The 57671-nt window shown below is 51.4% G+C and carries 53 protein-coding genes, 1 tRNA gene and 1 riboswitch (1 of these 55 only partly in view); of the genes, 29 read left to right on the forward strand and 25 right to left on the reverse strand.

The annotated features are described in order from the left end of the window. Positions 1 to 11: 11 nt before the first annotated feature. Positions 12 to 326: a putative quinol monooxygenase gene (locus ACJHX7_RS05880; protein WP_000633737.1), complete on the forward strand. Its 315-nt coding sequence runs from the start codon at positions 12 to 14 to the stop codon at positions 324 to 326. 44 nt (positions 327 to 370) lie between these two features. On the opposite strand, the gene ACJHX7_RS05885 is transcribed toward ACJHX7_RS05880, so the two are convergent. The 5 genes from ACJHX7_RS05885 to ACJHX7_RS05905 are packed head-to-tail and all read right to left on the reverse strand — an operon-like array spanning position 371 to position 5048. Then, positions 371 to 1258, reverse strand: coding sequence for a MurR/RpiR family transcriptional regulator (locus tag ACJHX7_RS05885; protein WP_000614945.1), 888 nt, complete (start codon positions 1256 to 1258; stop codon positions 371 to 373). Continuing rightward, positions 1255 to 2202: an iron-siderophore ABC transporter substrate-binding protein gene (locus ACJHX7_RS05890; protein WP_001305106.1), complete on the reverse strand. Its 948-nt coding sequence runs from the start codon at positions 2200 to 2202 to the stop codon at positions 1255 to 1257. Before ACJHX7_RS05890 ends, ACJHX7_RS05885 begins: the two co-directional genes overlap by 4 nt. A 10-nt stretch (positions 2203 to 2212) precedes the next feature. After that, positions 2213 to 3250 (reverse strand): FecCD family ABC transporter permease, encoded by a 1038-nt coding sequence (locus tag ACJHX7_RS05895; protein WP_001298372.1) that lies wholly within the window; start codon positions 3248 to 3250, stop codon positions 2213 to 2215. 8 nt (positions 3251 to 3258) lie between these two features. Next, positions 3259 to 4242 (reverse strand): FecCD family ABC transporter permease, encoded by a 984-nt coding sequence (locus ACJHX7_RS05900; protein ID WP_000986428.1) that lies wholly within the window; start codon positions 4240 to 4242, stop codon positions 3259 to 3261. Next, positions 4239 to 5048 (reverse strand): ABC transporter ATP-binding protein, encoded by an 810-nt coding sequence (locus tag ACJHX7_RS05905; RefSeq protein ID WP_000940868.1) that lies wholly within the window; start codon positions 5046 to 5048, stop codon positions 4239 to 4241. Before ACJHX7_RS05905 ends, ACJHX7_RS05900 begins: the two co-directional genes overlap by 4 nt. 373 nt (positions 5049 to 5421) lie before the next feature. Here ACJHX7_RS05905 and ACJHX7_RS05910 point away from each other — a divergent pair, with 373 nt between their 5' ends. Further along, the gene (locus ACJHX7_RS05910; protein WP_001051703.1) at positions 5422 to 7563 is read left to right on the forward strand and encodes a TonB-dependent siderophore receptor; all 2142 of its coding nucleotides are present in this window, start codon (positions 5422 to 5424) and stop codon (positions 7561 to 7563) included. Between the two features lie 63 nt (positions 7564 to 7626). On the opposite strand, the gene parE is transcribed toward ACJHX7_RS05910, so the two are convergent. Genes parE through nudF form a run of 5 tightly spaced genes read right to left on the reverse strand, consistent with a single transcriptional unit; the run spans position 7627 to position 12033 of the window. Beyond that, positions 7627 to 9519 carry a DNA topoisomerase IV subunit B gene (gene parE, locus ACJHX7_RS05915; RefSeq protein WP_032330174.1) on the reverse strand — a complete coding sequence of 631 codons (1893 nt, stop codon included), beginning with the start codon at positions 9517 to 9519 and terminating at the stop codon, positions 7627 to 7629. Between the two features lie 28 nt (positions 9520 to 9547). Next, the gene (gene yqiA, locus ACJHX7_RS05920) at positions 9548 to 10129 is read right to left on the reverse strand and encodes an esterase YqiA (RefSeq protein ID WP_000105733.1); all 582 of its coding nucleotides are present in this window, start codon (positions 10127 to 10129) and stop codon (positions 9548 to 9550) included. Next, a complete protein-coding gene (cpdA, locus tag ACJHX7_RS05925; RefSeq protein ID WP_410231544.1) occupies positions 10129 to 10956 on the reverse strand; it encodes a 3',5'-cyclic-AMP phosphodiesterase in 828 nt (275 codons plus the stop codon). The genes yqiA and cpdA overlap by 1 nt, the downstream gene beginning before the upstream one ends. 24 nt (positions 10957 to 10980) lie before the next feature. After that, positions 10981 to 11403 (reverse strand): DUF1249 family protein, encoded by a 423-nt coding sequence (locus ACJHX7_RS05930; protein WP_000833393.1) that lies wholly within the window; start codon positions 11401 to 11403, stop codon positions 10981 to 10983. Continuing rightward, positions 11404 to 12033 (reverse strand): ADP-ribose diphosphatase, encoded by a 630-nt coding sequence (nudF, locus tag ACJHX7_RS05935; RefSeq protein ID WP_000917117.1) that lies wholly within the window; start codon positions 12031 to 12033, stop codon positions 11404 to 11406. A 204-nt stretch (positions 12034 to 12237) separates the two neighbouring features. Here nudF and tolC point away from each other — a divergent pair, with 204 nt between their 5' ends. From tolC to dsbI, 6 genes are all read left to right on the forward strand, one after another. Further along, the gene (gene tolC, locus ACJHX7_RS05940) at positions 12238 to 13719 is read left to right on the forward strand and encodes an outer membrane channel protein TolC (protein ID WP_000735289.1); all 1482 of its coding nucleotides are present in this window, start codon (positions 12238 to 12240) and stop codon (positions 13717 to 13719) included. Between the two features lie 147 nt (positions 13720 to 13866). Beyond that, a complete protein-coding gene (locus ACJHX7_RS05945) occupies positions 13867 to 14538 on the forward strand; it encodes a DUF1190 family protein (RefSeq protein WP_000831543.1) in 672 nt (223 codons plus the stop codon). 5 nt (positions 14539 to 14543) lie between these two features. Then, positions 14544 to 15704, forward strand: coding sequence for a glutathionylspermidine synthase family protein (locus tag ACJHX7_RS05950; protein WP_000442863.1), 1161 nt, complete (start codon positions 14544 to 14546; stop codon positions 15702 to 15704). A gap of 484 nt (positions 15705 to 16188) precedes the next feature. After that, positions 16189 to 17985 carry an aryl-sulfate sulfotransferase gene (locus ACJHX7_RS05955; RefSeq protein WP_000459865.1) on the forward strand — a complete coding sequence of 599 codons (1797 nt, stop codon included), beginning with the start codon at positions 16189 to 16191 and terminating at the stop codon, positions 17983 to 17985. A 17-nt stretch (positions 17986 to 18002) separates the two neighbouring features. After that, the gene (locus ACJHX7_RS05960) at positions 18003 to 18671 is read left to right on the forward strand and encodes a thiol:disulfide interchange protein DsbA/DsbL (RefSeq protein ID WP_000040021.1); all 669 of its coding nucleotides are present in this window, start codon (positions 18003 to 18005) and stop codon (positions 18669 to 18671) included. Between the two features lie 14 nt (positions 18672 to 18685). Then, on the forward strand, positions 18686 to 19357 hold the full coding sequence (gene dsbI / locus ACJHX7_RS05965; RefSeq protein WP_000511506.1) for a protein-disulfide oxidoreductase DsbI: 672 nt from the start codon (positions 18686 to 18688) through the stop codon (positions 19355 to 19357). A 45-nt stretch (positions 19358 to 19402) separates the two neighbouring features. On the opposite strand, the gene ygiD is transcribed toward dsbI, so the two are convergent. After that, positions 19403 to 20191, reverse strand: coding sequence for a 4,5-DOPA dioxygenase extradiol (gene ygiD, locus ACJHX7_RS05970; RefSeq protein ID WP_001374603.1), 789 nt, complete (start codon positions 20189 to 20191; stop codon positions 19403 to 19405). A gap of 142 nt (positions 20192 to 20333) precedes the next feature. On the opposite strand from ygiD, the gene zupT reads away from it, so the two are divergent. Further along, positions 20334 to 21107 carry a zinc transporter ZupT gene (gene zupT / locus ACJHX7_RS05975; protein WP_001295627.1) on the forward strand — a complete coding sequence of 258 codons (774 nt, stop codon included), beginning with the start codon at positions 20334 to 20336 and terminating at the stop codon, positions 21105 to 21107. A 57-nt stretch (positions 21108 to 21164) separates the two neighbouring features. On the opposite strand, the gene yqiD is transcribed toward zupT, so the two are convergent. Together yqiD and ribB are read right to left on the reverse strand one after the other, a co-directional pair. Next, entirely contained in the window at positions 21165 to 21335 is a 171-nt protein-coding gene (gene yqiD, locus ACJHX7_RS05980; protein ID WP_000469266.1) for a protein YqiD, read from the reverse strand. Positions 21336 to 21596: 261 nt separating this feature from the next. Continuing rightward, on the reverse strand, positions 21597 to 22250 hold the full coding sequence (ribB, locus tag ACJHX7_RS05985; RefSeq protein WP_001076993.1) for a 3,4-dihydroxy-2-butanone-4-phosphate synthase: 654 nt from the start codon (positions 22248 to 22250) through the stop codon (positions 21597 to 21599). 103 nt (positions 22251 to 22353) lie between these two features. After that, positions 22354 to 22502: riboswitch (FMN riboswitch) on the reverse strand. A gap of 121 nt (positions 22503 to 22623) precedes the next feature. On the opposite strand from ribB, the gene ubiK reads away from it, so the two are divergent. Further along, entirely contained in the window at positions 22624 to 22923 is a 300-nt protein-coding gene (gene ubiK / locus ACJHX7_RS05990) for a ubiquinone biosynthesis accessory factor UbiK (protein WP_001298379.1), read from the forward strand. Between the two features lie 34 nt (positions 22924 to 22957). On the opposite strand, the gene glgS is transcribed toward ubiK, so the two are convergent. Further along, positions 22958 to 23158, reverse strand: a complete 201-nt coding sequence (gene glgS / locus ACJHX7_RS05995) for a cell surface composition regulator GlgS (RefSeq protein WP_001296424.1) — start codon at positions 23156 to 23158, stop codon at positions 22958 to 22960. A gap of 268 nt (positions 23159 to 23426) precedes the next feature. On the opposite strand from glgS, the gene ACJHX7_RS06000 reads away from it, so the two are divergent. The 3 genes from ACJHX7_RS06000 (at position 23427) to ibsE (ending at position 26042) form a co-directional block, all read left to right on the forward strand. Then, entirely contained in the window at positions 23427 to 24056 is a 630-nt protein-coding gene (locus ACJHX7_RS06000) for an OB-fold-containig protein (protein WP_000599936.1), read from the forward strand. A 26-nt stretch (positions 24057 to 24082) separates the two neighbouring features. After that, positions 24083 to 25744, forward strand: coding sequence for a flotillin family protein (locus tag ACJHX7_RS06005; RefSeq protein ID WP_094029924.1), 1662 nt, complete (start codon positions 24083 to 24085; stop codon positions 25742 to 25744). Positions 25745 to 25982: 238 nt separating this feature from the next. Beyond that, positions 25983 to 26042, forward strand: a complete 60-nt coding sequence (ibsE, locus tag ACJHX7_RS06010) for a type I toxin-antitoxin system Ibs family toxin (protein ID WP_001387082.1) — start codon at positions 25983 to 25985, stop codon at positions 26040 to 26042. Between the two features lie 119 nt (positions 26043 to 26161). Here ibsE and hldE read toward each other — a convergent pair whose 3' ends face one another. The 3 genes from hldE to ygiF are packed head-to-tail and all read right to left on the reverse strand — an operon-like array spanning position 26162 to position 31807. After that, positions 26162 to 27595 carry a bifunctional D-glycero-beta-D-manno-heptose-7-phosphate kinase/D-glycero-beta-D-manno-heptose 1-phosphate adenylyltransferase HldE gene (hldE, locus tag ACJHX7_RS06015; RefSeq protein ID WP_094029923.1) on the reverse strand — a complete coding sequence of 478 codons (1434 nt, stop codon included), beginning with the start codon at positions 27593 to 27595 and terminating at the stop codon, positions 26162 to 26164. A gap of 47 nt (positions 27596 to 27642) precedes the next feature. Further along, on the reverse strand, positions 27643 to 30483 hold the full coding sequence (glnE, locus tag ACJHX7_RS06020; protein WP_094029922.1) for a bifunctional [glutamate--ammonia ligase]-adenylyl-L-tyrosine phosphorylase/[glutamate--ammonia-ligase] adenylyltransferase: 2841 nt from the start codon (positions 30481 to 30483) through the stop codon (positions 27643 to 27645). Between the two features lie 22 nt (positions 30484 to 30505). Further along, entirely contained in the window at positions 30506 to 31807 is a 1302-nt protein-coding gene (gene ygiF / locus ACJHX7_RS06025) for an inorganic triphosphatase (RefSeq protein ID WP_032329921.1), read from the reverse strand. Between the two features lie 241 nt (positions 31808 to 32048). On the opposite strand from ygiF, the gene ACJHX7_RS06030 reads away from it, so the two are divergent. Both ACJHX7_RS06030 and cca read left to right on the forward strand, forming a co-directional pair. After that, positions 32049 to 32669: a TIGR04211 family SH3 domain-containing protein gene (locus ACJHX7_RS06030; RefSeq protein WP_001125332.1), complete on the forward strand. Its 621-nt coding sequence runs from the start codon at positions 32049 to 32051 to the stop codon at positions 32667 to 32669. A 63-nt stretch (positions 32670 to 32732) separates the two neighbouring features. Further along, a complete protein-coding gene (gene cca, locus ACJHX7_RS06035) occupies positions 32733 to 33971 on the forward strand; it encodes a fused tRNA nucleotidyltransferase/2',3'-cyclic phosphodiesterase/2' nucleotidase/phosphatase Cca (RefSeq protein WP_094029921.1) in 1239 nt (412 codons plus the stop codon). Positions 33972 to 34050: 79 nt separating this feature from the next. Here cca and bacA read toward each other — a convergent pair whose 3' ends face one another. Together bacA and folB are read right to left on the reverse strand one after the other, a co-directional pair. Further along, the gene (gene bacA / locus ACJHX7_RS06040) at positions 34051 to 34872 is read right to left on the reverse strand and encodes an undecaprenyl-diphosphate phosphatase (RefSeq protein WP_001305111.1); all 822 of its coding nucleotides are present in this window, start codon (positions 34870 to 34872) and stop codon (positions 34051 to 34053) included. Between the two features lie 90 nt (positions 34873 to 34962). Then, positions 34963 to 35331, reverse strand: coding sequence for a bifunctional dihydroneopterin aldolase/7,8-dihydroneopterin epimerase (gene folB / locus ACJHX7_RS06045; protein WP_001295541.1), 369 nt, complete (start codon positions 35329 to 35331; stop codon positions 34963 to 34965). 104 nt (positions 35332 to 35435) lie between these two features. Here folB and plsY point away from each other — a divergent pair, with 104 nt between their 5' ends. Then, complete coding sequence (gene plsY / locus ACJHX7_RS06050) at positions 35436 to 36053, forward strand: glycerol-3-phosphate 1-O-acyltransferase PlsY (protein WP_001272796.1); 618 nt, start codon at positions 35436 to 35438, stop codon at positions 36051 to 36053. A gap of 12 nt (positions 36054 to 36065) precedes the next feature. Here plsY and ttdR read toward each other — a convergent pair whose 3' ends face one another. Beyond that, on the reverse strand, positions 36066 to 36998 hold the full coding sequence (gene ttdR / locus ACJHX7_RS06055; RefSeq protein ID WP_001521355.1) for an L-tartrate utilization transcriptional activator TtdR: 933 nt from the start codon (positions 36996 to 36998) through the stop codon (positions 36066 to 36068). Positions 36999 to 37204: 206 nt separating this feature from the next. Here ttdR and ttdA point away from each other — a divergent pair, with 206 nt between their 5' ends. From ttdA to ttdT, 3 genes are read left to right on the forward strand one after another with little or no spacing between them, the layout of a single operon-like run. Further along, positions 37205 to 38116 carry a L(+)-tartrate dehydratase subunit alpha gene (gene ttdA, locus ACJHX7_RS06060; RefSeq protein WP_000986797.1) on the forward strand — a complete coding sequence of 304 codons (912 nt, stop codon included), beginning with the start codon at positions 37205 to 37207 and terminating at the stop codon, positions 38114 to 38116. Continuing rightward, positions 38113 to 38718 (forward strand): L(+)-tartrate dehydratase subunit beta, encoded by a 606-nt coding sequence (ttdB, locus tag ACJHX7_RS06065; RefSeq protein ID WP_000722957.1) that lies wholly within the window; start codon positions 38113 to 38115, stop codon positions 38716 to 38718. The genes ttdA and ttdB overlap by 4 nt, the downstream gene beginning before the upstream one ends. A 48-nt stretch (positions 38719 to 38766) precedes the next feature. Further along, positions 38767 to 40230, forward strand: a complete 1464-nt coding sequence (ttdT, locus tag ACJHX7_RS06070) for an L-tartrate/succinate antiporter (protein ID WP_032329923.1) — start codon at positions 38767 to 38769, stop codon at positions 40228 to 40230. A 42-nt stretch (positions 40231 to 40272) separates the two neighbouring features. On the opposite strand, the gene tsaD is transcribed toward ttdT, so the two are convergent. Continuing rightward, a complete protein-coding gene (tsaD, locus tag ACJHX7_RS06075; protein ID WP_094029920.1) occupies positions 40273 to 41286 on the reverse strand; it encodes a tRNA (adenosine(37)-N6)-threonylcarbamoyltransferase complex transferase subunit TsaD in 1014 nt (337 codons plus the stop codon). Between the two features lie 237 nt (positions 41287 to 41523). Here tsaD and rpsU point away from each other — a divergent pair, with 237 nt between their 5' ends. The 3 genes from rpsU (at position 41524) to rpoD (ending at position 45631) form a co-directional block, all read left to right on the forward strand. Beyond that, positions 41524 to 41739, forward strand: a complete 216-nt coding sequence (gene rpsU, locus ACJHX7_RS06080; RefSeq protein ID WP_001144069.1) for a 30S ribosomal protein S21 — start codon at positions 41524 to 41526, stop codon at positions 41737 to 41739. A 110-nt stretch (positions 41740 to 41849) separates the two neighbouring features. Then, a complete protein-coding gene (dnaG, locus tag ACJHX7_RS06085) occupies positions 41850 to 43595 on the forward strand; it encodes a DNA primase (protein WP_000918827.1) in 1746 nt (581 codons plus the stop codon). A gap of 194 nt (positions 43596 to 43789) precedes the next feature. After that, on the forward strand, positions 43790 to 45631 hold the full coding sequence (gene rpoD, locus ACJHX7_RS06090; protein WP_000437371.1) for an RNA polymerase sigma factor RpoD: 1842 nt from the start codon (positions 43790 to 43792) through the stop codon (positions 45629 to 45631). A 78-nt stretch (positions 45632 to 45709) separates the two neighbouring features. Here the strand turns inward: rpoD and mug are convergent, their stop codons facing one another. Further along, a complete protein-coding gene (gene mug / locus ACJHX7_RS06095; protein WP_000228937.1) occupies positions 45710 to 46216 on the reverse strand; it encodes a G/U mismatch-specific DNA glycosylase in 507 nt (168 codons plus the stop codon). Positions 46217 to 46340: 124 nt separating this feature from the next. Here mug and ACJHX7_RS06100 point away from each other — a divergent pair. Beyond that, positions 46341 to 46416, forward strand: a tRNA-Ile gene (locus ACJHX7_RS06100). A 53-nt stretch (positions 46417 to 46469) separates the two neighbouring features. Here the strand turns inward: ACJHX7_RS06100 and nfeF are convergent. Next, positions 46470 to 47234, reverse strand: coding sequence for an NADPH-dependent ferric chelate reductase NfeF (gene nfeF, locus ACJHX7_RS06105; RefSeq protein ID WP_001066503.1), 765 nt, complete (start codon positions 47232 to 47234; stop codon positions 46470 to 46472). Between the two features lie 287 nt (positions 47235 to 47521). On the opposite strand from nfeF, the gene nfeR reads away from it, so the two are divergent. After that, positions 47522 to 48145: a DNA-binding transcriptional regulator NfeR gene (gene nfeR, locus ACJHX7_RS06110; protein ID WP_094029919.1), complete on the forward strand. Its 624-nt coding sequence runs from the start codon at positions 47522 to 47524 to the stop codon at positions 48143 to 48145. A gap of 153 nt (positions 48146 to 48298) precedes the next feature. On the opposite strand, the gene aer is transcribed toward nfeR, so the two are convergent. Beyond that, a complete protein-coding gene (aer, locus tag ACJHX7_RS06115; protein ID WP_094029918.1) occupies positions 48299 to 49819 on the reverse strand; it encodes an aerotaxis sensor receptor Aer in 1521 nt (506 codons plus the stop codon). 417 nt (positions 49820 to 50236) lie between these two features. On the opposite strand from aer, the gene ygjG reads away from it, so the two are divergent. Further along, positions 50237 to 51616, forward strand: a complete 1380-nt coding sequence (gene ygjG, locus ACJHX7_RS06120) for a putrescine aminotransferase (RefSeq protein ID WP_001297164.1) — start codon at positions 50237 to 50239, stop codon at positions 51614 to 51616. A gap of 41 nt (positions 51617 to 51657) precedes the next feature. Here ygjG and ACJHX7_RS06125 read toward each other — a convergent pair whose 3' ends face one another. After that, positions 51658 to 51990 (reverse strand): tRNA-binding protein, encoded by a 333-nt coding sequence (locus ACJHX7_RS06125; protein ID WP_000450588.1) that lies wholly within the window; start codon positions 51988 to 51990, stop codon positions 51658 to 51660. A gap of 218 nt (positions 51991 to 52208) precedes the next feature. Between ACJHX7_RS06125 and ebgR the strand changes: the two genes are divergently transcribed. From ebgR to ACJHX7_RS06145, 4 genes are all read left to right on the forward strand, one after another. After that, on the forward strand, positions 52209 to 53192 hold the full coding sequence (ebgR, locus tag ACJHX7_RS06130) for a transcriptional regulator EbgR (RefSeq protein ID WP_077516415.1): 984 nt from the start codon (positions 52209 to 52211) through the stop codon (positions 53190 to 53192). Positions 53193 to 53375: 183 nt separating this feature from the next. Further along, on the forward strand, positions 53376 to 56468 hold the full coding sequence (ebgA, locus tag ACJHX7_RS06135; protein WP_094029917.1) for a beta-galactosidase subunit alpha: 3093 nt from the start codon (positions 53376 to 53378) through the stop codon (positions 56466 to 56468). Further along, a complete protein-coding gene (locus tag ACJHX7_RS06140; protein ID WP_001219954.1) occupies positions 56465 to 56914 on the forward strand; it encodes a beta-galactosidase subunit beta in 450 nt (149 codons plus the stop codon). Before ebgA ends, ACJHX7_RS06140 begins: the two co-directional genes overlap by 4 nt. 62 nt (positions 56915 to 56976) lie before the next feature. Continuing rightward, positions 56977 to 57671 carry the start of an amino acid permease gene (locus tag ACJHX7_RS06145; protein WP_001285446.1) on the forward strand. The gene runs 739 nt beyond the window's last position, so the window shows 695 of its 1434 coding nt (coding positions 1-695); it begins with the start codon at positions 56977 to 56979; its stop codon lies beyond the right edge, outside the window.

The following is a 57671-nucleotide window of genomic DNA, read 5'->3' on the forward strand; positions in this document are numbered from 1 at the left end:
AGGAGTTAACCATGATTACAGTAATCGCAGAAATCCGTACTCGTCCTGGTCAACATCACCGTCAGGCAGTGTTGGATCAGTTTGCTAAAATCGTTCCAACCGTACTGAAAGAAGAAGGTTGCCACGGCTATGCGCCAATGGTGGATTGCGCTGCTGGCGTGAGTTTCCAGTCTATGGCACCGGATTCTATCGTGATGATTGAGCAGTGGGAAAGCATCGCGCATCTTGAAGCGCACTTGCAGACCCCGCACATGAAAGCGTACAGCGAGGCCGTAAAAGGCGATGTGCTGGAGATGAATATCCGCATCCTGCAACCGGGGATTTAACATTCCTGAAAAGAGGCCGGTGTTGCTACCGGTCTCAGCCCAGATTAGCCATTCTTTCTTCCCGTTTTCAGTCCTCGATGGAAATCGTTAATTCGCTTAATGGTTTTAACCGCACGCTGCGGCACTGCGGAAGCTACCGACCAGACAATCATTTCCAGACACAACAATACCGTACCATGTAGCGGCGTTTTCCCTTTTTCATCCCCGCGCGGAACATGAATCACGATACTGGCGTCTTTGCTAAAACGCGAATCCAGCGCGTTTGTCAGCAAAATAACAGGGATCCCCAGCCGCCTCGCCTCACGAAGCGTTGTCAGCCCTTCCCGGTGCGCAGATTTTTGCGCCATCATGATCAGAACATCGCCACGTTGAAGCGCGATCAGTTGCTCGGCAAGGCCAATACCCGTACGGTTTAGTGCCGTGGCAGGCAAACCTATGCGGTTGAATAGTCGTGCGGTATAGTCCGCCAGGATACCCGAAGCGCCAATGCCAAAAATAGCGACTTGCCGTGCCTGCACCAACAACGCTACAGCTTGCGCAAGCGCGTGGCGGTTTTCAGGCTCTGACAGGACATTACAGGTATACAAATGCCCTTCAAGAACAAAGTCGATTGCGGTGTTAACATCGCTCGTCAAGTTACTCACCGTCGTAGACATCTTTTCGCTGGAACTAAGGGCTGGACCAAGCCACTGTTCCAGAGTGCGTTTCAGATCACGCAGCCCGGCAAACCCCAGGGCCTGTATAGCCCTGATAACTGTGGCATCGGAAGTGTTCAACGTGGCCGCAATTTCCATCGCCGTTTGCTCGAGTACCACTTCACGATGCTCATTAATGTAGCTGGCGACAACTCTTAACCCAGGCGTTAACTGACTCGCGCGAGTGCGAAAACGCTCACCAAAAATATCAACCCGCGCTTTATCTTTCTGGATCATTTATCCTCCGGTAGAGGTCGCCCTGCAATTTGTGATTGTATCTGCGCAGCCATCAGCCCCAGAGATGCAAAGGAGTTAGAAATCGCCTCTTCACGAGAAATCAGCACATAACGCCCGGAACGACAGGCAGTCAGAAACTGACACCATCCCGGCATGACTTTTTCCATTGCTGCCAGCTCATCCTGAGGTTTACCACCGGTGTCACCGCGCCAGGTTGCAAAAACAAAATCGGCATCCAGTTCAGGTAAACGCTCCGCGCTCACATCCATTCGCCCACCTTCAGGAATGCTCTCAATCAGCGGCGGAAAACGAAAACCAGCATCGCGTAATACCCGCCCCAGCGAATGATAGCTATGCATCACATTAATTTTTCCCTGGTTTGCCTGAATCACCGATACCGTTATTTTTTGGCTGTCCAGCGTCGCCTTCAGCGCATTGATTTGTGCCTGATAGCGGCGTTCAAGTATCGCCAGCTGCGACTGCGTTCCTGTAAGTTCTGCCAGCTTGCGATAGATTTCTGGCGCGCCCCCTTTGAGATGATCAATGCTCACCGTGGGCGCAATTTTTTCAAGTTGTTCAATGGGCGTATTACGGGTCGGTTCTGTGATGATCAGGTCAGGCTTTGCCGCCACAATCGCTTCAATATCAATATCAGCGGTACCAATAAAGGCGATCGATGAATTATCAAAGTCGACACCTGTCAATAACGCGCCAGATCGAATGAAATGGCTACCGTCAGGCCGAGTTCGCCCGTGGCTGGCGACAGGAGGTACACCGAGCTCAATCAGAGGAATAGTGATATCAAGATCGTGTAAAGAGACAATTCTCTTTGGATGAGCAGGAACAGTGACTTTGCGCCCTAAATCATCAGTAAATACCTGAACAGGTTCTGTTGCACGGGAAAAAAATGACAACAGTATCAGCAGAGAAAAAAATAAACGCATATAACTCCCGTTAAAAACTGTTCCTGCGCTGCCAGAGCAGTAGCAAAAAAAATGGTCCACCAATCAGTGAGATAATGATTCCGGCAGGCAGTTGCAAAGGCAAAAAAGCCAAACGACCAATGCTATCCGCCAGAATAACTAACAACGCCCCCGATACGGCGCTCCCCAGCAGTAATGTCGTCTGCCCGCCACGTAGAATAAAACGTGATATATGGGGTGCTATCAATCCGACAAAACCGATGTTACCAACACACGAAACGCAGACGGCTGTCAGGATTATGGGTGCGGCGACACGTAACAACGCCAGGCGAGAACTATTCACCCCTAACCCGGTTGCAACCTGATGACCAAGCAGAGCGATATCCGCCGTCCTGGCGGTGAACAGCAATAAAAGAGCGGCTGGCAACATCCAACAGGCTGAAATACCGACTAACATCCAGTTAGCTGCATGCAGGCTTCCCGATAACCACATCAATGCAGTTTGTACATCTCGAACATCTGCAGTGGTCATAAATACACCGATACCGGCGGCGAAAAACCAGGAAACACCAATACCAATCAGAACAAATCGCGGGCGGGAAATATCGCGCGCACAAAAAATCACGATTAAAGCCACCAACAGGCCGCCAGCAAGACCAGCCACTGGACGCCAGAACATTCCCAGCATTGGAAACTGGAAAATCAGCCACAGCACAGCCACGCTACATCCTTCTTTGACGCCGATTAAACCAGGATCGGCAAGGCCGTTACGTGCAATGGATTGCATTGCGGCCCCTGCCATACCTAACATGGCCCCGCATAGCAATGCCATGATGACTCTCGGCAAGCGAATATCCTGCACAATATAACGTGCGTCTGTGCTTACGTTTTCTGGAGCAAACAACGCTCGTCCTACTTCCGATGCCGGAACAGAGAAAGAACCCTGCATCAGACCGAATATCAGTATTCCAACCGCAAGCAGGAACAGCCCACCAAGCAACAGCAGATTTTTAGGGCGTACCAGTGTCGAAAACTTACCAACACGTAGTGGGCGTAGCCCGACGTTCATTATCCGACTCATTTGAACATCCTCGTCGCCATAATGACAAAAACAGGCGCACCAACTAACGCCGTCATGACACCGGTCGCTAATTCATGGGGCGTGAAAAGCGTACGGGCAATAATATCTGCCAGTAATAACAAAAGTGCGCCGACACAAGCTGAAAGAGGGAGCAGAACGCGCAGATCCGCTGATACCAGACGCCGGACAATCTGCGGTACTAGCAGGCCGACAAAACCAATGGGGCCAGCAATCGATACGGCTGCGCCACAGAGCAACGCGATCGCAAGCAGGGTGAATGTTCGCGTGCGGAGTACAGAGACGCCCAGCCCCTGCGCCATGCGATCGCCCAGTGCCAACATGTTAAGGGAGGGTGCAAGGTAAAGGGCTAACACAAATCCCCCCAGAGAAAACCAGGCGGACGTACCCAGCGTCGCCCAATCCTGCCCCGCTAAATCACCTGCTAGCCATGTCCGCATCGCCAGCAGTGTTTGTTCGTCAAGAATCAGGATTGCAGCCGTTATTGAGGACACGAACGCCGATAGCGCCACGCCGCATAAAGTAACTTTCATTGGCGTTAACCCTGAACGCCCTGCGGAGGAAAGCAGCAATATCAACAGGAACAATAACGCGCCCCCCGTAGATGCCAGCAGTGGGCGTCCAACCGGAAAGGCCAGTCCAAGCGCACTGGCAGCAACGACAGCAAGAGCGGCTCCGGCATTTAAGCCTAAAATATGTGGCTCCCCCAATGGGTTACGAATGACAGCCTGCAACAAAGCACCAGCAACTCCAAGAGAAGCACCGGTAAGCAATGCTGCCGCTAAACGCGGCAAACGGAGTCTTACAATTACGTTGTGATCGAAGTTTTGCGGATCAAAATGAAGAAATGCCTGCAACACCGTTTGTGGTGCAATAAATCGGGCACCAATCCCTGGATATACCACGCATCCCACCAGCAGTAAGGCGAGGAAAATTACAGTAACCAGCCCTGTGCGCATCATACTTTTTCTACACCACGAAACGGCATGAAGAACGGCTTTCCCGTCAGAGGATTTATTGATGCGTGAACATCAACGTCAAAGACCGCTTTTACCAGCTCAGGCGTGCAATGCTCCCCCTCATTCAACACACGCACCACTTTCCCCTGGCGTAAAAATATCAACGTATCGCCATAATTGACGGCAAAATTCAGATCATGCAACACCACGACGACTGTACGCCCGTGATGACGTGTTAAATCATGTAATAACTCAAGAATTTCAACCTGATAACGTAAATCAAGCCAGGTTGTGGGTTCATCCAGCAGGATATAAGGCGTCTTTTGCGCCAACACCATCGCAATCCAGCAACGCTGACGCTGCCCACCAGAGAGTTTTTCAACAGGTAAATGTGCAAACTCCTGCGTACCGGTTAATTTCAGGGCCTCTTCTACCGCCAGCTCATCGGCGTCGCTCCATTGACGTATGAAATTTTGCCAGGGAAAACGCCCACGCGATACCAGTTCATAAACGGTTAAGCCCTCCGGCAATAATGGCGACTGCGGCAAGATCCCAAGTCTACGGGATAACGCTTTCGTTGGTTGCTCGTGAATCGCTTTACCATCCAGCAATATCGAACCGCCCATGGGTTGCAAGATACGTGCAATGGTGCTGAGCAACGTCGACTTTCCACAGCCGTTTGCCCCAACCAGAACGGTCATTTTTTCTGTGGGAACGGAGAAAGAAACACCATCAACAATGATTTTCTTGTGATACCCGGCAGAAACATTGTCGAGGATCAGCCCCTGCCCTTTTGCGTTATGTGCCACGTGTACGCCAACTTAATCAAAGACAAACAAAAATAAAACTCATTCTCCTTTGAGAGTTTGACGCCACAAAATGTAGTAGTCAAGAAGTTAAAATCCATACAAAAACAAGGTAAATAACAGGTGAAATGTTTTTAAAGATAAAAATAAAACCATTAAATATTAATAAATTACCATCAATTGAATTGCATTAACCTCTCATAAAAACACATGTAGCAATTTTTTGTTATTTCTCATTTACTACTACATCACCGCATGGTTGAATGATTCTCAATTACATATCCGATGGTGAAATAACAAACGGATAGTGCTTAGTGAGCAACAAGAAACAATTTTCACTCACGACAATCCGTGAGTTTTTGGGATAACAGACTAAATGGCTAAGTTCACACCTTCATTCTCAGGAATCAAAGGTCGGGCGCTCTTTTCACTGCTCTTTGCAGCACCAATGATTCATGCAACCGACACTGCAACGACCAAAGATGGCGAAACAATCACTGTTACAGCGGATGCAAATACCGCAACTGAGGCGACCGATGGTTATCAACCTCTGAGCACTTCCACGGCGACATTAACCGATATGCCGATGCTGGATATCCCGCAGGTGGTCAATACGGTTAGCGATCAGGTTCTGGAAAATCAGAATGCGACGACGCTGGATGAAGCGCTTTATAACGTCAGTAACGTGGTACAGACCAATACATTAGGCGGAACTCAGGACGCCTTTGTACGTCGTGGGTTTGGCGCAAACCGGGATGGCTCCATCATGACCAACGGCCTGCGAACTGTACTTCCTCGCAGTTTCAACGCCGCCACAGAACGTGTGGAAGTGCTAAAAGGTCCGGCCTCCACGCTGTATGGCATTCTCGATCCTGGCGGATTGATTAACGTCGTGACCAAGCGCCCGGAAAAAACATTCCATGGTTCTGTCTCAGCCACGTCCTCCAGTTTTGGCGGAGGCACTGGGCAACTTGATATCACAGGTCCCATTGAAGGCACTCAGCTGGCGTATCGCCTTACCGGGGAAGTGCAGGATGAAGATTACTGGCGAAACTTCGGTAAAGAGCGCAGTACATTTATTGCCCCGTCACTCACCTGGTTTGGTGATAATGCAACAGTAACCATGCTCTATTCCCATCGGGACTATAAAACTCCGTTCGATCGTGGAACGATTTTCGACCTTACGACGAAACAGCCCGTAAACGTTGATCGAAAAATACGTTTTGACGAACCGTTTAATATTACAGATGGTCAGTCCGATCTGGCGCAACTCAACGCAGAATATCATCTCAATAGCCAGTGGACAGCGCGCTTTGATTACAGCTACAGCCAGGATAAATACAGCGATAATCAGGCGCGTGTTACCGCGTATGATGCAACGACAGGAACACTGACACGGCGTGTTGATGCAACTCAGGGATCTACCCAGCGTATGCATGCTACTCGTGCGGATCTGCAAGGGAATGTTGATATTGCCGGATTCTATAATGAGATTCTGGGTGGGGTGTCATATGAATATTATGATCTTCTGCGTACAGATATGATTCGCTGTAAAAAAGCTAAAGATTTCAATATCTACAACCCTGTTTATGGTAATACCAGCAAATGTACAACGGTTTCGGCGTCGGACAGTGATCAGACGATCAAACAGGAGAGCTACTCAGCGTATGCACAGGACGCACTCTATCTGACCGATAACTGGATTGCCGTCGCCGGGATCCGCTATCAGTATTACACGCAGTATGCGGGTAAAGGCCGTCCTTTTAATGTCAATACTGACAGCCGCGATGAACAATGGACTCCCAAACTGGGGTTGGTCTACAAACTGACGCCATCGGTATCCTTATTTGCCAATTATTCGCAAACATTTATGCCGCAGTCGTCAATTGCCAGCTACATTGGCGATCTTCCACCGGAATCATCTAATGCTTACGAAGTCGGGGCAAAATTCGAGCTATTCGATGGTATCACCGCAGATATTGCGCTGTTTGATATCCATAAACGTAATGTGTTGTATACCGAAAGTGTTGGTGATGAAACCATTGCCAAAACGGCAGGCCGTGTTCGTTCAAGAGGGGTAGAAGTCGACCTTGCGGGAGCATTAACTGAAAACATTAATATCATTGCCAGCTACGGCTATACCGATGCTAAGGTTCTGGAGGATCCTGATTATGCAGGGAAACCATTGCCGAATGTTCCTCGTCATACCGGTTCGCTATTCCTGACTTATGACATTCATAACATGCCTGGCAATAACACACTGACGTTTGGCGGTGGTGGACATGGCGTAAGCCGTCGTTCGGCAACCAATGGGGCTGACTATTATCTGCCAGGCTATTTCGTTGCCGATGCCTTCGCCGCATACAAAATGAAATTGCAGTATCCGGTCACACTGCAATTAAACGTCAAAAACCTGTTTGATAAAACGTATTACACCTCTTCCATCGCCACAAATAATCTGGGGAATCAGATTGGCGATCCGCGTGAAGTGCAATTCACGGTGAAAATGGAATTTTGATCAAAAAAGCCCGGTATACACTTGTATACCGGGCTATGTTTTATTCTTCTGGCGGGAGGATTATCAGACCTCAATCTCTGCCATGTCGCCTTTCTCTTGCAACCAGTTGCGGCGATCTTCCGAGCGTTTCTTCGCCAGCAGCATATCCATCATCGCGTCAGTACGCTGATCGTCTTCATCATCGATAGTCAACTGCACCAGACGGCGAGTGTTCGGATCAAGCGTGGTTTCGCGCAATTGCATCGGGTTCATTTCCCCGAGACCTTTAAAACGCTGGACGTTTGGCTTGCCTTTCTTGCGTTTTAATTGCTCAAGTACGCCCTCTTTCTCTTCTTCCGTCAGCGCGTAATAAACCTCTTTCCCGAGGTCAATACGGTAGAGCGGTGGCAGTGCAACGTAAACGTGACCGTGTTTCACCAATGCGCGGAAGTGTTTTACAAACAAAGCGCAGAGCAGCGTGGCAATGTGCAGACCATCGGAGTCAGCATCCGCCAGGATACAGATCTTGCCGTAACGAAGCTGGCTCAAATCGTCGCTGTCAGGATCGATACCGATAGCTACCGAAATATCGTGCACTTCCTGCGAAGCCAGCACTTCGTCGGAAGAGACTTCCCAGGTGTTAAGGATCTTACCTTTCAGTGGCATGATCGCCTGATATTCGCGATCGCGCGCCTGCTTGGCAGATCCGCCTGCGGAGTCACCTTCCACAAGGAATAGTTCGGTACGGTTAAGATCCTGCGCGGTACAGTCAGCCAATTTACCAGGCAGCGCCGGGCCGCTGGTTAGCTTTTTACGCACCACTTTTTTAGCCGCACGCATACGACGCTGGGCGCTGGAAATCGCCATCTCTGCCAACAGCTCCGCCGCCTGAACGTTCTGGTTCAGCCACAGGATGAAAGCATCTTTCACCACGCCCGAAACGAATGCCGCACACTGACGCGAAGAGAGACGTTCTTTGGTCTGCCCGGCAAACTGCGGATCCTGCATTTTTACTGACAGCACATAGGCGCAGCGATCCCAGATATCTTCCGCCGACAGCTTTACACCGCGCGGCAGAATGTTGCGGTATTCACAGAACTCACGCATCGCGTCCAGCAGGCCCTGACGCAGGCCATTAACATGGGTACCGCCCTGCATCGTTGGGATCAGGTTGACGTAGCTTTCGGTCAGCAATTCACCGCCTTCCGGTAGCCACAGTAGCGCCCAGTCCACCGCTTCAGTATCGCCAGCGAAATTACCGATAAACGGTTTTTCTGGCAGCGTCGGTAAACCGTTTACCGCTTCCGCCAGGTAATCATTCAGACCGTCCTGATAGCACCAGCGCTGTTCGGTGTTGTTGATCTCATCTTTAAAAGTGATCTCAACGCCCGGGCACAGTACCGCTTTGGCTTTCAGCACATGCGTCAGGCGTGAAACAGAAAAACGCGGGCTGTCAAAGAAGGTTTCATCCGGCCAGAAGTGCACGCTGGTACCGGTATTGCGTTTACCGCAAGTGCCGATAACCTGTAAATCTTGCACCTTTTCGCCATTTTCAAAGGCGATGTTATAGATCTGACCATCGCGGCGTACGTTAACTTCTACGCGCTTCGACAGGGCGTTAACCACCGAAATCCCCACGCCATGCAGGCCGCCAGAGAACTGGTAATTTTTGTTAGAGAATTTACCGCCCGCGTGCAGACGGCAAAGAATCAGTTCAACCGCCGGTACCCCCTCTTCCGGGTGAATATCTACCGGCATCCCGCGCCCATCGTCAATCACTTCTAACGACTGGTCGGCATGTAAGATTACATCCACGCGTTTTGCGTGGCCCGCCAGTGCTTCATCGACACTGTTATCAATAACTTCTTGCCCCAAATGGTTAGGGCGAGTGGTATCGGTATACATCCCCGGACGGCGGCGAACCGGCTCAAGCCCGGTGAGTACCTCAATGGCATCAGCGTTATAAGTTTGCGTCATGGTTTAAGTTAGCAATTCGAGTTGATCGTCAGAGATGGTGCAGACCAAGAAAATCGACGATCGGGTTGAAATAATCTTCGAAGCCCGTGAATGCGTGGTTGCCGCCTTCTATGACAGTCTGGCGGCAGGAAGCGTAGTACGCCACCGCCTGGCGGTAATCCAGCACTTCATCTCCCGTCTGTTGCAGCAGCCAGATCAAATCCGGCGCTTCCAGCGGGTCAATCTGCATGACTTTGAGATCGTAAATATGGCGTGACTCTAGCACATATTGCTGCCCGGTGTAGGGGTTCTCGTTCTGACCGAGATAGTCCGTCAGCAGTTCAAACGGGCGCACCGCCGGGTTTACCACCACTGCGGGCAGCATAAAACATTGCGACAACCAGGTGGCGTAATATCCCCCCAGTGACGAACCGACAATACCCAGCGAATCGCCGCCATGTTCCAGGACAATGGATTCCAGCAGTTCTGCCGCATCGGAAGGATACGGCGGCAACTGCGGAATGATCATCTCTACGTCAGGGTGATGTTCCGCCAACCAGTTTTTTAACAAGCTCGCTTTTGCAGAGCGCGGCGAGCTGTTGAAACCGTGTAAATAAAGAAGCGTAGACATCAGTAGCCTTCTGAAGCGGTATCAGGTTGGAAGCGTGCGTCCGCCAGGCGATGCACCTCGGTGGTCAGCGTGCCATCAGCATGTAACTCGAGAGTACGCCAGCCGGGCGCGATGGTGTCCAGCGTAAAGTTAGAACAGTGCGGCTTAAACTGCACACAGGTCGACGGCGTTGCCAGCAAGCGGCGACCGTTCCAGTCGAGATCCAGCTCCTGATGAATATGACCGCACAGCAAGTATTTGACGTGCGGAAACTTCGCCAGCACGGTATCCAGTTCGCCCGCGTTACGCAGGCTGTGTTGATCAAGCCAACAACAACCCGCAGGTAGCGGATGATGATGCAGCAGCAGCAACGTATGGCGTTCTGGCGCATCGGCCAGTTTACGTTCCAGCCACTCAAGCTGAAACTCGCTCAGCTCACCGTGCGGCACGCCAAACACCTGGCTATCCAGCAACAGGATTTGCCATTGCTCACCAATAAACACCCGCTTCGCCGGGGAGATACCCGCATCCTGTAACGCGCTGTACATCGCGGGCTGGAAATCGTGGTTGCCCGGCAGCCAGACGCAGGGCGCACGAAAACTTGCGATGCCTTCAGCGAAATGCTGATAGGCCGCAGAGGATTGATCCTGCGCTAAATCACCTGTCGCGACAATCAGGTCGAATTCGTGCTGGTGTGGCCGAATCGCCTCCAGCACCGCCTGGTAGCTTTCCCAGGTGTTTACCCCTAACAGGGCTTCGTGCTTTTGCGCAAACAGGTGAGTGTCGGTAATTTGTAAAATCCTGACTCTGGCCTCACCAGCCAGAGGAAGGGTTAACAGGCTTTCCAAATGGTGTCCTTAGGTTTCACGACGCTAATAAACCGGAATCGCCATCGCTCCATGTGCTAAACAGTATCGCAACCAGTCCGCTAAAAACTGATTAATTTGATGCTTTTCGTCGCGTTGATGCAACTTTTTATTAGGATAATCATACCGCGCTTTGAAGCGAAAAATCTGCTGGCTTGAACACACTTCAGCCACCATCGCGTCATGATACAGACGCACCGTCATTGACGGAAGGCTCCAGTAACTGATCGCGGGCGCAGTCTGTTCTATTGTCACCAGGGTAGTGTATCGGGTCGATTCCACAATCGTCAGCCGATATTGTGCGTTTGCCACCTGATAGCTTACAGTTTCGCCGGGTGCGTCATTGCGCGGTAACAAACGGCGCAATTGTGAAAAGTTCATCTCGCACAGGCGCATCATTTCAGGAAAGTCAGGTGTGTAACGCTTCATTTATGCCCACTCATTTTTTAACGCTTGATGATGCAGCTGCAGCCATTGCAAAGCGATGACCGACGCTGCGTTGTCGATTTTCCCCTCTTCTACCCACTGGTATGCCTGTTCCCGGCTTACCACATGAACGCGAATATCTTCGTTTTCATCAGCCAGACCGTGAATACCGCTTGCGGTCGTGGCGTCCACTTCGCCCACCATAATTGACGAACGCTCACTGGTGCCCCCCGGGCTTGCCAGGAAACTTAACACCGGTTTGGTCCGTTTGACTATCAGCCCCGCCTCTTCAATCGCTTCGCGACGGGCAACATCTTCCACACTTTCCCCCTCTTCAATCATCCCGGCAACCATCTCCAGTAGCCAGGGGGTTTCGCTAGTGTCGTACGCGGCAATTCGAATCTGCTCAATCAGCACAACTTCATCACGCACTGGGTCAAAGGGTAGCAAGACTGCGGCGTGACCGCGCTCAAAAATTTCCCGCCGTACCTCATGACTCATTTGCCCGTTGAATAGACGATGACGAAATCTATAAAGATCTAATGAAAAAAAGCCGCGATAAAGTGTTTCTCGTGCAATAATTTCTACATCGTTTTTGCCAAATGTAACGGGCAGGTTGTCTGGCTTAAGCATTGTTAATGTCCTGGCACTAATAGTGAATTAAATGTGAATTTCAGCGACGTTTGACTGCCGTTTGAGCAGTCATGTGTTAAATTGAGGCACATTAACGCCCTATGGCACGTAACGCCAACCTTTTGCGGTAGCGGCTTCTGCTAGAATCCGCAATAATTTTACAGTTTGATCGCGCTAAATACTGCTTCACCACAAGGAATGCAAATGAAGAAATTGCTCCCCATTCTTATCGGCCTGAGCCTTTCTGGTTTCAGTTCGTTGAGCCAGGCCGAGAACCTGATGCAAGTTTATCAGCAAGCACGCCTTAGTAACCCGGAATTGCGTAAGTCTGCTGCCGATCGTGATGCTGCCTTTGAAAAAATTAATGAAGCGCGCAGTCCATTACTGCCACAGCTAGGTTTAGGTGCAGATTACACCTATAGCAACGGCTACCGCGACGCGAACGGCATCAACTCTAACGCGACCAGTGCGTCCCTGCAGTTAACTCAATCCATTTTTGATATGTCGAAATGGCGTGCGTTAACGCTGCAGGAAAAAGCAGCTGGGATTCAGGACGTCACGTATCAGACCGATCAACAAACCTTGATCCTCAACACCGCGACCGCTTATTTCAACGTGTTGAATGCTATTGACGTTCTTTCCTATACACAGGCGCAAAAAGAAGCGATCTACCGTCAATTAGATCAAACCACCCAACGTTTTAACGTGGGCCTGGTAGCGATCACTGACGTGCAGAACGCCCGCGCACAGTACGATACCGTGCTGGCGAACGAAGTGACCGCACGTAATAACCTTGATAACGCGGTAGAGCAACTGCGCCAGATCACCGGTAACTACTATCCGGAACTGGCGGCGCTGAATGTCGAAAACTTTAAAACCGACAAACCACAGCCGGTTAACACGCTGCTGAAAGAAGCCGAAAAACGCAACCTGTCGTTGTTACAGGCGCGCTTGAGCCAGGACCTGGCGCGCGAGCAAATTCGCCAGGCGCAGGATGGTCACTTACCGACTCTGGATTTAACGGCTTCTACCGGGATTTCTGACACCTCTTATAGCGGTTCGAAAACCCGTGGTGCCGCTGGTACCCAGTATGACGACAGCAATATGGGCCAGAACAAAGTGGGCCTGAGCTTCTCGCTGCCGATTTATCAGGGCGGAATGGTTAACTCGCAGGTGAAACAGGCCCAGTACAACTTTGTTGGTGCCAGCGAGCAACTGGAAAGCGCGCATCGTAGCGTCGTACAAACCGTACGTTCCTCCTTCAACAACATTAATGCTTCTATCAGTAGCATTAACGCCTACAAACAAGCCGTAGTTTCCGCTCAAAGCTCATTAGACGCGATGGAAGCGGGTTACTCGGTTGGTACGCGTACCATTGTTGATGTGTTGGATGCGACCACCACGCTGTACAACGCTAAGCAAGAGCTGGCAAATGCGCGTTATAACTACCTGATTAACCAGTTGAATATTAAGTCAGCTCTGGGTACGTTGAACGAGCAGGATCTGCTGGCACTGAACAATGCGCTGAGCAAACCGGTTTCCACTAATCCGGAAAACGTTGCCCCGCAAACGCCGGAACAGAATGCTATTGCTGATGGTTATGCGCCTGATAGCCCGGCACCCGTCGTTCAGCAAACATCCGCACGCACTACCACCAGTAACGGTCATAACCCTTTCCGTAACTGATGACGACGACGGGGCTTCGGCCCCGTCTGAACGTAAGGCAACGTAAAGATACGGGTTATCTGCCGCATTCTTCCCCCTTCTCGCTTCAATTTCGACCAGCCATCCTCTATTCTGATGGGTATTTACCACTGGTCCCGGAAGACAAAAATGAAACGGACAAAATCCATACGCCACGCATCGTTCCGCAAAAACTGGAGCGCACGCCATCTGACACCAGTCGCTCTCGCGGTTGCCACTGTTTTTATGCTGGCTGGCTGTGAAAAGAGTGATGAAACAGTGTCTCTCTATCAAAATGCTGACGACTGTTCAGCTGCAAACCCAGGCAAAAGCGCCGAATGTACCACCGCGTACAACAATGCGCTGAAAGAAGCCGAACGTACTGCGCCGAAATACGCCACCCGTGAAGACTGTGTTGCTGAATTTGGTGAAGGTCAGTGCCAGCAGGCACCAGCCCAGGCTGGTATGGCACCAGAAAACCAGGCGCAGGCCCAGCAATCCAGCGGAAGTTTCTGGATGCCGCTGATGGCCGGTTACATGATGGGGCGTCTGATGGGCGGCGGCGCGGGATTTGCACAGCAGCCGCTGTTCTCCTCGAAAAACCCGGCCAGCCCGGCTTACGGTAAATATACCGACGCGACGGGTAAAAACTATGGCGCAGCCCAGCCAGGCCGCACCATGACCGTACCGAAGACGGCAATGGCACCAAAACCGGCGACCACCACTACCGTTACCCGTGGCGGTTTTGGTGAATCTGTTGCCAAACAAAGCACTATGCAGCGTAGCGCAACCGGCACCTCTTCTCGTTCAATGGGTGGCTGATACCGATGGAAAGAGTCAGTATTACCGAGCGCCCGGACTGGCGCGAAAAAGCCCACGAATACGGTTTCAATTTTCACACCATGTACGGCGAGCCGTACTGGTGTGAAGATGCTTACTACAAGTTGACCCTCGCCCAGGTTGAAAAGCTGGAAGAAGTCACCGCCGAACTGCACCAGATGTGCCTGAAAGTGGTGGAAAAAGTGATCGCCAGCGATGAGCTGATGACCAAATTCCGCATACCAAAACACACCTGGAGTTTTGTGCGCCAGTCATGGCTGACGCACCAGCCATCGCTTTATTCGCGTCTTGATCTGGCGTGGGATGGCACTGGCGAACCTAAACTTCTGGAAAATAACGCCGATACGCCAACGTCACTATACGAGGCGGCGTTCTTTCAGTGGATCTGGCTGGAAGATCAGCTTAACGCCGGTAACTTGCCGGAGGGCAGCGACCAGTTTAACAGTTTGCAAGAAAAGCTGATCGATCGCTTCGTTGAGCTGCGTGAACAGTATGGCTTCCAGTTGCTGCATCTCACCTGCTGTCGCGACACGGTGGAAGATCGCGGAACCATTCAGTATTTGCAGGACTGCGCGACGGAAGCTGAAATCGCTACCGAGTTCCTCTACATCGACGATATCGGGTTAGGTGAAAAAGGTCAGTTCACGGATTTACAGGATCAGGTGATTTCCAACCTGTTCAAGCTGTATCCGTGGGAATTTATGTTGCGTGAGATGTTCTCCACCAAGCTGGAGGATGCAGGCGTACGCTGGCTGGAACCGGCGTGGAAGAGCATTATCTCCAACAAAGCGCTTCTACCGCTACTGTGGGAGATGTTCCCGAATCACCCGAACCTGCTGCCCGCTTATTTTGCGGAAGATGATCATCCGCAAATGGAAAAATATGTGGTTAAACCGCTCTTCTCCCGTGAAGGCGCAAACGTGTCGATCATTGAGAACGGCAAAACCATTGAAGCAGCGGAAGGTCCGTATGGCGAAGAAGGGATGATTGTTCAGCAATTCCACCCGTTACCGAAATTCGGCGACAGCTATATGCTGATTGGTAGCTGGCTGGTGAACGATCAACCTGCCGGAATTGGCATTCGTGAAGACCGTGCATTGATCACCCAGGATATGTCTCGGTTTTATCCGCATATTTTTGTTGAGTAATACAGCTTAATATTGCCCCGATAAGCGGGGCAATCTCTTATAATCCACCATTCATAATTCCCATCAATATATAAACACATACATATCCAACCTTTATTTAACATTAATACTCAATTTAATGTTAAATCGTCATATGCAAGCGATATTGTAATTAAAGTAAGTGAATACATCACAACATAACTATTTGATATTATTTAAATACTTTACTTTTATCTCACCAGATTTAAATTTAATAATTAAAAAACAATGTTGCAGGGATCACACTACACAGTATTGAACATTGTGATTGATATATTGCCCCCCTACTATCCATTAAACATAAATATTTGTTTCACCGAATAACAACATATTTAAAAGAAACACAAAAGCATTCTCACTCTTTATTGAATTAATATTTATATTCACGTAACGAATTTATTAGCACCCTCTCAACAGTCGATATTCATCATTATTATATATTTGCGTTATATAAGGAGATATATCCATGTTTGATAAATATAGAAAAACACTCGTAGCCGGAACTGTGGCGATAACCCTGGGTTTGTCAGCATCGGGGGTGATGGCTGCGGGTTTTAAACCAGCGCCGCCTGCCGGGCAACTGGGTGCGGTCATTGTCGATCCCTACGGCAATGCACCACTGACCGCTTTGGTTGACTTAGATAGCCATGTTATTTCTGACGTCAAAGTTACCGTCCATGGGAAGGGCGAAAAAGGCGTAGAAATCAGCTATCCCGTGGGTCAGGAATCACTAAAAACTTACGATGGTGTACCGATTTTTGGTCTTTATCAGAAATTTGCTAACAAAGTGACCGTTGAGTGGAAAGAAAACGGCAAGGTCATGAAAGATGATTATGTGGTGCACACTTCGGCCATCGTCAATAATTACATGGATAACCGCTCTATCTCCGATTTACAACAGACCAAAGTTATTAAAGTCGCACCGGGTTTTGAAGATCGCCTCTATCTGGTTAATACCCACACCTTTACCGCCCAAGGTTCCGATCTCCACTGGCATGGTGAGAAAGATAAAAATGCCGGTATCCTTGATGCGGGTCCGGCAACTGGCGCACTCCCTTTTGATATCGCGCCCTTTACTTTCATCGTCGATACCGAAGGTGAATACCGCTGGTGGCTGGATCAAGACACTTTCTACGATGGTCGTGACCGCGATATCAACAAGCGTGGTTATCTGATGGGTATCCGCGAAACGCCACGCGGCACCTTTACCGCTGTACAAGGTCAGCACTGGTACGAGTTCGACATGATGGGGCAGGTGCTCGAAGATCACAAACTACCGCGCGGATTTGCTGACGCTACTCATGAATCCATTGAGACGCCAAATGGCACAGTATTGTTGCGCGTAGGTAAGAGCAATTACCGTCGCGATGACGGCGTACACGTCACCACCATTCGTGACCATATCCTCGAAGTCGATAAATCTGGTCGCGTTGTAGATGTATGGGATCTGACGAAGATCCTCGATCCGAAACGCGATGCACTGCTCGGCGCGCTGGATGCAGGTGCAGTTTGCGTTAACGTTGACCTTGCCCATGCAGGACAACAGGCAAAACTGGAACCAGATACACCGTTCGGCGACGCTCTGGGTGTAGGGCCAGGCCGTAACTGGGCGCACGTTAATTCCATCGCTTATGACGCAAAAGATGACTCAATTATTCTCTCTTCTCGTCACCAGGGTGTTGTGAAGATTGGTCGTGATAAGCAAGTGAAATGGATCCTTGCGCCCTCTAAAGGTTGGGAAAAACCGCTGGCCAGCAAGCTGCTGAAACCGGTTGATGCTAACGGTAAGCCAATTACCTGTAACGAAAATGGCCTGTGCGAAAACTCAGACTTCGACTTTACCTACACCCAGCATACCGCCTGGATTTCCAGCAAAGGAACGCTCACCATTTTTGATAATGGCGATGGGCGTCATCTGGAACAACCTGCCTTACCAACCATGAAATACTCCCGCTTTGTGGAATATAAGATTGATGAGAAGAAAGGCACCGTTCAGCAAGTGTGGGAATACGGTAAAGAACGTGGCTACGATTTCTATAGCCCGATTACCTCCATCATTGAATATCAAGCCGACCGTAACACCATGTTTGGCTTCGGTGGTTCTATTCATTTGTTCGATGTCGGGCAGCCAACCGTCGGTAAGTTGAACGAAATCGATTACAAAACCAAAGAAGTGAAAGTGGAAATCGACGTGCTGTCAGATAAACCCAATCAGACTCACTATCGTGCACTGTTAGTCCGTCCACAACAGATGTTCAAATAATTAAGAAGGGAATAAAAATGTCGAAATTAGGGATCTCATCACTATTTAAAACCATACTGCTTACCGCAGCTTTGGCTGTTTCATTTACCGCTTCTGCATTTACCGAAGGCACGGATTACATGGTTCTGGAAAAACCTATTCCGAATGCCGACAAAACGCTGATTAAGGTATTTAGCTACGCCTGCCCGTTCTGTTACAAGTACGACAAAGCGGTTACCGGTCCGGTATCGGAAAAAGTGAAAGATATCGTTGCTTTTACTCCATTCCATCTGGAAACAAAAGGTGAATACGGCAAACAAGCAAGCGAAGTCTTTGCGGTCTTGATCAATAAAGATAAAGCAGCAGGTATTTCATTATTTGATGCTAACTCTCAGTTTAAGAAAGCCAAGTTTGCTTATTACGCGGCTTATCATGACAAAAAAGAACGCTGGTCTGATGGTAAAGATCCGGCTGCCTTTATCAAAACCGGACTGGACGCCGCAGGTATGAGTCAGGCCGATTTTGAAGCCGCGCTGAAAGAGCCTGCAGTTCAAGAAACGCTGGAAAAATGGAAAGCCTCTTATGAAGTTGCAAAAATCCAGGGCGTTCCGGCGTATGTCGTCAATGGTAAATACCTGATCTACACCAAGAGTATTAAATCTATTGACTCAATGGCAGACCTTATCCGCGAGTTAGCAAGCAAATAACAGGGAAACAGGCTATGGGTATTAAGGGAATGTGGAAAGATCTTCGCACATCACCAGTTGACACACTGGTCAGATGGCAGGAGCAACGCTTGTTGTGGTTGTTAATGGCCGTTGCGATGGGCGCGTTAATTATCCTGGCGCACTCTTTCTTCCAGATCTATCTCTACATGGCACCCTGTGAGCAATGTGTATACATTCGCTACGCCATGTTTGTGATGGTTATTGGAGGATTGGTTGCAGCGATCAACCCAAAGAACATCATCCTAAAGCTAATTGGCTGCGTGATGGCATTTTACGGCAGCATTTTGGGACTGAAGTTTTCGCTCAAACTGAACGATATCCACCATGCAGTACATAATCCGGATCCCGATTCACTGTTTGGCGTACAGGGTTGCTCTACCGATCCAACTTTTCCCTTTAACCTGCCGCTGGCACAGTGGGCACCAAATTGGTTCAAGCCTACCGGGGATTGTGGCTATGACGCACCAATCGTTCCTGATGGCGTCACACTGAGCAGCACGCAACAGTGGTTTGTGGAAATGTATCAGCAATCTGAAGGCTGGTATCTGCTACCACCATGGCATTTTATGAATATGGCTCAGGCTTGTATGCTGGCTTTTGGTATGTGTCTGGTGCTGCTGGTCATTATGAGTGGCGCATGGGCACTTAAAATCATCAGAGGCTAACTCAGCAACACCCGAAGCCAGTCATTCTGGCTTCGGGTTCTTTTATTAACCTATCTGCACCGACAGCATACTTAAACTGCCCATTTCTATACCATCGACCGGAATGGTAATTGGCTCCTGCCCATCCCACGCACCTAACACATACAACAACGGCAGATAGTGCTCTGGCGTTGGGTTCGATAACGCGCCACCTTCATGGTCGAGATAATTCACCAGAGGATGTTGTTCCACCGGCCCTTGCCACGTCAGATTCGCTTTCACATACTCATTAAACGACGTCGCCCACGGATACGGTGAACTATCACCGTGCCACTTCACTGTACGCAGGTTATGCACCACGTTGCCACTGGCGACCAACATTATCCCTTCATCACGCAGCGCCGCGAGTTTGCGCCCCATTTCGAAATGCCAGGCGGCAGGTTTGCTACTGTCGATACTCAACTGCACCATCGGGATATCGGCGTCAGGATACATCTTAATCAGTACGCCCCACGAGCCGTGGTCGAAGCCCCAGGCTTCTTTATCCAGCGTCACAGGGACCGGCGCTAACAGCTCAACCAGATGCTGTGCCAGCGCAGGTGAACCCGGAGCAGGATAATGCGTATCGTACAGCGCCTGCGGGAAGCCACCAAAGTCATGAATCGTGGGCGGCGTCTCCATCGCGGTCACTCCTGTTCCACGGGTAAACCAGTGAGCCGAAACCACCACTATTGCTTGCGGGCGTGGCAATGTCATCCCCAACGTCTGCCAGCTGCGGGTATACAAATTATCTTCCAGCACGTTCATCGGACTACCGTGACCTAAAAACAATGCTGGCATACGTGTTGAAGACATGATGATATCCTTAACTAAAGGTGTCATTTTGATATCCTCACAATACGCTTGTTCGGCGGAGTAAGAACCCGGATAACAATGATGATGATCATCAGTTATTTTGACGATCTGCCTGAAGGTGAAGATTTATAAGGAGTTGTCGATGTCAGTACCTCTCATTCTGACCATACTGGCGGGGGCAGCCACGTTTATTGGCGCGTTTCTCGGCGTTCTCGGGCAAAAACCCTCGAACCGCTTACTGGCGTTTTCGCTAGGATTTGCGGCGGGGATCATGTTGCTCATCTCATTAATGGAAATGCTTCCTGCCGCATTAGCCGCCGAAGGAATGTCACCTGTGTTGGGTTATGGAATGTTTATCTTCGGTCTGCTTGGCTATTTTGGCCTGGACCGCATGTTGCCACATGCGCATCCGCAGGATTTAATGCAAAAATCGGTGCAGCCGTTGCCAAAATCGATCAAGCGCACAGCCATTCTGCTCACTCTCGGCATCAGTCTGCATAACTTCCCGGAAGGGATTGCCACCTTTGTCACGGCGAGCAGCAACCTGGAGCTGGGCTTTGGCATCGCACTGGCCGTTGCGTTACACAATATTCCTGAAGGTCTGGCGGTTGCAGGCCCGGTTTACGCGGCAACGGGGTCTAAACGCACCGCGATTCTTTGGGCGGGGATTTCTGGACTGGCAGAAATTCTTGGTGGTGTGCTGGCGTGGTTAATCCTCGGTAGCATGATTTCCCCGGTGGTCATGGCGGCAATCATGGCGGCGGTTGCAGGAATTATGGTAGCGCTCTCGGTTGATGAATTAATGCCGCTCGCCAAAGAGATTGACCCTAATAATAACCCCAGCTATGGCGTACTATGTGGAATGTCAGTGATGGGATTCAGTTTAGTGCTGCTACAAACGGCGGGAATTGGTTAAAAGCAACATCAGAAGTTGTCCAGCGCATGGACAACTTCTGCCAGCTTCACTAAAGCCTTATTCTACCTTTTCGGCTGTCTCTTCTCTCGTACTGTTTAAGTATTTGTTCCGCGCTTCAAGCAGTGCGTCTCTGTCCTGGCGAAACGCCCGACAATAACGTTTCAAATGCAGGAAATAACCCACAACAACAAGAGCAATCAATACAATCCAGTACCAGGCGATAAACATCCTTTTACCCTTAATATTTAACAATACTAAACATTTAGCGCATAAATTTCACATATCCTTTTTCGGATATATTCATATGGTCGCATAATAACGGAACAATTATATGATTTTGATCATAATGAAAAAGAATGCCTGATATTAATGAAATTTTCTCATAGAAAGAGAAGCGGAATTAACATCTTGCATAGCAGGGAAAAATAAAAACCGAAGCCTGCTACAACTTCGGTTTCTTGATTAAGGCAGTAAATTAAGCAGCGGTTTTCAGCTGGCTTTACGCTCATGTGCCTGACGGTATGCCACCAGGTCTTCAATAGTCACGAGCGCCATATTGTGTTTATTGGCAAACTCAATGCACTCTGGTGCACGCGCCATCGTGCCATCGTCATTAGTCAGCTCACACAGCACACCAGCCGGTTTAAAGCCTGCCAGCGTCATTAGATCAATAGTTGCTTCAGTATGACCGCCACGCGTCAGTACTCCACCTGCCTGCGCGCGAAGTGGGAAAACGTGGCCCGGGCGATTCAGATCAGAAGGTTTTGCGTCATCGGCAATCGCTGCGCGAACGGTCGTAATACGGTCAGCGGCAGAAACACCGGTAGTCACACCTTCAGCCGCTTCAATGGTCACGGTAAAACCGGTGCCATAGGCGCTGGTGTTATTTTCTACCATCATTGGCAGGTCGAGTTGTTTACGGCGATCTTCAGTAATGCACAGGCAAACAATACCGCTACCGTGGCGAATGGTCAGCGCCATCTGCTCAACGGTCATGGTTTCTGCCGGGAAGATCATATCGCCTTCGTTTTCACGGTCTTCATCATCAAGCACCATTACACCGCGTCCTTCACGCAGCGCAGCCAGTGCATTTTCAACACGTTCGAAAGGCGTACCAAAAGAGGAAAGTAGCGTCTGATTCATGGTAAAAAAACCTCACTAAAATTATGGTTACCAGAATCAGGGCAGTCTTAGGAGTGGCGGCATATAGCCAAAATAACGTGAGCGGGTCCATGCCCGACAGAATCGTTACTCTCTCCCATCCGGACTCTAACCGTCGGCCCCGGAATTACACCGGATCTGCTGTCCTTTGAGTTCATACCCAAAGCGCTCGCGGGCTTTCAACTGAGTTGATTTACCGCCGGTGGGGAATTTCGCCCCGCCCTGAGAATAAGCGGATTCACTATAACGCTAATGATTAGCGGCAGCAACGCATAGCTTCACATAATTCTGGTTTATGACTTACCCTTATCGCACTACAATGGCACTCAACACCTATCAGTACAGGGAAACTACAATGATTGACCCGAAAAAAATTGAGCAAATCGCTCGCCAGGTTCACGAATCAATGCCTAAAGGAATCAGGGAGTTCGGGGAAGATGTGGAGAAAAAAATCCGCCAAACCCTACAAGCGCAGCTGACACGTCTCGATCTGGTAAGCCGCGAAGAATTCGACGTTCAGACGCAAGTCCTGTTACGGACTCGTGAAAAACTGGCGTTACTGGAACAGCGCATCAGTGAACTGGAAGCGCGCAATAATTCGGTAGCAGATCTTCAATCTCCTCCGGCTATCCCGCCTATTGATAAAGCAGAATAAAGCAACACAAAAACGGGCCAGACGGCCCGTAATATCAGTGTTCTAATTCAAGTTCTCTGGTTTGCATCATTTGTTGGCAATACCAGGCATAACGTGCGCAAAACCAGGTTCTATGTTCTTCATCCATGTTACCAGTAACGGCCAGAATATCGACCGGGCGACCTTCTGCGTGCATTCTGGCAAAACTACGCGCCAGGAAATCGAAATTATTTAAAGAATTAAGACTATGATCCATAAGCACATCCTCCGGTTATCGCATACCTTTTAAGGCCATATGCTTTTTCTGATTTCAGTATTCCCCAATCAGTGTAGTGCCTTTAAACATAACGTGCGTAAATATATTGTCCCCGATCACACTTTTTAGTGAAAAATAAAAAACCATATTAAAAGACTTTCTCTTCCAGAACTTCTCTAACATGTGTTATTATTAACAAAGATAAATGTAAGCAAGGAAACTATCCTAAAGTAAATATTGCGTCACTAAATGGACATTGGAGTGACATATGATTTTATTCGCCGACTATAACACCCCTTATCTTTTCGCTATTTCCTTTGTACTGTTGATCGGCCTTTTAGAAATTTTTGCGCTTATCTGCGGTCACATGCTCTCCGGTGCACTTGATGCACATCTTGACCATTATGATTCCATAACCACAGGTCATATTAGCCAGGCACTTCATTATCTCAATATCGGAAGATTGCCAGCTCTCGTCGTTCTTTGCTTACTGGCTGGTTTTTTTGGTCTTATTGGCATCCTGTTGCAGCATACCTGCATCATGGTCTGGCAATCACCACTCTCGAACCTGTTTGTGGTTCCTGTCAGTTTACTGTTTACGATTATTGCGGTGCATTATACCGGTAAAATAGTTGCGCCCTGGATTCCACGCGATCATAGCTCAGCTATTACAGAAGAAGAATATATTGGTAGCATGGCGTTAATTACCGGTCATCAAGCCACTTCAGGTAATCCCTGCGAAGGAAAACTCACCGATCAATTTGGCCAAATACATTATTTACTACTGGAGCCTGAAGAAGGAAAAATTTTCACTAAAGGAGACAAAGTGTTAATTATTTGCAGACTTTCTGCAACTCGATATTTGGCGGAAAACAATCCCTGGCCCCAAATATTGTAATTTATTAATCAAAAGGAAATTTAATAATGGATGATATTGTTAATTCTGTGCCCTCCTGGATGTTTACCGCGATTATTGCCGTATGCATTCTGTTTATTATTGGAATTATTTTCGCCAGGCTCTATCGTCGCGCTTCGGCAGAGCAAGCTTTTGTTCGTACTGGTTTAGGTGGGCAAAAAGTGGTAATGAGCGGTGGCGCAATCGTGATGCCGATCTTTCATGAAATAATCCCCATTAATATGAATACTCTGAAGCTGGAAGTCAGCCGCTCAACCATTGATAGCCTGATTACGAAAGATCGTATGCGCGTCGATGTCGTTGTCGCTTTCTTTGTGCGGGTAAAACCTTCAGTAGAAGGGATCGCCACCGCTGCCCAGACGCTGGGGCAACGCACCCTGTCGCCTGAAGACTTACGTATGTTGGTTGAAGATAAATTTGTCGATGCCCTCCGTGCAACAGCTGCGCAAATGACCATGCATGAGTTACAGGATACCCGCGAGAACTTCGTGCAGGGCGTACAAAATACCGTTGCTGAAGATCTGTCGAAAAACGGCCTGGAACTGGAAAGCGTTTCACTTACCAACTTTAACCAGACGTCGAAAGAACATTTCAATCCTAACAACGCCTTTGACGCCGAAGGTTTAACCAAGCTGACGCAGGAGACGGAGCGCCGTCGTCGCGAACGTAACGAAGTTGAACAGGATGTAGAAGTTGCGGTGCGTGAGAAAAACCGTGATGCACTTTCGCGCAAGTTGGAGATTGAACAACAAGAAGCGTTTATGACGCTTGAGCAGGAGCAGCAGGTTAAAACCCGTACCGCTGAGCAGAATGCGAAAATTGCGGCTTTTGAAGCTGAACGTCGTCGTGAAGCAGAGCAGACGCGAATTCTGGCTGAACGACAGATTCAGGAAACAGAAATCGACCGCGAACAGGCCGTCCGTTCCAGAAAAGTTGAAGCTGAACGTGAAGTTCGCATTAAAGAAATCGAACAGCAGCAGGTCACCGAAATCGCTAACCAGACGAAATCGATCGCTATTGCCGCCAAATCGGAACAACAGTCCCAGGCAGAAGCGCGTGCTAACCTTGCACTCGCAGAAGCAGTAAGCGCCCAACAAAACGTTGAAACCACTCGCCAGACCGCAGAAGCCGATCGTGCCAAGCAGGTGGCGCTGATTGCCGCAGCACAGGATGCAGAAACCAAAGCGGTTGAATTGACCGTGCGGGCGAAAGCAGAAAAAGAAGCAGCAGAGATGCAGGCGGCGGCGATCGTTGAGTTAGCCGAAGCTACGCGTAAAAAAGGCCTGGCGGAAGCAGAAGCACAACGTGCGCTGAACGATGCTATCAACGTACTTTCTGACGAACAAACCAGCCTTAAATTCAAACTGGCCTTGTTGCAGGCGCTACCTGCGGTAATTGAGAAATCCGTGGAACCAATGAAGTCCATTGACGGTATCAAGATTATTCAGGTCGATGGTCTGAATCGTGGTGGTATTGCGGGGGATGCAAACACGGGTAATGTGGGGGGCGGAAACCTGGCGGAACAAGTATTATCAGCCGCACTCTCTTACCGCACACAGGCACCACTGATTGACTCCTTGCTCAATGAAATTGGCGTTTCAGGCGGCTCACTGGCTGCATTGACTTCACCCTTAACCTCAACAACTCCCGTCGCCGAAAACGTAGAATAAATTTTCAGCTATGAACATCCCTGGCACAAAAAGCCGGGGATTTTTTATATCTGCGTTCCGCTAAAAACTGCAAATGATCAGGTCGTTGCAGCGTTTTGCGTGACTGCTCGGGGAAGGCAAAACTGCCTCTGGGAAAGCGTTGCGCGGAGTCCGGCGCTCATCAACAATCGGGGAGTCAGCAAGGGGCTGAAACGGGAAAGCCCCTCCCGAGGAAGGGGCCTTATAGAAGGAAAGGGTTATGATGAAGTTCGTCATCATACTGGTTGTGTTGTTACTGTTAAGTTTCCCGACTTACTAACAACTCATCAGAGGGGGGAGAAATCCTCCCTTACCCTTGTTCCTTTACTTTAGGTTGAAAAAACAACAGCGTCAATAGGTCTATCCGGCACAACGCGAGAACTGTGAAGCGCTTTCCGGTTAGCCTTTTTTATCCTGTTGGATCTTCTTGATAATATTAGTGGTCGAGCAACCGTCTTCAAAGTTGAGCACCAGCACTTCGCCACCATTGGCCCAGACTTCTTTACTCCCGGCAATCTCTTCTGGTTTATAATCGCCGCCTTTCACCAGCAGGTCTGGCAGGATCCCGGCGATCAAGCGCTGCGGCGTGTCTTCTTCAAACGACACCACCCAGTCGACCGCTTCCAGTGCGCCCAGCACAATCATACGCTGTTCGAGCGGGTTAACGGGGCGGGAATCCCCTTTCAGCCGTTTGGTGGAGGCATCGCTGTTGACGGCGACAATCAAACGGTCACCCAGTTTACGGGCATTTGCCAGATAAGAGACGTGTCCGGCGTGCAGGATGTCAAAGACGCCATTGGTCATCACCACTTTTTCACCGCGTTTACGCGCTGCCGCTACAGCAAGCTTCAGTTCCTCTTCGGTCATCACGCCAAAGCCGGTATCTGCACGTCCACGTACTGCGTTTTCCAGCTCGATCGGCGAAACCGTGGATGTCCCCAGTTTGCCGACCACCACACCAGCCGCCGCATTGGCAAAGAAACAGGCTTCTTCCAGCGAATTACCCGCTGCCAGCGTTGCCGCCAGGACGCCAATCACCGTGTCGCCCGCACCGGTAACGTCATACACTTCCTGCGCCTGGGTTGGCATATGCAGCGGCGCTTTACCCGGTTGCAGCAGCGACATACCCTGTTCGGAACGGGTCACTAACAGAGCCGAGAGTTCGTAATCGGCAATCAGTTTCTTGCCGCGCTCAACAATCTCTTCTTCGGTCTTACATTTACCGACAACAGCTTCAAATTCCGAGAGATTCGGCGTTAACAGCGTAGCGCCGCGGTAGCGCTCAAAATCGGTACCTTTTGGATCAATCAGCACCGGAACGCCCGCTTTACGCGCCAGTTGGATCATCTGCTGCACGCTTGCCAGCGCACCTTTGGCGTAGTCAGAGAGCACCAGCGCGCCAATCGAACTCAGCGCCTGATTAATCCGTTCGTGCAGCGGCTGCGGATCAACACCTTCGAAACCTTCTTCAAAATCCAGACGAATCAGCTGTTGGTTGCGGGAAAGCACCCGTAATTTGGTGATGGTCGGATGCGTCGGTACAGAAACGAAGTCGCATTTGACGTTGACGTCGGCCAGAGATTTACTCAGCGCGCGCGCCGCATCGTCAATGCCCGTTAACCCGACCAGGCGTGCATTAGCACCGAGAGAAGCGATATTCATCGCCACGTTAGCCGCGCCGCCCGGACGTTCTTCGATGGTATTTACTTTAACCACGGGCACCGGCGCTTCCGGCGAGATACGGCTGGTGGGACCGTACCAGTAACGATCCAGCATCACATCACCAACCACCATCACTCCTGCACGTTCAAACTCTGGCAGCGTTACTTTCATTCCTGTCTCCTGAGAGATTCAAAATTTGCGCGCGATAATACCATACTTCATTCTTCCACCAGCCACTTCTGCCAGCTTGCCCGCACCAGATCACGCTCTGCGGTGAAGCAATCCTCCGACACATGGCCCGGCAATTCCTGTAATGCCAGATGATGAAGTTCATCGCGCAGCGTCGTGTAAGCACGGGTCAGCGCCATCGCTTCCTGTTCTTCCATAATGTCGTTTTGCGCCAGCAGTTCCAGAATACGCACGTTGTCTGACCAGCGCGTTAACTTCGGTTTTTCATGAGCGTAGCGCAACACCAGATATTGGGTAATAAATTCGATATCGGTAATTCCGCCTTCATCGGCTTTGATATCAAAGCGATCGCGATGTTTATTACCGAGATGAGCGCGCATTTTCTCGCGCATTTCCCGCACTTCTGTTTGCAGGGTTTTGCCTTCGCGCGGCAGCGTCATAATCTCACGACGCACCGCGTCAAAGTGCGCGGTGAGCTGCGGATCGCCGTACACTACACGCGCACGCACCAGCGCCTGATGTTCCCACGTCCAGGCCTCGTTTTTCTGATAATCAGCAAATGCTTCTGCGGATGTCACCAGCATTCCCGCCGCCCCGGATGGACGCAGTCGAGCATCCACTTCATACAAAATGCCGGAAGAGGTTCGCGTACTGAACAGATGCATAATGCGTTGCGCCAGACGCAGATAAAACTGTCGCCCGTCGATTTCCCGCTCGCCGTCAGTCATCGCATCCATTGGGCAATCATGGAGGAAGATCAGGTCAAGATCGGAACTGTAGCCTAACTCCCAGCCGCCCAGCTTGCCGTAGCCGACCACCGCAAAACCACGCCCTTCGCGCTCGTTCAGGTGATTCGGTTTACCGTAGCGGGCAACCATTTGAACCCACGCCTGCTGAACGACGGCATCTATCATAGCTTCCGCCAGCCAGGTTAAGTGATCGCTCACTTTCATTACCGGTAGCGTACCGGCGATATCCGCTGCCGCAATGCGTAACAGTTGCGCCTGTTTGAACTGACGCAGCGCCTCAAGCTGTTGTTCTTCGTCATCTTCCGGCACGCGCAGCAAATACTGGCGCAGTTCATCACGGTAGGCATCGGTCGCCGTCGGCTGGTAGAGAGTGTTTGGATCGAGCAGTTCATCCAGCAATAACGGATAGCGCGCCAGCTGGCTGGCAATCATCGGCGATGCGGCACACAGAGAAATCAAATGCTTAAGCGCCGCAGGAAATTCACTGAGCAATTCTAAATAGGTGGTGCGGGTAACAATCCCCACCAGCAAGGCCGTAATACGCGACAGCGTTACAGCAGCGTCTTCACGTGTACAGACATCTCTTAGCAGATGTGGCATCAGATGGTCGAGCACCTGACGTCCGCGTGGCCCGATTGTGCGCTTATCCAGCTCTTTGCGGAAATCGGCAATCAGCGTCAGCACCTGTTTGCGATCGTCCTCGCTAAGATGCGCCAGCACTGGTGTAGTGTCATCTTCCTGCAACGCGTCCTGCCACAGCTCACGCCACTGTTCCGACAGCGACTCTTCCTGAGTTTCACTTTCGTCGTCGCCAATCAATTCATTAAACACCCGGCGCACATTGGTCATATGTCCGGTCAGCGCCCCAGTCAGTTGCTGCCAGTCAGCAAAGTCCATCGCCCACGCCAGCCGCGCACGGTTAAGCTCATCAGAAGGAAGCGTCTGGGTTTGTTCGTCGTTAATGCTTTGCAGCAGGTTTTCCAGACGCCGCAGGAACAGATACGCCACTCGCAATTGTTCAGCATCGTTTTCAGAAAGCAGATGCAGCTCGGCAATAGCGCTGAGCGTTGGCAGTAAAGAGCGCGATTGCAGCGACGGCTCGCGCCCGCCGCGAATAAGCTGGAATACCTGGACGATAAATTCAATTTCACGAATGCCACCCGCGCCAAGTTTGATGTTGTCGGTCAAACCGCGCCGACGCACTTCACGGGCAATCATCCCTTTCATGTTGCGCAGCGACTGAATCACGCTGAAATCGATGTAACGACGGAAAACAAACGGGCGCAGCATCGCACGCAACTCGTTAGCATAGACGCCTTCGCTATCGCCCATAATCCGCGCCTTGACCATCGCGTAACGCTCCCAGTCGCGCCCCTGCTCCTGGTAATAATCTTCCAGTGCCGCAAAGCTCAGCACCAGCGGGCCACTTTCGCCAAACGGACGCAGTCGCATATCCACGCGATAGACGAAGCCATCCTGCGTTGGTTGATCCAGCACTTTAATCAGCCGCTGCCCCATGCGGGTAAAAAACTGGGCGTTATCCAGTTCCCGGCGTCCGCCCTGCGTACAACCATGTTCCGGCCAGGCAAAAATCAGATCGATATCTGATGAGAAATTCAGCTCCCCACCGCCCAGCTTACCCATGCCTAAAATCAGCAGCGGTTGCGCTTCGCCCTGCGCATTGCACGGCGTTCCCCATTCGCGGCAGCAGGCGTCATACAGCCAGTCACGCGCCGCAACAATCAGCGTCTCCGCCAGATGGCTGAGCTGCTGCAAAATGCTCTCTTCAGTAACCAGTGCCAGCGTTTGCGCCCAGGCGATGCGCACCATAATGCGCCGCCGGAATAGCCGCAGTTCACGCATTAACCCGGCTTCGTCACTCACATTACTGAGCGCCTCCTGCCACCAGGCAGCGTAATGCTGCCATTCGTCGGCCTGCGGCGGTTGGCTTTCCAGTTCCGTCAGCCACTCTGGATGCGCAATCACGCTGTCCTGCACAAAATCACTGAAAGTAAGTACCGACTTCGCCTGTGCGCTAAGTGATTCGTCGGCTAAAGGCTCTGGCAGCCGCTCAACAACGGTCTGCCAGTACTGCTGTAACGGTGAAGAGAGCGGCTTCATAAGCGATTTTATCCTTGCCTGATTAACGTTTTCCGCTGTGCAACCAGAACGGTTCCTGATTGTTTGCCTCATTACGGAAATGTTCAATTTCAATGCGTTGTCCGGTCGCAATAGCGTGACGCAGCCCCTGCCAGTTCTCCAGCCAGGCTTGCGCGACGACAGGATCGTAGTAACCCGCCAGCAACAGGATTGAGTCAATATCACGCGTCAGGCGTGGCAACTGGTCACGGTAGCGATCGCCCAACGGCTGGCAGAAAACGCTTTTCAGTTCAGCGGCATGGCGGGAAAGATGGATATCGGCAAAGCGTTTGAAGGAATCGCTGATTTTGCCCTGCGCTTTGGCATCTAAAAACGGCTGCCAGGCTTTGCTTACCAGCCATTCGGTCAACGCCAGCTTCGCCATTGCCGTTTCGGTAGAGTAGACCGCCGTCACGGCAGAAACCGCTGAAGCGATGGTCGCTTCGCATTGAGTCAATAAATCACGTAAGTGAGTGCTCGCTTTACGCGGCACAATGCCACCGAACAGCATCAGCGTATGACGGACCAGGCCAATGGCTGCCAGCACCTGCTCTTTCGCCGCATCATTGCCGCGTACCCATAGTTCTTCATGATACTGCCATTGCGCTAACGCCAACTCGAGCGCCGCTTCCAGCCCCTGCTCGACATCCGCTTTTGCCGCAACATGCAAAATGGTGGTCGGTTTGATTTCACGCGCTGGATTGCCCTGCGCCAGATGATAGCCACGCGCCGCTTTGCTCAGGCTGCCCTGGCGTAATCCGGTTTGCGATACCAGTTGGTTCGCCAGTTTCAGCACCGCGCGCGTGTCGCCGCTAAGCAGTTCCAGTTCCAGCTCGCAGATAGGTTCAGCAAATTCACCCGCTTTCACTTCCCCCTGGTCGAGGGCGATTTCAATTTGGCTACCATCAACCTCTACCAGCCACTTTTCGCGATAAAAATCGGTGCTGAACAGCGGTTGTACGCGGGAAGCGAGATCGGCAGGCAATTCGCCGTTCGGCCAGACTTCCGTCGGTAACTGCGCCAGGTCGAGCGTCGGTTCGCTCAACGCCACGTTATATTCCGGGCGCTGGTGTAAGCCGCCTGTCACTCTTCCTGCAACTTTCATGGTCATCTCATAGCGACCGTTTTCGCCACGAATACGCAAGCCCATGTCGTGCCCACGCAGCCAGTTATCCGGCGTTTCGTAGTAAATATTCAGCAACTGCACGGGGTCATGGTGCTCGCCGCCCAGCGTATTGAGATGGTCACGCAACGCCTCAACGGCACTGTGATTAACAATAAACTTTAATTCGATTTCCTGAGCCATAGCCTTTACTTATCGGTTATGTCACATAAGTGACGATGAACGGCGAACTTAATGCGATCTTTTTTGTCAGTAGATAGTATTTTGCGCCAAATTGCCATGCAACGGGCAATTTGACGGGCGTAAAAGTTTGAAGCAGTGGCAAGACCTGACACAGAGGATTCCGATTGATGTCGAATGCTTTGCGTAGCGACACTGATGCCACTACTATCGTTCCACTTTCCATGACAATAACGACAGCCTGATGCCAAAATTACGCCTGATCGGATTAACTTTACTCGCACTTAGCGCCACTGCCGTCTCACACGCTGAAGAAACGCGCTATGTTTCTGATGAACTGAATACCTGGGTCCGTAGCGGTCCGGGAGATCATTATCGCCTCGTGGGCACGGTTAACGCCGGCGAGGAAGTGACCTTATTACAAACTGACGCCAACACCAATTATGCCCAGGTGAAAGACAGCTCTGGCCGTACCGCCTGGATCCCGTTGAAACAACTTAGCACTGAGCCAAGCCTGCGCTCCCGTGTGCCAGATCTGGAAAATCAGGTCAAAACCCTGACCGATAAACTCACCAATATCGATAACACCTGGAATCAGCGCACCGCAGAAATGCAGCAAAAAGTGGCGCAGAGCGACAGCGTGATCAACGGGTTAAAAGAAGAAAATCAGAAACTGAAAAACGAGCTGATTGTCGCGCAGAAAAAGGTCGATGCCGCCAGCGTGCAGCTGGATGACAAACAGCGCACCATCATCATGCAGTGGTTTATGTATGGTGGCGGCGTGCTGGGGCTTGGCTTGCTGCTTGGTCTGGTACTGCCGCACCTGATCCCAACGCGCAAACGCAAAGATCGCTGGATGAACTAAATCGCCTTCTTCGTTGCACTGTCTTATTATTAGGAATTGTGTATTTGACGAAGGGATGATGGCGTGAAGATTTATCTGGTCGGTGGTGCTGTTCGGGATGCATTGTTAGGGCTACCGGTCAAAGACAGAGATTGGGTGGTGGTCGGCAGTACGCCACAGGAGATGCTCGACGCGGGCTACCAGCAGGTAGGCCGCGATTTTCCTGTTTTTCTGCATCCGCAAACGCATGAAGAGTATGCGCTGGCACGTACTGAACGGAAATCTGGTTCCGGTTACACCGGTTTTACCTGCTATGCCGCACCGGATGTCACGCTGGAAGATGATCTTAAGCGTCGCGATCTGACCATTAATGCGCTGGCCCAGGACGATAACGGCGAGATTATCGACCCGTACAACGGTCTGGGCGATCTGCAAAATCGTCTGTTGCGCCATGTTTCCCCCGCTTTTGGCGAAGATCCGTTACGCGTACTGCGCGTGGCGCGTTTTGCTGCGCGTTATGCCCACCTCGGTTTTCGTATTGCCGATGAAACTCTGGCGCTGATGCGCGAGATGACCCATGCGGGTGAACTGGAACACCTGACGCCTGAACGGGTATGGAAAGAGACGGAAAGCACCCTCACTACCCGCAATCCCCAGGTGTTCTTCCAGGTACTGCGCGATTGCGGCGCACTGCGCGTTTTATTCCCGGAAATTGACGCCCTGTTTGGCGTTCCGGCCCCTGCCAGGTGGCATCCGGAAATCGACACCGGTATTCATACCTTAATGACGCTCTCAATGGCGGCGATGCTGAGTCCGCAGGTCGATGTCCGTTTCGCAACGTTATGCCACGATCTCGGTAAAGGACTGACGCCACCAGAACTTTGGCCGCGTCATCATGGTCATGGCCCGGCGGGTGTTAAGTTAGTGGAACAACTATGCCAGCGTCTGCGCGTGCCAAATGAAATTCGCGATTTAGCCAGACTGGTGGCTGAGTTTCACGATCTCATCCACACCTTCCCAATGCTGAACCCAAAAACCATCGTCAAATTGTTTGATTCCATCGACGCCTGGCGTAAACCGCAGCGTGTCGAGCAACTGGCGCTGACCAGCGAGGCTGACGTGCGCGGCAGAACCGGTTTTGAATCAGCGGACTACCCGCAAGGCCGCTGGTTGCGCGAAGCCTGGGAAGTGGCGCAGTCAGTGCCGACAAAAGCCGTCGTTGAAGCAGGATTTAAAGGTGTGGAGATTCGTGAGGAGCTGACCCGACGGCGGATTGCTGCGGTAGCCAGCTGGAAGGAACAACGTTGCCCAAAGCCTGATTAACTTTTTAAATTCAGTATATTGCAGAAATCCCTTAGGTCGGATAAGACGCACAAGCGTCATATCCGACACTATTCCTCAATCAAAAGAACACGACATACACCGCAGCCGCCACAATAAAGCGATAAATGGCGAAAGGGATAAACGAAATGCGCTTAATCAATTGCAGGAAGGTTTTAATCGCTATCAGCGCCACCACAAAAGCGGTGATAAACCCAACGGCAAACATCGGGATATCGCCGGTTGTCAGGAAGCCCCAGCTTTTGTAGAGATCGAGCGCCGTTGCGCCCATCATCATCGGCACCGCCAGCAGGAACGAGAACTCAGAAGCCGCATAACGGCTCACACCCATCAGCATCCCACCTGAAATGGTCGCCCCGGAGCGAGAGAAACCCGGCCACAGCGCCAGACACTGGAAACAGCCAATCATAAACGCCTGACGATAGGTCATATCATCAAGACCCGGCGCACGCGGCTCTTTCGGCTTCAGGCATTCAGCGGCAATCAGCAACAGACCGCCAACGACCAGTGCATACATCACATTTATCGGGTTAAACAATGATTTAATCGTGTCGTGGAACAACAGCCCCAGTACCACCGCCGGAATCATCCCCAGCAAAATGTGGATCAGCGTTAAACGGCCTTTGCTTTCTCCTTCGTGCTGCAACGGGCGACCAAAGTGAATACCAATAAGGCCAAACAGACGTCGCCAGAACATGACAACCACTGCCAGAATTGATCCTAACTGGATCACGACTTCAAAGGTTTTCGCCGTGTCGCCCTCAAATCCCAACAAGTGACCGACAATAATCATATGGCCCGTGCTGGATACCGGCAGAAATTCTGTCAATCCTTCGACCACACCCAATATTGCCGCTATCAGCAGCGAGTGCATATCGCTCATCAATAAACCCCTAAATTATAAAAATGTAACGCTTGTCCGAACTACTGCAGTATGACCAGGTTATAACCGTTTGGTTTAACAGCTGTAAAATTAATTATTTTCTTTCAGATTATTGCCACGCTCAATGATGACGCCAACATTCGCCGCCCGCGCCACTGCGCCTGGCTTGCTGAGTTTGATACGCACCCACGGCGAGTTGAAGCGTGCTAACAGCAGCTCCGCCACCTCTTCAGCCACGCGTTCCACCAGCGCAAAACGCGCCCCCTCGACGTGGCTGACCACCGTTTCTGCAATGTCAGCGTAACTGAGGCAATCCGCCACATCATCACTTTTCGCCGCTTTACGGTTATCCCACGCCATTTCGATATCGAACACTAACTTCTGTTCGATGGTCTGTTCCCAGTCGTAAACACCAATAGTGGTGATTACCGAAAGTTGCTCTATAAATACAATATCCATCACGTCCTGCCTGCTTTTTGGCTAACCGGATACCACTTCCGGCGAAATGTGCGTATTATCCACAGATTCATCGTTGAACACGAATTTTCAAAACGGAACAGCTTATGAGTGCAATCGCGCCTGGAATGATCCTCATCGCGTACCTCTGCGGCTCCATTTCCAGTGCCATTCTGGTTTGCCGCTTGTGTGGGTTGCCCGATCCGCGAACCAGCGGCTCCGGCAATCCAGGCGCAACCAATGTGTTACGTATCGGTGGCAAGGGAGCAGCCGTAGCAGTACTGATTTTCGACGTTCTGAAAGGAATGTTGCCCGTCTGGGGCGCGTATGAATTAGGTGTCAGCCCCTTCTGGCTAGGCTTAATTGCCATCGCCGCCTGTCTTGGACACATCTGGCCCGTTTTCTTCGGTTTTAAAGGAGGAAAAGGCGTTGCTACCGCTTTTGGTGCCATCGCACCAATTGGCTGGGATCTCACTGGAGTAATGGCGGGAACCTGGTTACTGACCGTGCTATTGAGTGGTTACTCGTCGCTGGGAGCGATTGTCAGTGCACTGATTGCTCCGTTTTATGTCTGGTGGTTTAAGCCACAATTCACCTTCCCGGTTTCGATGCTCTCTTGCCTGATCCTGCTGCGTCATCATGACAACATCCAGCGTCTGTGGCGTCGTCAGGAGACAAAAATCTGGACGAAATTCAAAAGAAAGCGCGAAAAGGATCCCGAGTGATTTCTGGTGGATCTACATGATCTGATAGCCTTCGTCGGGCTTGCCCAGCCGTTGCTGGCACCATGCCGCCAGAAATTCCACACAGACACGTAATTTCATGCTGCGATAGAGCGGCTCCCGGTAAACAGCCCAGATATTGGCGCTTTGTGCATACTCCGGCAATACTCGCACCAGTTTGCCACTCTCCAGAAACGGCAACACATCCCACTCGGAACGCAACATAATCCCTTTGCCCTCCAGCGCCCATTGCAACACTATCTCGCCGCTATTGGAGGAAAGATGCCCGCTTACCTTCACCGATTTTTTCTCCTGACCGTTCCCCAACTCCCATATTCCGTGGGTCATATCGCGCTCTTTGGTCACCAGACAATCATGACGACTTAATTCCTGTAAGGATTGTGGCTGCGGATATTTTTGCAGATACTCAGGTGCTGCGCATAATATTCTTTTATTTTTCGTTAACAGATGCGCAATATAATAATCAGGAATTTCGTCATTAATACGAATATCCAGATCAATATTATCCTGCACTAAATCAATTTGCCGATCGAACAATTCAAAATGCACCTGTAACTCAGGATAATTGCGCATCAGTTCGGTAATGGCTGGCGCAATATGGCTGCGCCCAAAACCAAAACTGCAACCAATACGAATCATCCCCTCCGGGCGCGTTTTGATTTGCGTGACGTCATCGACCAGTCGCTGATATTGGGTGAGGATTTCCAGCGCATGCTCGTAACAACGTTGGCCACTTTCAGTCAGCGCCACGCCGCGAGCGGAGCGGTTCAGCAGCGTTGTTGCCAGCGTATTTTCAAGGATTTGGATCCGCTTGGTGACAAATGCAGGCGTCTGCCCAAGCGTCGCCGCTGCGGCGCTAAAACTCCCGCTGTGGACGATTTCTACCAGTACCTGCAAATCTTTGGCTAAAGGCCAGCTATTCAGCATCGTTAATTATCCGCAGTTGTGATAAGCGCAGTGTATTTCGCAAAACATTGCCATTCCCTGCTCTGGCGCAATATTCATTCTTATTTTCGCGTTGATTCACGAACTGTGAATTACATATTCACGGCAGCAAAAAATATAAAACCACATTTTTAGTGGTAGTTTGTGGCGGTGAATTTTTCCAGACAAATACATAAACTGGAGTTGCCATGATGAGCGAAAGTAATAAGCAACAGGCAGTGAATAAGTTGACGGAGATTGTCGCTAACTTTACCGCCATGATTTCTACCCGAATGCCCGATGACGTGGTGGACAAACTAAAACAGCTAAAGGATGCCGAAACATCGTCGATGGGAAAAATCATCTACCACACGATGTTCGATAACATGCAAAAAGCGATCGACCTGAATCGTCCTGCCTGTCAGGACACCGGCGAAATCATGTTTTTTGTTAAGGTCGGTTCCCGTTTCCCACTGCTTGGCGAGCTGCAAAGCATACTCAAACAAGCCGTGGAAGAGGCAACCGTCAAAGCGCCACTGCGTCACAATGCGGTAGAAATTTTTGACGAAGTAAACACCGGCAAAAATACCGGCAGCGGCGTACCGTGGGTCACCTGGGACATCATCCCCGACAATGACGATGCGGAAATCGAAGTTTACATGGCAGGCGGCGGCTGCACGCTACCAGGCCGCTCGAAAGTGTTAATGCCGTCAGAAGGCTACGAAGGCGTAGTGAAATTCGTCTTCGAAAATATCTCCACCCTCGCCGTAAACGCCTGTCCACCGGTACTGGTGGGCGTGGGCATCGCCACCTCGGTGGAAACCGCCGCCGTGCTCTCGCGAAAAGCCATTTTGCGCCCGATTGGCAGCCGCCATCCCAATCCAAAAGCGGCAGAGCTGGAGCTACGCCTGGAAGAAGGACTCAACCGTCTGGGGATTGGTCCACAAGGGCTGACTGGCAACAGTTCAGTGATGGGCGTACATATCGAATCTGCCGCCCGCCATCCGTCAACCATCGGCGTTGCTGTTTCTACAGGCTGCTGGGCGCATCGTCGCGGCACACTGCTGGTTCATGCCGATCTCACCTTTGAAAATCTGTCTCACACCCGGAGCGCGTTATGAAAAAGATCCTGACAACCCCGATCAAAGCTGAAGATCTGCAAGATATTCGCGTCGGCGATGTGATCTACCTGACCGGTACGCTGGTGACCTGCCGTGACGTTTGTCACCGTCGTTTGATCGAACTCAAACGTCCGATCCCTTACGATCTCAACGGCAAAGCGATTTTCCACGCTGGCCCCATCGTGCGCAAAAACGGCGACAAATGGGAGATGGTATCCGTCGGCCCGACAACCAGTATGCGTATGGAAAGTTTTGAACGTGAATTTATCGAACAGACCGGCGTGAAACTGGTGGTCGGCAAAGGCGGAATGGGGCCGCTGACCGAAGAAGGCTGCCAGAAATTCAAGGCGCTGCATGTGATTTTCCCGGCAGGCTGCGCAGTACTGGCGGCAACCCAGGTGGAAGAGATTGAAGAGGTGCACTGGACAGAACTCGGGATGCCGGAGTCACTGTGGGTCTGCCGGGTCAAAGAGTTCGGCCCGCTGATTGTCTCTATTGATACCCACGGCAACAACCTGATAGCCGAAAACAAAAAGCTGTTCGCCGAACGCCGCGATCCCATCGTGGAAGAGATTTGCGAGCACGTCCACTACATCAAATAACCCTCCCGGAGAGGCTCACCCCCTCTCCTTTTTCGCAGGCATAACACGATGAAACCTTCCACTGAATGGTGGCGATACCTTGCGCCGCTGGCGGTCATCGCCATTATTGCTCTACTTCCGCTTCCCGCAGGGCTGGAGAGTCATACCTGGCTCTACTTTGCTGTTTTTACTGGCGTGATCGTTGGACTGATCCTCGAACCCGTGCCGGGTGCCGTGGTGGCGATGGTGGGTATCTCCATTATCGCCATTCTCTCTCCCTGGCTGCTGTTCAGCCCGGAGCAGCTCGCCCAGCCAGGTTTTAAGTTCACCGCCAAATCCCTCTCCTGGGCGGTTTCTGGTTTTTCTAATTCGGTTATCTGGCTGATTTTCGCCGCCTTTATGTTTGGCACAGGCTATGAAAAAACCGGGCTGGGGCGACGTATCGCGCTGATTCTGGTGAAAAAAATGGGGCATCGCACGCTGTTTCTCGGCTATGCAGTGATGTTCTCCGAGCTGATACTCGCGCCTGTAACACCGTCCAACTCGGCGCGTGGTGCGGGGATTATCTATCCCATCATCCGTAACCTGCCACCGCTCTATCAATCACAACCAAACGACAGCAGTTCGCGCAGCATTGGCTCGTACATCATGTGGATGGGGATTGTTGCCGACTGCGTGACCAGCGCCATTTTCCTGACGGCGATGGCTCCAAATTTGCTGTTAATTGGACTGATGAAAAGCGCATCTCACGCCACGCTGAGCTGGGGCGACTGGTTCCTCGGGATGTTGCCGCTCAGCATTTTACTGGTTCTGCTGGTTCCCTGGCTGGCTTACGTGCTGTACCCGCCGGTACTGAAGTCTGGTGATCAGGTGCCGCGCTGGGCAGAGACGGAACTGCAGGCAATGGGCCCGCTCTGTTCGCGTGAAAAACGGATGCTGGGGCTGATGGTAGGCGCGCTGGTGCTGTGGATTTTCGGCGGTGATTATATCGATGCCGCGATGGTCGGTTACAGCGTGGTGGCGCTGATGCTGCTTCTGCGCATTATCAGTTGGGACGACATTGTCAGTAATAAAGCCGCGTGGAACGTTTTCTTCTGGCTGGCCTCGCTTATCACCCTCGCTACCGGACTCAACAACACCGGTTTTATTAGCTGGTTTGGCAAACTGTTAGCAGGCAGCTTAAGCGGTTATTCGCCAACGATAGTGATGGTGGCGTTGATTGTGGTCTTTTATCTGCTGCGCTACTTTTTCGCCAGCGCCACGGCGTATACCTCCGCTCTCGCGCCGATGATGATTGCCGCCGCGCTGGCGATGCCGGAAATCCCGCTGCCGGTATTCTGCCTGATGGTTGGCGCGGCAATTGGTCTGGGGAGCATTCTTACACCATACGCCACCGGACCCAGTCCGATTTACTACGGCAGTGGTTATCTGCCAACGGTGGATTACTGGCGACTGGGGGCGATTTTTGGGCTGATATTCCTCGTGTTGCTGGTGATTACCGGCTTACTGTGGATGCCCGTGGTGTTGCTTTAAGTGAGGACGGTGCCGGAAGTGACTCTCCGGCACCTAATAGTTTTACGCGGCCGGTAACTCTGCCAGCGGCCAGCGCGGACGCACGCTAACGCCGAGATCCGCCGTCGCGCCTGCTTTAAACCGCACCATTCCGGCATAGGCGATCATCGCGCCGTTATCAGTACAAAATTCCGGACGCGCGTAGAACACTTCGCCACGGCGTTTTTTCATCATTTCAGCCAGCTTCGCCCGTAACGTGCGGTTAGCACTCACGCCGCCTGCCATTACCAGTCGCTTAAAGCCTGTCTGATCCAGCGCTCGCTTACACTTAATCATCAACGTATCGACCACCGCATCTTCAAAGGCGCGGGCGATATCAGCACGCGTCTGGTCGTCGATGCCGTTATCACGAATGGTATTTGCCGCGAAGGTTTTCAGACCAGAAAAGCTGAAATCCAGCCCCGGACGGTCGGTCATCGGGCGCGGGAAGACAAAGCGCCCGGCAGTACCCTGAGCCGCCATTTTCGACAGTAATGGCCCGCCAGGATAATCCAGCCCCAGCAGCTTCGCGGTTTTATCAAACGCTTCACCGGCGGCATCATCAATAGACTCACCGAGCAGCTCGTACTGACCAATGCCAGTCACGCTGATTAACTGCGTATGACCGCCGGAAACCAGCAGCGCGACAAACGGAAATTCCGGTGGGTTATCTTCCAGCATCGGCGCTAACAGATGCCCTTCCATATGGTGTACCGGGATCGCCGGAACGCCCCAGGCAAATGCCAGCGAACGCCCGACCGTTGCGCCAACCAACAGCGCACCGACTAATCCAGGGCCTGCAGTATAGGCCACGGCGTCAATGTCTTTTGCCGTTAAACCGGACTCTTTCAGCGCCGCCTGGATCAACGGTACGGTTTTACGCACGTGATCGCGGGAGGCCAGTTCAGGCACGACGCCGCCGTAGTCAGCGTGCAATTTCACCTGACTATACAATTGGTTGGCTAACAAACCTTTTTCATCGTCGTAAATGGCGATGCCGGTTTCATCGCAGGAAGTTTCAATACCCAGTACACGCATGACTTGTTTTACCTCGCTTTATTACCGCGCAGTGTAGGACCAATGCGGGTTGATGTAAAACTTTGTTCGCCCCTGGAGAAAGCCTCGTGTATACTCCTCACCCTTATAAAAGTCCCTTTCAAAAAAGGCCGCGGTGCTTTACAAAGCAGCAGCAATTGCAGTAAAATTCCGCACCATTTTGAAATAAGCTGGCGTTGATGCCAGCGGCAAACCGAATTAATCAAAGGTGAGAGGCACATGCCGGTAATTAAAGTACGTGAAAACGAGCCGTTCGACGTAGCTCTGCGTCGCTTCAAGCGTTCCTGCGAAAAAGCAGGTGTTCTGGCGGAAGTTCGTCGTCGTGAGTTCTATGAAAAACCGACTACCGAACGTAAGCGCGCTAAAGCTTCTGCAGTGAAACGTCACGCGAAGAAACTGGCTCGCGAAAACGCACGCCGCACTCGTCTGTACTAATTCCCCGAGAGCGTTGCTCTCCGATCAGACCGAGTTGTAGTTGTAAGGCCGTGCTTCCGAAAGGAATGCGCGGCTTATTTTCGTTTATGAATTGCTAAAAATCGGGGCCTATGGCTGGACGAATCCCACGCGTATTCATTAATGATCTGCTGGCACGCACTGACATCGTCGATCTGATCGATGCCCGTGTGAAGCTGAAAAAGCAGGGCAAGAATTTCCACGCGTGTTGTCCATTCCACAACGAGAAAACCCCATCATTCACCGTTAACGGTGAGAAACAGTTTTACCACTGCTTTGGATGTGGCGCGCACGGCAACGCGATCGACTTCCTGATGAACTACGACAAGCTTGAGTTCGTCGAAACGGTCGAAGAGCTGGCAGCAATGCACAATCTTGAAGTGCCATTTGAAGCAGGTAGCGGCCCCAGCCAGATCGAGCGCCATCAACGACAAACGCTTTATCAGTTGATGGACGGTCTGAATACGTTTTACCAACAATCTTTACAGCAACCTGTTGCCACGTCTGCGCGCCAGTATCTGGAAAAACGCGGATTAAGCCACGAGGTTATCGCCCGCTTTGCGATTGGTTTTGCCCCCCCTGGCTGGGACAACGTCCTGAAGCGGTTTGGTGGCAATCCAGAAAATCGCCAGTCATTGATTGATGCGGGCATGTTGGTCACTAACGATCAGGGGCGCAGTTACGACCGTTTCCGCGAGCGGGTGATGTTCCCCATTCGTGATAAACGCGGTCGGGTGATTGGTTTTGGCGGACGCGTGCTGGGCAACGATACCCCCAAATACCTGAACTCGCCGGAAACGGACATTTTCCATAAAGGCCGCCAGCTTTACGGTCTTTATGAAGCGCAGCAGGATAACGCTGAACCCAATCGTCTGCTTGTGGTCGAAGGCTATATGGACGTGGTGGCGCTGGCGCAATACGGCATTAATTACGCCGTTGCGTCGTTAGGTACGTCAACCACCGCCGATCACATACAACTGTTGTTCCGCGCGACCAACAATGTCATTTGCTGTTATGACGGCGACCGTGCAGGCCGCGATGCCGCCTGGCGAGCGCTGGAAACGGCGCTGCCTTACATGACAGACGGTCGTCAGCTACGCTTTATGTTTTTGCCTGATGGCGAAGACCCTGACACGCTGGTACGAAAAGAAGGTAAAGAAGCGTTTGAAGCGCGGATGGAGCAGGCGATGCCACTCTCCGCATTTCTGTTTAACAGTCTGATGCCGCAAGTTGATCTGAGTACCCCTGACGGGCGCGCACGTTTGAGTACGCTGGCACTGCCACTGATATCGCAAGTGCCGGGCGAAACGCTGCGAATATATCTTCGTCAGGAATTAGGCAACAAATTAGGCATACTTGATGACAGCCAGCTTGAACGATTAATGCCAAAAGCGGCAGAGAGCGGCGTTTCTCGCCCTGTTCCGCAGCTAAAACGCACGACCATGCGTATACTTATAGGGTTGCTGGTGCAAAATCCAGAATTAGCGACGTTGGTCCCGCCGCTTGAGAATCTGGATGAAAATAAGCTCCCTGGACTTGGCTTATTCAGAGAACTGGTCAACACTTGTCTCTCCCAGCCAGGTCTGACCACCGGGCAACTTTTAGAGCACTATCGTGGTACAAATAATGCTGCCACCCTTGAAAAACTGTCGATGTGGGACGATATAGCAGATAAGAATATTGCTGAGCAAACCTTCACCGACTCACTCAACCATATGTTTGATTCGCTGCTTGAACTGCGCCAGGAAGAGTTAATCGCTCGTGAGCGCACGCATGGTTTAAGCAACGAAGAACGCTTGGAGCTCTGGACATTAAACCAGGAGCTGGCGAAAAAGTGATTTAACGGCTTAAGTGCCGAAGAGCGATCGGGAAGCCCCCGACAGCCGCACTGAGAGGCAGCGGCAAATATATAAGTACGCCCTCGTAATTATCGTTGGCGGTAAACAACCGTTGGATTTCAGCGTTAACGGCTGAAGGACATCGGGTCAATCGCCCAACACCAACCTCATGAAATAAGTGTGGATACCGTCTTATGGAGCAAAACCCGCAGTCACAGCTGAAACTTCTTGTCACCCGTGGTAAGGAGCAAGGCTATCTGACCTATGCCGAGGTCAATGACCATCTGCCGGAAGATATCGTCGATTCAGATCAGATCGAAGACATCATCCAAATGATCAACGACATGGGCATTCAGGTGATGGAAGAAGCACCGGATGCCGATGATCTGATGCTGGCTGAAAACACCGCGGACGAAGATGCTGCCGAAGCCGCCGCGCAGGTGCTTTCCAGCGTGGAATCTGAAATCGGGCGCACGACTGACCCGGTACGCATGTACATGCGTGAAATGGGCACCGTTGAACTGTTGACCCGCGAAGGCGAAATTGACATCGCTAAGCGTATTGAAGACGGGATCAACCAGGTTCAATGCTCCGTTGCTGAATATCCGGAAGCGATCACCTATCTGCTGGAACAGTACGATCGTGTTGAAGCAGAAGAAGCGCGTCTGTCCGATCTGATCACCGGCTTTGTTGACCCGAACGCAGAAGAAGATCTGGCACCTACCGCCACTCACGTCGGTTCTGAGCTTTCCCAGGAAGATCTGGACGATGACGAAGATGAAGACGAAGAAGATGGCGATGACGACAGCGCCGATGATGACAACAGCATCGACCCGGAACTGGCTCGCGAAAAATTTGCGGAACTGCGCGCTCAGTACGTTGTAACGCGTGACACCATCAAAGCGAAAGGTCGCAGTCACGCTGCTGCTCAGGAAGAGATCCTGAAACTGTCTGAAGTATTCAAACAGTTCCGCCTGGTGCCGAAGCAGTTTGACTACCTGGTCAACAGCATGCGCGTCATGATGGACCGCGTTCGTACGCAAGAACGTCTGATCATGAAGCTCTGCGTTGAGCAGTGCAAAATGCCGAAGAAAAACTTCATTACCCTGTTTACCGGCAACGAAACCAGCGATACCTGGTTCAACGCGGCAATTGCGATGAACAAGCCGTGGTCGGAAAAACTGCACGATGTCTCTGAAGAAGTGCATCGCGCCCTGCAGAAACTGCAGCAGATTGAAGAAGAAACCGGCCTGACCATCGAGCAGGTTAAAGATATCAACCGTCGTATGTCCATCGGTGAAGCGAAAGCCCGCCGTGCGAAGAAAGAGATGGTTGAAGCGAACTTACGTCTGGTTATTTCTATCGCCAAGAAATACACCAACCGTGGCTTGCAGTTCCTTGACCTGATTCAGGAAGGTAACATCGGCCTGATGAAAGCGGTAGATAAGTTCGAATATCGCCGTGGTTACAAGTTCTCCACCTACGCAACCTGGTGGATCCGTCAGGCGATCACCCGTTCTATCGCGGATCAGGCGCGCACCATCCGTATTCCGGTGCATATGATTGAGACTATCAACAAGCTCAACCGTATTTCTCGCCAGATGCTGCAAGAGATGGGCCGCGAGCCGACGCCGGAAGAACTGGCTGAACGTATGCTGATGCCGGAAGACAAGATCCGCAAAGTGCTGAAAATCGCCAAAGAGCCAATCTCCATGGAAACGCCGATCGGTGATGATGAAGATTCGCATCTGGGGGATTTCATCGAGGATACCACCCTCGAGCTGCCGCTGGATTCTGCGACCACCGAAAGCCTGCGTGCGGCAACGCACGACGTGCTGGCTGGCCTGACCGCGCGTGAAGCGAAAGTTCTGCGTATGCGTTTCGGTATCGATATGAACACCGACCACACGCTGGAAGAAGTAGGTAAACAGTTCGACGTTACCCGCGAACGTATCCGTCAGATCGAAGCGAAGGCGCTGCGCAAACTGCGTCACCCGAGCCGTTCTGAAGTGCTGCGTAGCTTCCTGGACGATTAATCGGTAGGCCGGATCAGGCGTTACGCCGCACCCGGCACTAGGCCCTCTGCACAAACGCCACCTTTTCGGTGGCGTTTTTTATCGCCCACGCACTACCAGCGCCTGGTCCAGCTCGCGATACGCTTCAACCAGTTTCTCCAGTGAAACGCGACTTAAACCGCTGGGATTTGGCAGCACCCAAATCTGCGTCGAACCAATGGTGAGCGTTTGTTTCCCCCACTGTGCACCGCGCTGGCTGAATCCCTGTTCATATGCTTGTTTGCCCAGAATCGCCAACGCCTGCGGCTGATAATCTTCTATTTTTTCAATTAGCTTACGCCCGCCTGCGTGCAGCTCCTGCTTTGACACTTCATTGGCTTGCACCGTTGGACGGTCTACCAGTTTGGTGACGCCACAACGATAATCCAGCAGATGCTGTGCCTCCTGCGGCTTCAACTGACGGTCGGTAAACCCGGCCTGATATATCACCTTCCAGAAGCGGTTTGCCGGATGAGCAAAGGGAAAACCAGTCCCGGCGGATGAAAGCCCAGGGTTGATACCGCAAAACACGACCCGTAACCCTGGAGCCAAAATATCCTCAACCATATTTACTCCTTTCTAACATCACCAGGAAAAGTATAACGGATTGAAAATACATTGTTTATAAAAACAGCAGGCGCGCGGTAATGGCTGGATTGCGACACGGAGTTACTTTATAATCCGCTACCATGGCCCCTTAGCTCAGTGGTTAGAGCAGGCGACTCATAATCGCTTGGTCGCTGGTTCAAGTCCAGCAGGGGCCACCAGACATAGCAAAGGCTGACGAGAAATCGTCAGCCTTTTTCTTTTTATATATCAGTTACTTTGCGTGCCAGTAAGCCGCCGCGCGTACCCGCTGTGGGTCATACTGTTCCGCTTCAAAGCGACGGCTTAAATTCTTAACGACTTTGCCTTCGCCGGTTATCCAGATGAAGTAATCATCGGCAGGGATTTGCATCTGCGCCAGACGCGCATCTACCGCCTGCTCATCATGTGCCAGCCATTCGATATTAAAACCATCAAGGTGCGCGAGATAATCCTGACAGGCGTTATCCCGCACGCTAACCAGCGCACTAACTTGCGGTTTAACGGCAAGTTTGCTCAACGTTTCCAGGCGGCGGCGCAGTGCGGGCATTCCGGATTCATCGCAGACATACAGCTGATACGCGTAATCTTCCGGCACCACCAGCGAACCGCGCGGACCTGCCACCGTAAGTTTATCGCCCGGTTTCGCCTGCATCGCCCAGCCGCTGGCGACCCCACCGTCGTGAATAAAGAAATCGATCGCCAGTTCATGGCGTAGTTCGTCATATAGCGGCGTATAGTCACGCGACGGTGGGCGTGGTCCTTCCGGCCAGACGATGCCCTCTTCCGTTACCGTTGGCGGCACAAAGTGAGTGCCTGGTTGAGGAAAGAAGAGCTTGCTGTGATCGTCAAAGCCGCGCGACGTAAAACCGTCCAGCGCCTCGCCGCCGAGGACAATGCGCTGAAAACCGGCGCTGATGCGCTCAACGCGTAGCACAGTCAGTTCACGGAAGCGCAGATCATTGCGAACGCGCTGTGGGTAGCGGGGGGTGTTATTCATTGTTATCGCCTTCGTGATGGTAATCAGATATATCTAAATAATTTTCGTAAATGATAATGATTGTTAATCATGATAAATGCAAGCGATTTGTAGCACTGATATGTCTATAGTCTGATAAGACGTGCAACCTCTTATCAAGCATCATTGCTCAATGTCGGATGCGGCGTGAACGCCTTATCCGGCCTACATGTTGAGTAAACCTGCGTTTAAAAATCATTTTTGTACTTGCAGTAATGCTCATGTCAGATATAAATTAGATATATCTAATTAAGCAAAAGGAGGCTGATATGAGCCATCATCACGAAGGGTGTTGTAAACATGAAGGCCAGCCACGCCATGAGGGCTGCTGCAAAGGTGAGAAGTCAGAACACGAGCACTGCGGACACGGTCACCAGCATGAACACGGTCAATGCTGCGGTGGTCGCCACGGTCGCGGCGGCGGTCGTCGACAACGTTTCTTTGGTCACGGTGAATTGCGTCTGGTGATTCTGGATATTCTCTCGCGCGATGACAGCCACGGTTACGAGTTGATTAAAGCGATTGAAAATCTGACCCAGGGGAATTACACCCCAAGCCCGGGCGTCATCTACCCGACGCTGGATTTTCTGCAGGAGCAGTCGCTGATTACCATTCGCGAAGAGGAAGGTGGTAAGAAGCAGATTGCGCTGACCGAACAAGGCGCGCAGTGGCTGGAAGAAAACCGCGAACAGGTAGAGATGATTGAAGAACGCATCAAAGCGCGTTGCGTTGGCGCTGCGCTGCGCCAGAACCCGCAAATGAAGCGGGCGCTGGATAATTTTAAAGCGGTGCTGGATTTACGCGTCAACCAGAGCGATATCACTGATGCACAAATAAAAAAGATCATTGCGGTGATCGACAGCGCCGCTTTTGATATTACGCAACTGGATTAATCGCCGCATCCGCCAGTGGCGCGGTGCAATTGCCGGATGCGACGCTTGACGCGCCTTATCCGGCCTACACCCGCTACACACCCCGCAGGCCTGATAAGATGCGCCAGCATCGCATCAGGCATTGTGCTCCAACCGCCGGATCCGGCATACCGATTAATGCAGCACCGTCACCGCGTCTTCCAGTCGGCTGGCGCGGTGTTTCACCATCGCCGACACCTGCGCACTCTCTTCCACCAGCTCGGCATTTTTCTGGGTGATCAGGTTAAGCTCATCCACTGCACGGGTCAGGCTGGAAAGCCCATCGGCCTGTTCCAGCGTTGAATGGCTAATCTGAGCTATCAACTGGGTGACGTTTTTTACCTGTGCCACAATATCTTCCATCGTCCGTCCGGCGGCGTGTACCTGCTGCGAACCAGATTGCACTTTATCAGCACTGGCATCAATCAGCTTGCGAATATCGTTGGCGGCATTGGCGCTGCGGCTGGCTAAATGACGCACTTCCCCTGCCACCACTGCAAAACCTTTGCCTTGTTCGCCGGCTCGCGCCGCTTCCACCGCCGCATTCAGGGCCAGGATATTGGTCTGAAACGCAATATCGTTAATCAGCGAAGTAATGGTGCCAATGCGCTGGGTACTGTCGGCGATATCGTCCATTGTCTTGATCACCGTAGTCATCGCCTCCCCGCCCTGCACTGCCGCATTACTGGCGGTGATAGAAAGTTTATCGGCAGCCGACGCCGTGGCAGAGTTCTGTTTCACCGACGCCGCCATTTGGTTCATGGTCGCCACCGTTTGCTGAACGTTATCAACTGTCTGCTGGGTATGTTCGTTCAGTTCATCGGTGCCTTTCGCCAGCGTCTCACTGCCATTTCTGACACTGGACACCTGGCTTGAGACATCGTTAATTAGCCAACGGCACATCAGGCCAAGCTGCCCTACCGCGCGTAATGTCAGCCCCAGCTCATCGCTGCGATTCAGATGCTCAACACTATTACGCTCTCCGGTCGCCACCTTCAGTGCCTGACGGGCGACATTTTCTATCGGGCGGACAATCTGCCATTCAAAACAGGCGCTTGCCAACAATACCACTAACGCACAGAGGATATACGTCACCACCGGGGCAGCAACAAACCAAAGCATGACCGCCAGCAAGATAAACATCAGGGTCATCACGCCACGCGCCCGCCAGCGAAGCGGTAATGAAGGCAGTTTTCCCAGCCAGCCTTTACGCACCACCAGGCCTTTATGAATACGCTTACTGGTCCGTCCGGCGTTCAACGCTTTGTACAGCGGCTCCACCGCCGCGATCTCTTCATCCGTCGCCCGGGTACGAATCGACATATAGCCACTGATTTTTCCCTCGCGCACCATCGGTACCGCATTGGCCCGCACCCAATAATGGTCGCCATTTTTGCGGCGATTTTTCACGATGCCGCTCCAGGGCTCCCCTTTTTTCAGGGTGAACCACATATCCGCAAACGCCGCTTTTGGCATATCCGGGTGACGCACCATGTTGTGCGGCTGCCCCTGTAACTCTTGCAAGGTATAGCCGCTCACCTGCACAAAAGTGTCATTAGCATGAGTGATATAGCTTTGCAGATCGGTAGTGGACATCAGAGTGGTATCGTCCGCCAGCGGGGTATTTTGCTGGGTGACATACGGATGAGAAGGCATGTTCGCGTCCTGTGCAGGTTATATGGTTGTTAACTTCTTGTCAGAGTTTATGTCGGCCCCGCTGCGGTTATCTTTAACCGATTAATTTGATTTAGATCGCAATTTGCGATTAAAACATAAATCTAATCCCTTGATTTAAAATACTTTCACTCTGGTACTATACGAAAACGTTAATTATCTTGCCCAAAAATCAGGCAGTTAATGCCCTGAAAGCGTGCATTTGCGCAGCAATCATCAAATCCATACCCGACAAAAACCGTGCAAAATAACAACAAATGTTAACAGATAGCATTAAATATTGCGCAAATGATAAGCGCATTTGTGTTTATCCCGATTTTCGCGATCGCAGCCGGAGTGGCGCAATCCCTGCAATACTTAAATCGGTATCATGTGATACGCGAGCCTCCGGAGCATATTTTGAACAGGTTACCTTCGAGCGCATCGGCTTTAGCGTGCAGCGCCCACGCCCTGAATCTCATTGAAAAGCGAACGCTGGATCATGAGGAGATGAAAGCACTTAACCGAGAGGTGATTGAATACTTCAAAGAGCATGTCAATCCGGGGTTTTTAGAGTATCGCAAATCTGTTACCGCCGGCGGGGATTACGGAGCCGTAGAGTGGCAAGCGGGAGGTTTAAATACGCTTGTCGACACCCAGGGACAGGAGTTTATCGACTGCCTTGGAGGTTTTGGAATTTTCAACGTGGGGCACCGTAATCCAGTTGTGGTTTCCGCCGTACAGAATCAACTTGCGAAACAACCGTTACATAGCCAGGAGCTGCTCGATCCGTTACGGGCGATGCTGGCGAAAACCCTTGCGGCGCTAACGCCCGGTAAACTGAAATACAGCTTCTTCTGTAATAGCGGCACCGAGTCCGTTGAAGCAGCGCTGAAGCTGGCGAAGGCTTATCAGTCACCGCGCGGCAAGTTTACTTTTATTGCCACCAGCGGCGCGTTCCACGGTAAATCACTTGGCGCGCTGTCGGCCACGGCGAAATCGACCTTCCGCAAACCATTTATGCCGCTGCTGCCAGGGTTCCGTCATGTACCGTTTGGCAATATCGAAGCCATGCGCACGGCTCTTAACGAGTGCAAAAAAACCGGTGATGATGTGGCTGCGGTGATCCTCGAACCGATTCAGGGCGAAGGTGGCGTAATTCTGCCGCCGCCAGGCTATCTCACCGCCGTGCGTAAGCTGTGCGATGAGTTCGGCGCACTGATGATCCTCGATGAAGTACAAACGGGCATGGGGCGCACGGGCAAGATGTTCGCCTGCGAGCATGAGAACGTACAGCCGGACATCCTGTGTCTGGCAAAAGCCCTCGGCGGCGGCGTGATGCCGATTGGCGCAACCATCGCCACTGAAGAGGTGTTTTCCGTTCTGTTCGACAACCCGTTCCTGCATACCACCACCTTTGGCGGCAACCCGCTGGCCTGTGCGGCGGCGCTGGCGACCATCAATGTGTTGCTGGAGCAGAACTTACCGGCTCAGGCTGAACAAAAAGGCGATATGTTGCTGGACGGTTTTCGTCAACTGGCGCGGGAATATCCCGATCTGGTACAGGAAGCGCGTGGTAAAGGGATGTTGATGGCGATTGAGTTTGTTGATAACGAAATCGGCTATAACTTTGCCAGCGAGATGTTCCGCCAGCGCGTACTGGTGGCCGGAACACTCAACAACGCTAAAACGATCCGCATTGAACCGCCACTGACACTGACCATTGAACAGTGTGAACTGGTGATCAAAGCGGCGCGTAAGGCGCTGGCGGCCATGCGAGTCAGTGTCGAAGAAGCGTAATATCAAATCGGATGGCGATTCGACGTCGCCATCCGATCTTTTTATACGATACGTACGCCCGCAGGCATCATCCGCTCCGGCGTTAACAGCACGCTTTCACTGCCGTCATCGGTTTCCGCACACAACAGCATGCATTCCGACGTTTCACCGCGCATTTTCGCTTTTTGCAGATTGCATAAGACCACCACCGTTTTCCCCATCAGCTCTTCTTCGCTGTAGTACGGCACCAGACTGGTCACGGTTTGCAGCGTTTTTTCACCCACATCAACCTGTACGATGTACAGCTTGTCGGCGTTTTCATGGCGTTTCACTTCCACAATCTTTCCGACACGCATTTCCAGACGTGCAAAATCAGCGTAAGCCACGGTTTCCATTGTTTCCTCCCCTCGAGTAAAATTTTACTAAATTATAGCAAAAGTTTTTCTCAATCCTGTAGGCTAAAACTGGAGAATGCAGGCGTGATCACATTCGTGAGCCGCTGTGTTACCGTTACAGCGTCAAAGAAACGCGCTTTATTTACTGAAAACAGGTGACCCGATAAGCACTTCCTCTACAATGGGGGCGCACATCAGGGAAAGTAAAAAAGGTAAACATGGCAACACTAAAAGACATCGCAATCGAAGCTGGCGTATCCCTGGCGACAGTATCCAGGGTCTTGAATGACGATCCGACATTGAATGTGAAAGAAGAGACGAAACATCGCATTCTCGAGATCGCCGAAAAGCTGGAGTACAAGACCAGTAGCGCCCGTAAACTCCAGACAGGCGCAGTCAACCAACACCATATTTTGGCTATCTACAGCTACCAACAGGAGCTGGAGATCAACGATCCTTACTATCTGGCGATCCGCCACGGCATTGAAACTCAGTGCGAAAAGCTGGCGATCGAACTGACCAACTGTTATGAACACAACGGCTTACCAGACATTAAAAACGTCACCGGTATTTTAATTGTCGGCAAACCCACGCCCGCCCTGCGCGCCGCTGCCAGCGCATTGACCGACAATATCTGTTTTATCGACTTTCACGAACCCGGCAGCGGTTACGATGCGGTGGATATCGATCTGGCACGCATCAGTAAAGAAATCATCGATTTCTATATCGATCAGGGTGTTAATCGTATTGGTTTTATTGGCGGCGAAGACTTGCCTGGCAAAGCGGATATTCGTGAGGTCGCCTTTGTGGAATATGGTCGTCTGAAACACGTGGTACGCGAAGAGGATATCTGGCGCGGCGGTTTTTCCAGTTCGTCGGGCTATGAACTGGCAAAACAGATGCTGGCGCAGGAAGACTACCCGAAGGCGTTGTTTGTCGCTTCTGATTCCATTGCTATCGGCGTACTGCGGGCAATTCATGAACGAGGCCTGAACATCCCACAGGATATTTCGCTTATCAGCGTGAACGACATCCCCACCGCGCGATTTACCTTTCCGCCGCTCTCAACCGTGCGCATCCATTCCGAGATGATGGGAAGTCAGGGCGTTAACCTGTTGTATGAAAAGGCTCGCGATGGTCGCGCGCTGCCGCTGTTAGTCTTCGTTCCCAGCAAATTAAAACTCCGCGGCACGACCCGCTAAATCCCCTTACACACTGTCCGGCAATCGTTTTTGCCGGACAGTGCTGCCGTTTATTTTCGTGATCCAGTTAAAGTAAATGCATTTACCTGCTACTTTTTAGTAAAAATTTTACTAAACTCCCCAGCAATTACACAAACTACCATCACCATGAATGGTTCCGATTTCTCTCTACCGGGAGGCCCTATGAATCGCTGGGAAAACATTCAGCTCACCCACGAAAACCGACTTGCGCCGCGTGCGTACTTTTTTTCATATGATTCTGTTGCGCAGGCGCGTACCTTTGCCCGCGAAACGAGCAGCCTGTTTCTGCCCTTAAGCGGTCAGTGGAATTTCCACTTTTTTGACCATCCGCTGCAAGTACCAGAAGCCTTCACCTCTGAGTTAATGGCTGACTGGGGGCATATTACCGTCCCCGCCATGTGGCAAATGGAAGGCCACGGCAAACTGCAATATACCGACGAAGGTTTTCCATTCCCCATCGATGTGCCGTTTGTTCCCAGCGATAACCCAACCGGTGCCTATCAACGTATTTTCACCCTCAGCGACGGCTGGCAGGGTAAACAGACGCTGATTAAATTTGACGGCGTCGAAACCTATTTTGAAGTCTACGTTAACGGTCAGTATGTGGGGTTCAGCAAGGGCAGTCGCCTGACCGCAGAGTTTGACATCAGCGCGATGGTTAAAACCGGCGACAACCTGTTGTGTGTGCGCGTGATGCAGTGGGCGGACTCTACCTACGTGGAAGACCAGGATATGTGGTGGTCGGCGGGGATTTTCCGCGATGTTTATCTGGTCGGTAAACAACTCACGCATATTAACGATTTCACCGTTCGTACCGACTTTGACGAAGCCTATTGCGATGCCACACTTTCCTGCGAAGTGGTGCTGGAAAATCTCGCCGCCTCCCCTGTCGTCACGACGCTGGAATATACCCTGTTTGATGGGGAACGCCTGGTGCACAGCAGCGCCATTGATCATTTGGCAATTGAAAAACTGACCAGCGCCAGCTTTGCTTTTACTGTCGAACAGCCCCAGCAATGGTCAGCAGAATCCCCTTATCTTTACCATCTGGTCATGACGCTGAAAGACGCCGACGGCAACGTTCTGGAAGTGGTGCCACAACGCGTTGGCTTCCGTGATATCAAAGTGCGCGACGGTCTGTTCTGGATCAATAACCGTTATGTGATGCTGCACGGCGTCAACCGCCACGACAATGATCATCGCAAAGGCCGCGCCGTTGGGATGGATCGCGTCGAGAAAGATCTCCAGTTGATGAAGCAGCACAACATCAATTCCGTGCGTACCGCTCACTACCCGAACGATCCTCGTTTTTACGAACTGTGTGATATCTACGGCCTGTTTGTGATGGCGGAAACCGACGTCGAATCGCACGGCTTTGCTAACGTCGGCGATATCAGCCGCATTACCGACGATCCGCAGTGGGAAAACGTCTACGTCGAGCGCATTGTTCGCCATATTCACGCGCAGAAAAACCATCCGTCGATCATCATCTGGTCACTGGGCAATGAATCCGGCTATGGCTGTAACATCCGCGCGATGTACCATGCGGCGAAGGCGCTGGATGACACGCGACTGGTGCATTACGAAGAAGATCGTGATGCTGAAGTGGTCGATATTATTTCCACCATGTACACCCGCGTGCCGCTGATGAATGAGTTTGGTGAATACCCGCATCCGAAGCCGCGCATCATCTGTGAATATGCTCATGCGATGGGGAACGGACCAGGTGGGCTGACGGAGTACCAGAACGTCTTCTACAAGCACGATTGCATTCAGGGACATTATGTCTGGGAATGGTGCGACCACGGGATCCAGGCGCAGGATGACAATGGCAACGTCTGGTATAAATTCGGCGGCGACTACGGCGACTATCCCAACAACTATAACTTCTGTCTTGATGGTTTGATCTATTCCGATCAGACGCCGGGACCAGGACTGAAAGAGTACAAACAGGTTATTGCGCCGGTAAAAATCCACGCGCTGGATCTGACTCGCGGCGAGTTGAAAGTCGAAAATAAACTATGGTTTACCACGCTTGATGACTACACCCTGCACGCAGAGGTGCGCGCCGAAGGTGAAACACTCGCGACGCAGCAGATTAAACTGCGCGACGTTGCGCCGAACAGCGAAGCCCCCTTGCAGATCACGCTGCCGCAGCTGGACGCCCGCGAAGCGTTCCTCAACATTACGGTGACCAAAGATTCCCGCACCCGCTACAGCGAAGCCGGGCATTCTATCGCCACTTATCAGTTCCCGCTGAAGGAAAACACCGCGCAGCCAGTGCCTTTCGCACCAAATAATGCGCGTCCGCTGACGCTGGAAGACGATCGTTTGAGCTGCACCGTTCGCGGCTACAACTTCGCGATCACCTTCTCAAAAATGAGTGGCAAACCGACATCCTGGCAGGTGAATGGCGAGTCGCTGCTGACCCGCGAGCCAAAGATCAACTTCTTCAAGCCAATGATCGACAACCACAAGCAGGAGTACGAAGGACTGTGGCAACCGAATCATTTGCAGATCATGCAGGAACATCTGCGCGACTTTGCCGTTGAGCAAAGTGATGATGAAGTGTTGATCATCAGCCGCACGGTTATTGCCCCACCGGTGTTTGACTTCGGGATGCGCTGTACCTACATCTGGCGCATCGCTGCCGATGGTCAGGTTAATGTGGCGCTTTCCGGCGAACGTTACGGCGACTATCCGCACATCATTCCGTGCATCGGTTTCACCATGGGGATTAACGGCGAATACGACCAGGTAGCATATTACGGACGTGGACCGGGCGAAAACTACGCCGACAGCCAGCAGGCTAACATCATCGATATCTGGCGCAGCACCGTCGATGCCATGTTCGAGAACTATCCCTTCCCGCAGAACAACGGCAACCGTCAGCATGTCCGCTGGACGGCACTGACTAACCGCCACGGCAACGGTCTGCTGGTGGTTCCGCAGCGCCCCATTAACTTCAGCGCCTGGCGCTATACCCAGGAAAACATCCACGCTGCCCAGCACTGTAACGAGCTTCAGCGCAGTGATGACATCACTCTGAATCTCGACCACCAGCTGCTTGGCCTCGGCTCCAACTCCTGGGGCAGCGAGGTGCTGGACTCCTGGCGCGTCTGGTTCCGTGACTTCAGCTACGGCTTTACGTTGCTGCCGGTTTCTGGCGGAGAAGCTACCGCGCAAAGCCTGGCGTCGTATGAGTTCGGCGCAGGGTTCTTTTCCACGAATTTGCACAGCGAGAATAAGCAATGAGGATCATCGATAACTTAGAACAGTTCCGCCAGATTTACGCCTCTGGCAAGAAGTGGCAACGATGCGTTGAAGCGATTGAAAATATCGACAACATTCAGCCTGGCGTCGCCCACTCCATCGGTGACTCATTGACTTACCGCGTGGAGACGGACTCCGCGACCGATGCGCTATTTACCGGGCATCGACGCTATTTTGAAGTGCATTACTACCTGCAAGGGCAGCAAAAAATTGAATATGCGCCGAAAGAGACATTACAGGTAGTGGAATATTATCGTGATGAAACTGACCGTGAATATTTAAAAGGCTGCGGAGAAACCGTTGAGGTCCACGAAGGGCAAATCGTTATTTGCGATATCCATGAAGCATATCGGTTTATCTGCAATAACGCGGTCAAAAAAGTGGTTCTCAAAGTCACCATCGAAGATGGTTATTTCCATAACAAATAACAACTACGGCGGCAAAAGGAGTTTGCCGCCACCGCTACCCTACTCATTTTCGGAGATGTGTTATGTCTGATACCAAACGTAATACAATCGGCAAATTCGGCTTGCTCTCGCTGACTTTTGCCGCCGTTTACAGCTTTAATAACGTTATCAATAATAATATTGAGCTTGGACTGGCCTCGGCACCGATGTTTTTCCTCGCGACGATTTTTTATTTTATTCCCTTCTGTCTGATCATTGCAGAATTTGTTTCGTTAAATAAAAACTCAGAAGCCGGTGTCTACGCGTGGGTAAAAAGTTCGCTGGGCGGACGTTGGGCATTTATTACTGCCTATACCTACTGGTTCGTAAACCTGTTCTTTTTCACCTCGTTGTTGCCGCGCGTTATTGCTTATGCTTCGTATGCCTTCCTCGGCTACGAATATATTATGACGCCGGTTGCCACCACCATTATCAGTATGGTGCTGTTCGCCTTCTCCACATGGGTTTCCACCAACGGGGCGAAAATGCTGGGGCCAATCACCTCCGTCACTTCAACGCTGATGCTGCTGTTAACGCTCTCCTACATTTTACTGGCAGGTACGGCACTGGTTGGCGGCGTACAGCCTGCCGATCCGATCACCGTTGACGCGATGATCCCGAACTTCAACTGGGCGTTCCTCGGCGTGACCACCTGGATCTTTATGGCCGCAGGTGGCGCGGAGTCCGTCGCGGTGTACGTTAACGACGTCAAAGGCGGTTCGAAATCGTTCGTTAAAGT

The organism is Escherichia sp. WS1451 (assembly GCF_046487365.1).
Lineage (GTDB): Bacteria > Pseudomonadota > Gammaproteobacteria > Enterobacterales > Enterobacteriaceae > Escherichia > Escherichia coli.

Bases quoted from the DNA above. Each gene is read 5' to 3' on its own strand.
- ACJHX7_RS05885 (WP_000614945.1), bottom strand. From the start codon at position 1,258: ATGATCCAGAAAGATAAAGCGCGGGTTGATATTTTTGGTGAGCGTTTT.
- ACJHX7_RS06125 (WP_000450588.1), bottom strand. From the start codon at position 51,990: ATGGAAACCGTGGCTTACGCTGATTTTGCACGTCTGGAAATGCGTGTC.
- nfeR (WP_094029919.1), top strand. From the start codon at position 47,522: ATGAGCCATCATCACGAAGGGTGTTGTAAACATGAAGGCCAGCCACGC.
- nfeF (WP_001066503.1), bottom strand. From the start codon at position 47,234: ATGAATAACACCCCCCGCTACCCACAGCGCGTTCGCAATGATCTGCGC.
- glnE (WP_094029922.1), bottom strand. From the start codon at position 30,483: ATGAAGCCGCTCTCTTCACCGTTACAGCAGTACTGGCAGACCGTTGTT.
- glgS (WP_001296424.1), bottom strand. From the start codon at position 23,158: ATGGATCATAGTCTTAATTCTTTAAATAATTTCGATTTCCTGGCGCGT.
- ACJHX7_RS05910 (WP_001051703.1), top strand. From the start codon at position 5,422: ATGGCTAAGTTCACACCTTCATTCTCAGGAATCAAAGGTCGGGCGCTC.
- ebgR (WP_077516415.1), top strand. From the start codon at position 52,209: ATGGCAACACTAAAAGACATCGCAATCGAAGCTGGCGTATCCCTGGCG.
- ebgA (WP_094029917.1), top strand. From the start codon at position 53,376: ATGAATCGCTGGGAAAACATTCAGCTCACCCACGAAAACCGACTTGCG.
- ACJHX7_RS05950 (WP_000442863.1), top strand. From the start codon at position 14,544: ATGGAAAGAGTCAGTATTACCGAGCGCCCGGACTGGCGCGAAAAAGCC.
- ttdB (WP_000722957.1), top strand. From the start codon at position 38,113: ATGAAAAAGATCCTGACAACCCCGATCAAAGCTGAAGATCTGCAAGAT.
- ubiK (WP_001298379.1), top strand. From the start codon at position 22,624: ATGATTGACCCGAAAAAAATTGAGCAAATCGCTCGCCAGGTTCACGAA.
- ttdA (WP_000986797.1), top strand. From the start codon at position 37,205: ATGATGAGCGAAAGTAATAAGCAACAGGCAGTGAATAAGTTGACGGAG.
- ACJHX7_RS05955 (WP_000459865.1), top strand. From the start codon at position 16,189: ATGTTTGATAAATATAGAAAAACACTCGTAGCCGGAACTGTGGCGATA.
- ACJHX7_RS05880 (WP_000633737.1), top strand. From the start codon at position 12: ATGATTACAGTAATCGCAGAAATCCGTACTCGTCCTGGTCAACATCAC.
- ACJHX7_RS05930 (WP_000833393.1), bottom strand. From the start codon at position 11,403: ATGAAGCGTTACACACCTGACTTTCCTGAAATGATGCGCCTGTGCGAG.
- ACJHX7_RS05895 (WP_001298372.1), bottom strand. From the start codon at position 3,250: ATGAACGTCGGGCTACGCCCACTACGTGTTGGTAAGTTTTCGACACTG.
- plsY (WP_001272796.1), top strand. From the start codon at position 35,436: ATGAGTGCAATCGCGCCTGGAATGATCCTCATCGCGTACCTCTGCGGC.
- ACJHX7_RS06005 (WP_094029924.1), top strand. From the start codon at position 24,083: ATGGATGATATTGTTAATTCTGTGCCCTCCTGGATGTTTACCGCGATT.
- dnaG (WP_000918827.1), top strand. From the start codon at position 41,850: ATGGCTGGACGAATCCCACGCGTATTCATTAATGATCTGCTGGCACGC.
- bacA (WP_001305111.1), bottom strand. From the start codon at position 34,872: ATGAGCGATATGCACTCGCTGCTGATAGCGGCAATATTGGGTGTGGTC.
- ACJHX7_RS06000 (WP_000599936.1), top strand. From the start codon at position 23,427: ATGATTTTATTCGCCGACTATAACACCCCTTATCTTTTCGCTATTTCC.
- tolC (WP_000735289.1), top strand. From the start codon at position 12,238: ATGAAGAAATTGCTCCCCATTCTTATCGGCCTGAGCCTTTCTGGTTTC.
- dsbI (WP_000511506.1), top strand. From the start codon at position 18,686: ATGGGTATTAAGGGAATGTGGAAAGATCTTCGCACATCACCAGTTGAC.
- folB (WP_001295541.1), bottom strand. From the start codon at position 35,331: ATGGATATTGTATTTATAGAGCAACTTTCGGTAATCACCACTATTGGT.
- hldE (WP_094029923.1), bottom strand. From the start codon at position 27,595: ATGAAAGTAACGCTGCCAGAGTTTGAACGTGCAGGAGTGATGGTGGTT.
- ribB (WP_001076993.1), bottom strand. From the start codon at position 22,250: ATGAATCAGACGCTACTTTCCTCTTTTGGTACGCCTTTCGAACGTGTT.
- aer (WP_094029918.1), bottom strand. From the start codon at position 49,819: ATGCCTTCTCATCCGTATGTCACCCAGCAAAATACCCCGCTGGCGGAC.
- yqiD (WP_000469266.1), bottom strand. From the start codon at position 21,335: ATGTTTATCGCCTGGTACTGGATTGTATTGATTGCTCTTGTTGTTGTG.
- ygiF (WP_032329921.1), bottom strand. From the start codon at position 31,807: ATGGCTCAGGAAATCGAATTAAAGTTTATTGTTAATCACAGTGCCGTT.
- zupT (WP_001295627.1), top strand. From the start codon at position 20,334: ATGTCAGTACCTCTCATTCTGACCATACTGGCGGGGGCAGCCACGTTT.
- rpoD (WP_000437371.1), top strand. From the start codon at position 43,790: ATGGAGCAAAACCCGCAGTCACAGCTGAAACTTCTTGTCACCCGTGGT.
- ACJHX7_RS06140 (WP_001219954.1), top strand. From the start codon at position 56,465: ATGAGGATCATCGATAACTTAGAACAGTTCCGCCAGATTTACGCCTCT.
- ttdR (WP_001521355.1), bottom strand. From the start codon at position 36,998: ATGCTGAATAGCTGGCCTTTAGCCAAAGATTTGCAGGTACTGGTAGAA.
- ACJHX7_RS06030 (WP_001125332.1), top strand. From the start codon at position 32,049: ATGCCAAAATTACGCCTGATCGGATTAACTTTACTCGCACTTAGCGCC.
- ygiD (WP_001374603.1), bottom strand. From the start codon at position 20,191: ATGTCTTCAACACGTATGCCAGCATTGTTTTTAGGTCACGGTAGTCCG.
- nudF (WP_000917117.1), bottom strand. From the start codon at position 12,033: ATGCTTAAGCCAGACAACCTGCCCGTTACATTTGGCAAAAACGATGTA.
- ttdT (WP_032329923.1), top strand. From the start codon at position 38,767: ATGAAACCTTCCACTGAATGGTGGCGATACCTTGCGCCGCTGGCGGTC.
- ACJHX7_RS05900 (WP_000986428.1), bottom strand. From the start codon at position 4,242: ATGATGCGCACAGGGCTGGTTACTGTAATTTTCCTCGCCTTACTGCTG.
- ACJHX7_RS05945 (WP_000831543.1), top strand. From the start codon at position 13,867: ATGAAACGGACAAAATCCATACGCCACGCATCGTTCCGCAAAAACTGG.
- mug (WP_000228937.1), bottom strand. From the start codon at position 46,216: ATGGTTGAGGATATTTTGGCTCCAGGGTTACGGGTCGTGTTTTGCGGT.
- ACJHX7_RS05960 (WP_000040021.1), top strand. From the start codon at position 18,003: ATGTCGAAATTAGGGATCTCATCACTATTTAAAACCATACTGCTTACC.
- yqiA (WP_000105733.1), bottom strand. From the start codon at position 10,129: ATGTCTACGCTTCTTTATTTACACGGTTTCAACAGCTCGCCGCGCTCT.
- ACJHX7_RS05890 (WP_001305106.1), bottom strand. From the start codon at position 2,202: ATGCGTTTATTTTTTTCTCTGCTGATACTGTTGTCATTTTTTTCCCGT.
- parE (WP_032330174.1), bottom strand. From the start codon at position 9,519: ATGACGCAAACTTATAACGCTGATGCCATTGAGGTACTCACCGGGCTT.
- tsaD (WP_094029920.1), bottom strand. From the start codon at position 41,286: ATGCGTGTACTGGGTATTGAAACTTCCTGCGATGAAACCGGCATCGCC.
- rpsU (WP_001144069.1), top strand. From the start codon at position 41,524: ATGCCGGTAATTAAAGTACGTGAAAACGAGCCGTTCGACGTAGCTCTG.